Source organism: Symbiopectobacterium sp. RP (genome assembly GCF_050472005.1).
GTDB lineage: Bacteria > Pseudomonadota > Gammaproteobacteria > Enterobacterales > Enterobacteriaceae > Symbiopectobacterium.
In genome coordinates this window covers 1,075,951-1,131,178 of record NZ_JBGOGS010000001.1, presented here as the reverse complement: position 1 = coordinate 1,131,178, position 55,228 = coordinate 1,075,951, and the positions used below count along the sequence as shown (strand labels likewise).

The 55,228-nt window shown below is 50.0% G+C and carries 55 protein-coding genes, 1 tRNA gene and 21 pseudogenes (1 of these 77 cut by a window edge); 32 read left to right on the top strand and 45 right to left on the bottom strand.

Annotated features, from left to right (window positions below; all coding sequences use genetic code 11):
- Positions 1-251, top strand: a pseudogene (locus tag ACD630_RS07420) (IS256 family transposase) (its annotated part extends 571 nt beyond the left edge of the window); the annotation flags it as partial.
- A gap of 29 nt (positions 252-280) precedes the next feature.
- On the opposite strand, the pseudogene ACD630_RS07415 reads toward ACD630_RS07420, so the two are convergent.
- Positions 281-675, bottom strand: a pseudogene (locus tag ACD630_RS07415) (IS5 family transposase); the annotation flags it as partial.
- Between the two features lie 215 nt (positions 676-890).
- On the opposite strand from ACD630_RS07415, the gene speA reads away from it, so the two are divergent.
- A complete protein-coding gene (speA, locus tag ACD630_RS07410) occupies positions 891-2,867 on the top strand; it encodes a biosynthetic arginine decarboxylase (protein ID WP_430358626.1) in 1,977 nt (658 codons plus the stop codon).
- A 65-nt stretch (positions 2,868-2,932) separates the two neighbouring features.
- Here speA and ACD630_RS07405 read toward each other — a convergent pair whose 3' ends face one another.
- The 6 genes from ACD630_RS07405 to priC all read right to left on the bottom strand — a co-directional run bounded on the left by ACD630_RS07405 (position 2,933) and on the right by priC (position 5,958).
- The gene (locus ACD630_RS07405) at positions 2,933-3,178 is read right to left on the bottom strand and encodes a hypothetical protein (RefSeq protein ID WP_430358625.1); all 246 of its coding nucleotides are present in this window, start codon (positions 3,176-3,178) and stop codon (positions 2,933-2,935) included.
- 432 nt (positions 3,179-3,610) lie between these two features.
- A complete protein-coding gene (locus tag ACD630_RS07400) occupies positions 3,611-4,861 on the bottom strand; it encodes an IS256 family transposase (RefSeq protein ID WP_430358624.1) in 1,251 nt (416 codons plus the stop codon).
- 38 nt (positions 4,862-4,899) lie between these two features.
- Positions 4,900-5,040 (bottom strand): hypothetical protein, encoded by a 141-nt coding sequence (locus ACD630_RS07395; protein ID WP_430358623.1) that lies wholly within the window; start codon positions 5,038-5,040, stop codon positions 4,900-4,902.
- Positions 5,041-5,217: an IS630 transposase-related protein gene (locus ACD630_RS07390; protein WP_430358622.1), complete on the bottom strand. Its 177-nt coding sequence runs from the start codon at positions 5,215-5,217 to the stop codon at positions 5,041-5,043. It abuts the gene before it with no gap.
- A gap of 32 nt (positions 5,218-5,249) precedes the next feature.
- On the bottom strand, positions 5,250-5,396 hold the full coding sequence (gene rsmS / locus ACD630_RS07385) for a pleiotropic regulatory protein RsmS (protein ID WP_430358621.1): 147 nt from the start codon (positions 5,394-5,396) through the stop codon (positions 5,250-5,252).
- A 22-nt stretch (positions 5,397-5,418) separates the two neighbouring features.
- A complete protein-coding gene (priC, locus tag ACD630_RS07380) occupies positions 5,419-5,958 on the bottom strand; it encodes a primosomal replication protein PriC (RefSeq protein WP_430358620.1) in 540 nt (179 codons plus the stop codon).
- A 187-nt stretch (positions 5,959-6,145) separates the two neighbouring features.
- On the opposite strand from priC, the pseudogene ACD630_RS07375 reads away from it, so the two are divergent.
- Positions 6,146-6,277: pseudogene (locus tag ACD630_RS07375) on the top strand (transposase); the annotation flags it as partial.
- 75 nt (positions 6,278-6,352) lie between these two features.
- Here ACD630_RS07375 and ACD630_RS07370 read toward each other — a convergent pair.
- Positions 6,353-6,763 (bottom strand): annotated as a pseudogene (locus ACD630_RS07370) (transposase); the annotation flags it as partial.
- 125 nt (positions 6,764-6,888) lie between these two features.
- Here ACD630_RS07370 and ACD630_RS07365 point away from each other — a divergent pair.
- Complete coding sequence (locus ACD630_RS07365; RefSeq protein WP_430358619.1) at positions 6,889-7,356, top strand: IS630 transposase-related protein; 468 nt, start codon at positions 6,889-6,891, stop codon at positions 7,354-7,356.
- A pseudogene (locus tag ACD630_RS07360) lies at positions 7,251-7,766 on the top strand (IS630 family transposase); the annotation flags it as partial. The gene ACD630_RS07365 and the pseudogene ACD630_RS07360, both read left to right, overlap by 106 nt.
- Before the next feature lie 59 nt (positions 7,767-7,825).
- Here the strand turns inward: ACD630_RS07360 and ACD630_RS07355 are convergent.
- Positions 7,826-8,173, bottom strand: a pseudogene (locus ACD630_RS07355) (transposase); the annotation flags it as partial.
- 42 nt (positions 8,174-8,215) lie between these two features.
- Positions 8,216-8,815, bottom strand: a complete 600-nt coding sequence (locus ACD630_RS07350; RefSeq protein ID WP_430358618.1) for an IS630 transposase-related protein — start codon at positions 8,813-8,815, stop codon at positions 8,216-8,218.
- A 279-nt stretch (positions 8,816-9,094) separates the two neighbouring features.
- On the opposite strand from ACD630_RS07350, the gene ACD630_RS07345 reads away from it, so the two are divergent.
- The gene (locus ACD630_RS07345; RefSeq protein ID WP_430358617.1) at positions 9,095-9,325 is read left to right on the top strand and encodes a YdgH/BhsA/McbA-like domain containing protein; all 231 of its coding nucleotides are present in this window, start codon (positions 9,095-9,097) and stop codon (positions 9,323-9,325) included.
- Positions 9,326-9,357: 32 nt separating this feature from the next.
- Here ACD630_RS07345 and rlmB read toward each other — a convergent pair whose 3' ends face one another.
- The 4 genes from rlmB to ACD630_RS07325 all read right to left on the bottom strand — a co-directional run bounded on the left by rlmB (position 9,358) and on the right by ACD630_RS07325 (position 13,690).
- The gene (gene rlmB / locus ACD630_RS07340) at positions 9,358-10,092 is read right to left on the bottom strand and encodes a 23S rRNA (guanosine(2251)-2'-O)-methyltransferase RlmB (RefSeq protein WP_430358616.1); all 735 of its coding nucleotides are present in this window, start codon (positions 10,090-10,092) and stop codon (positions 9,358-9,360) included.
- A 61-nt stretch (positions 10,093-10,153) separates the two neighbouring features.
- Positions 10,154-12,613: a ribonuclease R gene (gene rnr, locus ACD630_RS07335; RefSeq protein WP_430358615.1), complete on the bottom strand. Its 2,460-nt coding sequence runs from the start codon at positions 12,611-12,613 to the stop codon at positions 10,154-10,156.
- A gap of 41 nt (positions 12,614-12,654) precedes the next feature.
- Positions 12,655-13,080: a nitric oxide-sensing transcriptional repressor NsrR gene (gene nsrR / locus ACD630_RS07330; protein WP_430358614.1), complete on the bottom strand. Its 426-nt coding sequence runs from the start codon at positions 13,078-13,080 to the stop codon at positions 12,655-12,657.
- A gap of 403 nt (positions 13,081-13,483) precedes the next feature.
- Positions 13,484-13,690, bottom strand: coding sequence for a hypothetical protein (locus ACD630_RS07325; protein ID WP_430358613.1), 207 nt, complete (start codon positions 13,688-13,690; stop codon positions 13,484-13,486).
- Between ACD630_RS07325 and ACD630_RS07320 the strand changes: the two are divergent.
- A pseudogene (locus ACD630_RS07320) lies at positions 13,602-14,012 on the top strand (chloride channel protein); the annotation flags it as partial. The gene ACD630_RS07325 and the pseudogene ACD630_RS07320 sit on opposite strands and share 89 nt — an antisense overlap.
- A 92-nt stretch (positions 14,013-14,104) precedes the next feature.
- Positions 14,105-14,452 carry an iron-sulfur cluster insertion protein ErpA gene (erpA, locus tag ACD630_RS07315; protein WP_430358612.1) on the top strand — a complete coding sequence of 116 codons (348 nt, stop codon included), beginning with the start codon at positions 14,105-14,107 and terminating at the stop codon, positions 14,450-14,452.
- A gap of 39 nt (positions 14,453-14,491) precedes the next feature.
- Here the strand turns inward: erpA and ACD630_RS07310 are convergent, their stop codons facing one another.
- Both ACD630_RS07310 and ACD630_RS07305 read right to left on the bottom strand, forming a co-directional pair.
- Entirely contained in the window at positions 14,492-14,698 is a 207-nt protein-coding gene (locus ACD630_RS07310) for a hypothetical protein (protein WP_430358611.1), read from the bottom strand.
- Between the two features lie 139 nt (positions 14,699-14,837).
- Positions 14,838-16,011 (bottom strand): annotated as a pseudogene (locus ACD630_RS07305) (transposase); the annotation flags it as partial.
- A 222-nt stretch (positions 16,012-16,233) separates the two neighbouring features.
- Between ACD630_RS07305 and ACD630_RS07300 the strand changes: the two are divergent.
- Positions 16,234-16,545, top strand: coding sequence for a class I SAM-dependent methyltransferase (locus ACD630_RS07300; RefSeq protein ID WP_430358610.1), 312 nt, complete (start codon positions 16,234-16,236; stop codon positions 16,543-16,545).
- An 83-nt stretch (positions 16,546-16,628) separates the two neighbouring features.
- Positions 16,629-16,880: a hypothetical protein gene (locus ACD630_RS07295; RefSeq protein WP_430358609.1), complete on the top strand. Its 252-nt coding sequence runs from the start codon at positions 16,629-16,631 to the stop codon at positions 16,878-16,880.
- A gap of 5 nt (positions 16,881-16,885) precedes the next feature.
- On the opposite strand, the gene ACD630_RS07290 is transcribed toward ACD630_RS07295, so the two are convergent.
- A complete protein-coding gene (locus ACD630_RS07290; RefSeq protein WP_430358608.1) occupies positions 16,886-18,127 on the bottom strand; it encodes a multifunctional CCA addition/repair protein in 1,242 nt (413 codons plus the stop codon).
- A gap of 334 nt (positions 18,128-18,461) precedes the next feature.
- On the opposite strand from ACD630_RS07290, the pseudogene ACD630_RS07285 reads away from it, so the two are divergent.
- The 3 genes and pseudogenes from ACD630_RS07285 to ACD630_RS07275 all read left to right on the top strand — a co-directional run.
- Positions 18,462-18,632 (top strand): annotated as a pseudogene (locus ACD630_RS07285) (recombinase family protein); the annotation flags it as partial.
- A gap of 37 nt (positions 18,633-18,669) precedes the next feature.
- The gene (locus ACD630_RS07280; RefSeq protein WP_430358607.1) at positions 18,670-19,035 is read left to right on the top strand and encodes an IS630 transposase-related protein; all 366 of its coding nucleotides are present in this window, start codon (positions 18,670-18,672) and stop codon (positions 19,033-19,035) included.
- Positions 18,959-19,273 (top strand): transposase, encoded by a 315-nt coding sequence (locus ACD630_RS07275; protein ID WP_430359943.1) that lies wholly within the window; start codon positions 18,959-18,961, stop codon positions 19,271-19,273. Before ACD630_RS07280 ends, ACD630_RS07275 begins: the two co-directional genes overlap by 77 nt.
- 44 nt (positions 19,274-19,317) lie before the next feature.
- On the opposite strand, the pseudogene ACD630_RS07270 reads toward ACD630_RS07275, so the two are convergent.
- Positions 19,318-20,270: pseudogene (locus ACD630_RS07270) on the bottom strand (IS5 family transposase).
- On the opposite strand from ACD630_RS07270, the gene ACD630_RS07265 reads away from it, so the two are divergent.
- Both ACD630_RS07265 and ACD630_RS07260 read left to right on the top strand, forming a co-directional pair.
- On the top strand, positions 20,262-21,416 hold the full coding sequence (locus ACD630_RS07265) for a transposase (RefSeq protein ID WP_430358606.1): 1,155 nt from the start codon (positions 20,262-20,264) through the stop codon (positions 21,414-21,416). The pseudogene ACD630_RS07270 and the gene ACD630_RS07265 overlap by 9 nt on opposite strands.
- Positions 21,347-21,577, top strand: coding sequence for a hypothetical protein (locus tag ACD630_RS07260; protein ID WP_430358605.1), 231 nt, complete (start codon positions 21,347-21,349; stop codon positions 21,575-21,577). Before ACD630_RS07265 ends, ACD630_RS07260 begins: the two co-directional genes overlap by 70 nt.
- A gap of 17 nt (positions 21,578-21,594) precedes the next feature.
- Here the strand turns inward: ACD630_RS07260 and ACD630_RS07255 are convergent.
- The 5 genes and pseudogenes from ACD630_RS07255 to dnaK form a co-directional block, all read right to left on the bottom strand.
- Positions 21,595-21,705 (bottom strand): annotated as a pseudogene (locus tag ACD630_RS07255) (IS630 family transposase); the annotation flags it as partial.
- Between the two features lie 167 nt (positions 21,706-21,872).
- Positions 21,873-22,805 (bottom strand): annotated as a pseudogene (locus ACD630_RS07250) (IS256 family transposase); the annotation flags it as partial.
- 103 nt (positions 22,806-22,908) lie between these two features.
- Positions 22,909-23,935 (bottom strand): annotated as a pseudogene (locus ACD630_RS07245) (IS481 family transposase).
- A 184-nt stretch (positions 23,936-24,119) separates the two neighbouring features.
- On the bottom strand, positions 24,120-25,253 hold the full coding sequence (gene dnaJ, locus ACD630_RS07240) for a molecular chaperone DnaJ (protein ID WP_430358604.1): 1,134 nt from the start codon (positions 25,251-25,253) through the stop codon (positions 24,120-24,122).
- Between the two features lie 108 nt (positions 25,254-25,361).
- Entirely contained in the window at positions 25,362-27,272 is a 1,911-nt protein-coding gene (gene dnaK / locus ACD630_RS07235; protein WP_430358603.1) for a molecular chaperone DnaK, read from the bottom strand.
- A gap of 524 nt (positions 27,273-27,796) precedes the next feature.
- Here dnaK and satP point away from each other — a divergent pair.
- From satP to ACD630_RS07220, 3 genes are all read left to right on the top strand, one after another.
- A complete protein-coding gene (satP, locus tag ACD630_RS07230; RefSeq protein WP_430358602.1) occupies positions 27,797-28,372 on the top strand; it encodes an acetate uptake transporter in 576 nt (191 codons plus the stop codon).
- Between the two features lie 343 nt (positions 28,373-28,715).
- Complete coding sequence (locus ACD630_RS07225) at positions 28,716-29,942, top strand: IS256 family transposase (RefSeq protein WP_430358601.1); 1,227 nt, start codon at positions 28,716-28,718, stop codon at positions 29,940-29,942.
- A gap of 40 nt (positions 29,943-29,982) precedes the next feature.
- A complete protein-coding gene (locus tag ACD630_RS07220; RefSeq protein ID WP_430358600.1) occupies positions 29,983-30,225 on the top strand; it encodes a transposase in 243 nt (80 codons plus the stop codon).
- A gap of 72 nt (positions 30,226-30,297) precedes the next feature.
- Here ACD630_RS07220 and ACD630_RS07215 read toward each other — a convergent pair.
- Positions 30,298-30,853: pseudogene (locus ACD630_RS07215) on the bottom strand (MFS transporter); the annotation flags it as partial.
- 126 nt (positions 30,854-30,979) lie between these two features.
- Between ACD630_RS07215 and ACD630_RS07210 the strand changes: the two are divergent.
- From ACD630_RS07210 to ACD630_RS07200, 3 genes are read left to right on the top strand one after another with little or no spacing between them, the layout of a single operon-like run.
- A complete protein-coding gene (locus ACD630_RS07210; RefSeq protein WP_430359942.1) occupies positions 30,980-31,255 on the top strand; it encodes an IS630 transposase-related protein in 276 nt (91 codons plus the stop codon).
- The gene (locus ACD630_RS07205; RefSeq protein WP_430358599.1) at positions 31,252-31,605 is read left to right on the top strand and encodes an IS630 family transposase; all 354 of its coding nucleotides are present in this window, start codon (positions 31,252-31,254) and stop codon (positions 31,603-31,605) included. The genes ACD630_RS07210 and ACD630_RS07205 overlap by 4 nt, the downstream gene beginning before the upstream one ends.
- Positions 31,602-31,754, top strand: a complete 153-nt coding sequence (locus tag ACD630_RS07200; RefSeq protein ID WP_430358598.1) for a transposase — start codon at positions 31,602-31,604, stop codon at positions 31,752-31,754. The genes ACD630_RS07205 and ACD630_RS07200 overlap by 4 nt, the downstream gene beginning before the upstream one ends.
- Before the next feature lie 20 nt (positions 31,755-31,774).
- Here the strand turns inward: ACD630_RS07200 and ACD630_RS07195 are convergent.
- The 5 genes and pseudogenes from ACD630_RS07195 to ACD630_RS07175 form a co-directional block, all read right to left on the bottom strand.
- A pseudogene (locus ACD630_RS07195) lies at positions 31,775-31,951 on the bottom strand (MFS transporter); the annotation flags it as partial.
- A gap of 145 nt (positions 31,952-32,096) precedes the next feature.
- Positions 32,097-32,285: a hypothetical protein gene (locus tag ACD630_RS07190; protein ID WP_430358597.1), complete on the bottom strand. Its 189-nt coding sequence runs from the start codon at positions 32,283-32,285 to the stop codon at positions 32,097-32,099.
- A 77-nt stretch (positions 32,286-32,362) separates the two neighbouring features.
- Positions 32,363-32,623, bottom strand: a complete 261-nt coding sequence (locus tag ACD630_RS07185) for a hypothetical protein (protein ID WP_430358596.1) — start codon at positions 32,621-32,623, stop codon at positions 32,363-32,365.
- Positions 32,624-32,761: 138 nt separating this feature from the next.
- Positions 32,762-32,935, bottom strand: a complete 174-nt coding sequence (locus ACD630_RS07180) for a hypothetical protein (protein ID WP_430358595.1) — start codon at positions 32,933-32,935, stop codon at positions 32,762-32,764.
- Complete coding sequence (locus ACD630_RS07175; RefSeq protein ID WP_430358594.1) at positions 32,922-33,464, bottom strand: hypothetical protein; 543 nt, start codon at positions 33,462-33,464, stop codon at positions 32,922-32,924. Before ACD630_RS07175 ends, ACD630_RS07180 begins: the two co-directional genes overlap by 14 nt.
- Between ACD630_RS07175 and ACD630_RS07170 the strand changes: the two genes are divergently transcribed.
- A complete protein-coding gene (locus ACD630_RS07170) occupies positions 33,456-33,647 on the top strand; it encodes a hypothetical protein (RefSeq protein WP_430358593.1) in 192 nt (63 codons plus the stop codon). The genes ACD630_RS07175 and ACD630_RS07170 overlap by 9 nt on opposite strands.
- 12 nt (positions 33,648-33,659) lie before the next feature.
- Entirely contained in the window at positions 33,660-34,454 is a 795-nt protein-coding gene (gene istB / locus ACD630_RS07165) for an IS21-like element helper ATPase IstB (RefSeq protein ID WP_430359941.1), read from the top strand.
- A 57-nt stretch (positions 34,455-34,511) separates the two neighbouring features.
- On the opposite strand, the pseudogene ACD630_RS07160 reads toward istB, so the two are convergent.
- A pseudogene (locus tag ACD630_RS07160) lies at positions 34,512-34,655 on the bottom strand (transcription elongation factor GreB); the annotation flags it as partial.
- 245 nt (positions 34,656-34,900) lie between these two features.
- Here ACD630_RS07160 and ompR point away from each other — a divergent pair.
- Together ompR and envZ are read left to right on the top strand one after the other, a co-directional pair.
- Positions 34,901-35,620 carry a two-component system response regulator OmpR gene (gene ompR, locus ACD630_RS07155; protein ID WP_430358592.1) on the top strand — a complete coding sequence of 240 codons (720 nt, stop codon included), beginning with the start codon at positions 34,901-34,903 and terminating at the stop codon, positions 35,618-35,620.
- Complete coding sequence (gene envZ, locus ACD630_RS07150; protein ID WP_430358591.1) at positions 35,617-36,990, top strand: two-component system sensor histidine kinase EnvZ; 1,374 nt, start codon at positions 35,617-35,619, stop codon at positions 36,988-36,990. Before ompR ends, envZ begins: the two co-directional genes overlap by 4 nt.
- Positions 36,991-37,045: 55 nt before the next feature.
- On the opposite strand, the gene pckA is transcribed toward envZ, so the two are convergent.
- The 3 genes and pseudogenes from pckA to ACD630_RS07135 all read right to left on the bottom strand — a co-directional run bounded on the left by pckA (position 37,046) and on the right by ACD630_RS07135 (position 40,156).
- On the bottom strand, positions 37,046-38,683 hold the full coding sequence (gene pckA, locus ACD630_RS07145; protein ID WP_430358590.1) for a phosphoenolpyruvate carboxykinase (ATP): 1,638 nt from the start codon (positions 38,681-38,683) through the stop codon (positions 37,046-37,048).
- Positions 38,684-38,898: 215 nt separating this feature from the next.
- Positions 38,899-39,771, bottom strand: a complete 873-nt coding sequence (gene hslO / locus ACD630_RS07140; protein ID WP_430358589.1) for an Hsp33 family molecular chaperone HslO — start codon at positions 39,769-39,771, stop codon at positions 38,899-38,901.
- A gap of 24 nt (positions 39,772-39,795) precedes the next feature.
- Positions 39,796-40,156 (bottom strand): annotated as a pseudogene (locus ACD630_RS07135) (S4 domain-containing protein).
- Positions 40,157-40,633: 477 nt separating this feature from the next.
- Between ACD630_RS07135 and ACD630_RS07130 the strand changes: the two are divergent.
- Positions 40,634-41,455 (top strand): IS630 family transposase, encoded by an 822-nt coding sequence (locus ACD630_RS07130; RefSeq protein ID WP_430358588.1) that lies wholly within the window; start codon positions 40,634-40,636, stop codon positions 41,453-41,455.
- Between the two features lie 23 nt (positions 41,456-41,478).
- Positions 41,479-41,658 (top strand): annotated as a pseudogene (locus ACD630_RS07125) (formate-dependent phosphoribosylglycinamide formyltransferase); the annotation flags it as partial.
- Positions 41,659-41,717: 59 nt separating this feature from the next.
- On the opposite strand, the gene ACD630_RS07120 reads toward ACD630_RS07125, so the two are convergent.
- The 5 genes and pseudogenes from ACD630_RS07120 to zwf all read right to left on the bottom strand — a co-directional run bounded on the left by ACD630_RS07120 (position 41,718) and on the right by zwf (position 44,890).
- Complete coding sequence (locus ACD630_RS07120; RefSeq protein WP_430358587.1) at positions 41,718-42,359, bottom strand: bifunctional 4-hydroxy-2-oxoglutarate aldolase/2-dehydro-3-deoxy-phosphogluconate aldolase; 642 nt, start codon at positions 42,357-42,359, stop codon at positions 41,718-41,720.
- A gap of 110 nt (positions 42,360-42,469) precedes the next feature.
- Positions 42,470-42,601 (bottom strand): hypothetical protein, encoded by a 132-nt coding sequence (locus ACD630_RS07115; RefSeq protein ID WP_430358586.1) that lies wholly within the window; start codon positions 42,599-42,601, stop codon positions 42,470-42,472.
- A gap of 35 nt (positions 42,602-42,636) precedes the next feature.
- A pseudogene (locus ACD630_RS07110) lies at positions 42,637-42,996 on the bottom strand (IS630 family transposase); the annotation flags it as partial.
- Positions 42,879-43,349: an IS630 transposase-related protein gene (locus ACD630_RS07105; protein WP_430358585.1), complete on the bottom strand. Its 471-nt coding sequence runs from the start codon at positions 43,347-43,349 to the stop codon at positions 42,879-42,881. The gene ACD630_RS07105 and the pseudogene ACD630_RS07110, both read right to left, overlap by 118 nt.
- A gap of 62 nt (positions 43,350-43,411) precedes the next feature.
- A complete protein-coding gene (zwf, locus tag ACD630_RS07100; RefSeq protein WP_430358584.1) occupies positions 43,412-44,890 on the bottom strand; it encodes a glucose-6-phosphate dehydrogenase in 1,479 nt (492 codons plus the stop codon).
- Between the two features lie 365 nt (positions 44,891-45,255).
- Between zwf and ACD630_RS07095 the strand changes: the two genes are divergently transcribed.
- Together ACD630_RS07095 and pyk are read left to right on the top strand one after the other, a co-directional pair.
- Entirely contained in the window at positions 45,256-46,134 is an 879-nt protein-coding gene (locus ACD630_RS07095) for a MurR/RpiR family transcriptional regulator (RefSeq protein WP_430358583.1), read from the top strand.
- 286 nt (positions 46,135-46,420) lie between these two features.
- Positions 46,421-47,863, top strand: coding sequence for a pyruvate kinase (gene pyk / locus ACD630_RS07090; RefSeq protein ID WP_430359940.1), 1,443 nt, complete (start codon positions 46,421-46,423; stop codon positions 47,861-47,863).
- Between the two features lie 184 nt (positions 47,864-48,047).
- Here the strand turns inward: pyk and ACD630_RS07085 are convergent, their stop codons facing one another.
- From ACD630_RS07085 to ACD630_RS07075, 3 genes are read right to left on the bottom strand one after another with little or no spacing between them, the layout of a single operon-like run.
- Positions 48,048-48,494, bottom strand: a complete 447-nt coding sequence (locus ACD630_RS07085; RefSeq protein ID WP_430358582.1) for a hypothetical protein — start codon at positions 48,492-48,494, stop codon at positions 48,048-48,050.
- A gap of 35 nt (positions 48,495-48,529) precedes the next feature.
- The gene (locus tag ACD630_RS07080) at positions 48,530-48,796 is read right to left on the bottom strand and encodes a transposase (RefSeq protein WP_430359939.1); all 267 of its coding nucleotides are present in this window, start codon (positions 48,794-48,796) and stop codon (positions 48,530-48,532) included.
- Positions 48,797-48,814: 18 nt separating this feature from the next.
- Positions 48,815-49,186, bottom strand: a complete 372-nt coding sequence (locus ACD630_RS07075) for an IS630 transposase-related protein (protein WP_430358581.1) — start codon at positions 49,184-49,186, stop codon at positions 48,815-48,817.
- Between the two features lie 259 nt (positions 49,187-49,445).
- On the opposite strand from ACD630_RS07075, the pseudogene ACD630_RS07070 reads away from it, so the two are divergent.
- A pseudogene (locus ACD630_RS07070) lies at positions 49,446-50,375 on the top strand (IS5 family transposase).
- Between the two features lie 599 nt (positions 50,376-50,974).
- On the opposite strand, the gene ACD630_RS07065 reads toward ACD630_RS07070, so the two are convergent.
- From ACD630_RS07065 to ACD630_RS07055, 3 genes and pseudogenes are all read right to left on the bottom strand, one after another.
- Positions 50,975-51,051 (bottom strand) — tRNA-Val (locus ACD630_RS07065).
- A gap of 190 nt (positions 51,052-51,241) precedes the next feature.
- Complete coding sequence (locus ACD630_RS07060; RefSeq protein WP_430358580.1) at positions 51,242-51,613, bottom strand: transposase; 372 nt, start codon at positions 51,611-51,613, stop codon at positions 51,242-51,244.
- A 224-nt stretch (positions 51,614-51,837) separates the two neighbouring features.
- Positions 51,838-52,401, bottom strand: a pseudogene (locus ACD630_RS07055) (transposase); the annotation flags it as partial.
- 11 nt (positions 52,402-52,412) lie between these two features.
- Between ACD630_RS07055 and ACD630_RS07050 the strand changes: the two are divergent.
- Both ACD630_RS07050 and ACD630_RS07045 read left to right on the top strand, forming a co-directional pair.
- Positions 52,413-52,910 carry a hypothetical protein gene (locus tag ACD630_RS07050; RefSeq protein WP_430358579.1) on the top strand — a complete coding sequence of 166 codons (498 nt, stop codon included), beginning with the start codon at positions 52,413-52,415 and terminating at the stop codon, positions 52,908-52,910.
- Between the two features lie 77 nt (positions 52,911-52,987).
- Complete coding sequence (locus ACD630_RS07045; protein WP_430358578.1) at positions 52,988-53,254, top strand: hypothetical protein; 267 nt, start codon at positions 52,988-52,990, stop codon at positions 53,252-53,254.
- A gap of 148 nt (positions 53,255-53,402) precedes the next feature.
- On the opposite strand, the gene ansP is transcribed toward ACD630_RS07045, so the two are convergent.
- Positions 53,403-54,869: an L-asparagine permease gene (gene ansP, locus ACD630_RS07040; RefSeq protein WP_430359938.1), complete on the bottom strand. Its 1,467-nt coding sequence runs from the start codon at positions 54,867-54,869 to the stop codon at positions 53,403-53,405.
- Positions 54,870-55,228 lie beyond the last annotated feature (359 nt).

Sequence of the window (55,228 nt, the reverse complement as noted above, 5' to 3'; positions counted from 1 at the left end):
AGCACTGGGCGTCAATAAGAACGACAAATCCGATTGAATCGGCTTTTGCGACTGTGAGGCTACGAAGCAGACACGCGAAGAACGGTGGTTCGAGAGAAACAACCCTGTCAATGGTATTTAAGCTGTTCCAGTCAGCTCAGAAAAGCTGGAACCGACTAAGAGGATTTGACCTGCTGACCCTGGTTGTAAGCAACGTCCAATTTAAGGATGAAGAACAGATTCACGAAGCATCAGAGCGGAACGTAGCCTGATCGCCATACACCAGATTTGCTAATAACTCTCGTGAGCGACCCAGGCTATTATCGTTGGTAATATCGAGATGTTTTTTTGAGCGCCAACCGCACATTTGAGCGCACGGATATTACTGCCATCCAGCGCAGTGGCTGACCAGTTAACAAGTCCATGAGCATCAAGAAATGAAAGTAACTTATTGAAAATAATGTTAATGATTCTAGACTTTGACCATCTATTGAAACGGTTATAAACGGTTTTCCATGGGCCGTAACGTTCAGGTAAATCACGCCATGGTGCGCCTGAACACAGTATCCAGAACATGCCGTTGAAGATTTTTCGATGTTCTGCCCACGGCCGGCCGGCCCACGGAGATGTCAAAACGGTTGGCAACAAGGGCTCAATGATTGCCCATGCTTCATCAGAAAGATCGTAGCGAGCCATAATCAAAAGTGTTGTAGAAACAGATGGATACTATAGCTCAAGCAATTAAGGGACACAGCCTAGCGTGTTTTACTGCACTAATAAAGGTCACATAACGGCGGCATACTGCATGCAGCCAGTTTTTTCACTGCTGTCGCCATCAACGTGGGTGGACGTGACACAGCGTTTTGGGACAGGTCGTAATGTGATGAGTGGAATGAATAAAGAGGTTCGTTATGTCTGACGATATGATTGAAAATGGCTCGTCAGCGACGGGTAAACGTGAATATTTGCGCTCTATGCAAGAGGTGGCCATGAATGACCGCAATGCCAGCGAGATGCTACGGACGTACAACATTGCCTGGTGGGGCAACAACTATTACGACGTGAACGAGTTGGGGCATATCAGCGTTTGCCCGGATCCAGACGTGCCGGAAGCCCGCGTTGATTTGGTGCGGCTGGTGAAAGAGATGCAGCAGGACAATCAGCGTTTGCCTGCGCTGTTCTGTTTTCCGCAAATCCTGCAACACCGTTTGCGTTCGATTAACGCCGCGTTTCGTCGTGCACGTGAGTCCTTTGGCTACGAAGGTGGCTATTTCCTGGTGTATCCCATCAAGGTTAACCAGCATCGGCGTGTGATTGAATCGCTGGTGAATTCAGGTGAACCGCTGGGACTGGAGGCAGGTTCAAAAGCTGAATTGATGGCAGTGTTGGGACACGCGGGTATGACGCGCACCGTGATCGTGTGTAACGGTTACAAGGATCGCGAATACATCCGTCTGGCACTGATCGGCGAGAAATTGGGACATAAGGTCTATCTGGTCATCGAGAAGATGTCCGAGATTAAACTGGTGCTGGAAGAGGCTGAGCAACTCAACGTGGTGCCGCGCCTCGGCGTGCGTGCGCGTCTGGCCTCTCAGGGCTCAGGCAAGTGGCAATCCAGCGGCGGTGAGAAGTCCAAATTTGGTCTGGCTGCGGTGCAGGTTCTGCAACTGGTCGAGATGCTGCGCGAAGCGGGGTGTTTGGACAGTCTGCAACTGTTGCACTTCCATCTCGGTTCTCAGTTGGCCAATATTCGTGATATCGCCACGGGCGTGCGCGAATCTGCACGTTTCTATGTGGAACTGCACAAGCTAGGCGTCAACATTCAGTGTTTCGACGTCGGCGGTGGGCTGGGCGTGGACTATGAGGGCACCCGTTCTCAATCCGACTGCTCGGTAAACTATGGCTTGAACGAATACGCCAATAACGTGATTTGGGGCATTGGCGATGCCTGTAATGAGCACAGTCTGCCGCACCCGATGGTGATCACTGAATCTGGGCGTGCGGTTACTGCACACCACACGGTACTGGTGTCCAATATCATTGGGGTGGAGCGTAATGAGTTTAGCGAGCCGACGCCGCCGGAAGAGGACGATCCTCGTGCGTTGGAAAGCCTGTGGTCAACCTGGCAGGAGATCAAAATGCCGGGAACGCGGCGTTCCTTGCGTGAATGGTTGCACGACAGCCAGATGGATTTGCATGATGTGCATACCCAATATACGCACGGGATGTTAAATCTGACGCAGCGTGCAAAAGCGGAGCAGCTCGATCTCAGCATCTGCCAGCAGATCCAGCAACAGCTTGATCCCAGCAACCGCGCACACCGTCCGATTATTGACGAATTGCAGGAGCGCATGGCGGATAAATTGTATGTGAATTTTTCGCTGTTCCAGTCGATGCCGGATGCGTGGGGGATCGATCAACTGTTCCCAGTGCTGCCGTTAGAAGGCCTGGACAAACTGCCTGAGCGCCGTGCTGTACTGCTGGATATTACCTGTGACTCGGACGGGACGATCGACCATTACATCGATGGTGACGGTATCGCGACCACCATGCCGATGCCACCGTATGATCCGGAAAATCCACCGCTGCTGGGCTTCTTTATGATTGGTGCCTATCAGGAAATCCTGGGCAACATGCATAATCTGTTTGGCGATACGGCGACCGTAGATGTTTACGTGTTCCAGGACGGCTCTATTGAACTGGAAGAGTCTGATGAAGGCAACACGGTGGCAGACATGCTGGAATACGTCCAGTTGGATCCCGAGGTACTGATGGCCCGTTTTCGCGATCAGGTGAAGGAGACCAACCTGCCTGCTGACATTCAGTCGCAGTTCCTGGATGAGTTCGAAAGTGGCCTGTATGGCTATACTTACCTGGAAGATGCCTAATATGAAGGCATAAAAAAGGAGGCCATGGCCTCCTTTTTTATGCCCGTTTACCACATCCAGCGCGCTTAAGGCGCGTTTTCGCTGCTTTCACCCAGTTTAATGATTTTTCGCTTAAACAGGATGCTGGCAATCAGTAGCAGAGAGTTCTTATCGTGTACGCCGTATTTGTTTAACAGCCTTGCTTTGCTGTTCAGTACTGACTTTTTATTATAGCCAAGCGACATTATTTTGATAACAATTAGCTGTATTTTTTGCCACATATCAGGGCATTGGCTGTAATCATTTTTAAGTCGGTTGACTATAATTCCCACCCGTTCTGCGATCACTTCCGGTAAATACCCCCTCGCTCCAGTACCGAAATACCGCATACTCGGATTTAGAGAGTTTAACCGGCTGAGCGGCAGCACTCTGATTAATTTCTTCTATATTCAATATGTTAGAGAAATGGCCGATTGGCGTTGATTTAGGAATAAGCACCGTTTTTTCGTCAATGCAAACGGGTTCATGGTTTGAATTATAGCCAAGCGACTTAATTTTGATTACACCATATGAACTGAGAACAAAATCTCTGTATAGCCAACCGACTTAAAAATGATTACAGCCAATGCCCTGATATGTGGCAAAAAATACAGCTAATTGTTATCAAAATAATGTCGCTTGGATATATCGCAACCACTCTCTCTTTTTTTGCTTTTTGCTTGTGCCCATTTATGCGAGTTATTAGCAAATCTGGTGTATGGCGATCAGGCTACGTTCCGCTCTGATGCTTCGTGAATCTGTTCTCCATCCTTAAATTGGACGTTGCTTACAACCAGGGTCAGCAGGTCAAATCCTCTTAGTCGGTTCCAGCTTTTCTGAGCTGACTGGAACAGCTTAAATACCATTGACAGGGTTGTTTCTCTCGAACCACCGTTCTTCGCGCGTCTGCTTCGTAGCCTCACAGTCGCAAAAGCCGATTCAATCGGATTTGTCGTTCTTATTGACGCCCAGTGCTCTGACGGGAAGTCGTAGAATGCCAGCAGTTCTTCTCGAGCTTTCTCCAGCTTCTTCATCGCTGCAGGATACTTCGCTGAAAACCTTGCCAACAAAACATCAAAGGCTTCATTAGCGGCATCGCGGCTCTCTGCCAGCCAAACCTCCCGCAGCTCAGCCTTAACTTTCGGTTGCATGGCTTTGGGGAGTGAAGCCAACACATTAGCGGTTTTGTGCACCCAACAGTGTTGGTGCTGCGTGTCCGGGAATATCTTTGCCATTGCATTCCAAAAACCAAGGGCACCGTCTCCCGTAGCCAGCTTGGGAGATACGGTTAGGTCACGTGCTCGCAGGCCATTAAGAAGTTCGACCCAGTTTGCTTCTAACTCTCGATAACCATCTTCGACCACAACCAGCTCCTTACGTCCATGCTCAGTGACGCCGATAATGACCAGCAGGCAAAGGCGATCATCTTGCCTGACATGGCTGTATATGCCATCGGCCCAGAAATAAACGTAGCGCGTATCGCTTAAATCACGCAGGCACCATTGCCTGTGCTCTTCAAGCCATTGTTGTTTCAGTCTGCTGATGGTACTGGCAGAGAGGCCATTCGCTTTTTCACCGAGAAGCGCCCTCAGGGCTTCGTGAAAATCACCGGTGGATATGCCTCGCAGGTACAGCCATGGTAGCAACTCTTCGACGCTTTTTGCACGTTTCAGATAAGGCGGCAACAACGCGCTGTTGAAGCATATTCCGTTGCCGCTGAGCTCCCTGACCTTAGGCACTTTAATTTCAACATCCCCAATACCCGTCTGTATGGTTCGCGGTGGCAAATAGCCGTTACGAACGACAGCATGACGCTCGTCGTCAAGGCGGCGTTCAGCATGTTGTTGCAGCATGGCTTCGAGCTCAACCTCAACGGCGGCAGCTATCAGCTGCCTGGCACCATTACGAATGAGTTCATGCAAGGGATCAGCGGCAATATCTGGTTCTGCGGAGACCTGTAGGGTAGACTTTTTCATGGGGTATCACCTCTCTGTTGTTGAAATCATCCACGAAATCAATCAGCAGGATACGCCACCCTCCCCGAAACCCCGTACACCAGAAATGAGCATAACTCAATGGCCTTCTGACAAACGCCAAAACGCTCTGCATGTTCTTTTTGGTAAGCATCTGGATATTGTTCAACATCTTTTATCAACTAGGATTTATCGATCTTTCGCTGAGGCGTGGTCGATGCTTTTGACGCTATTTGATTAATCCAACGTGATACAGAGGCAGGGCCAATCCGAAATTGCTTCGCTGTTTCTCGGATACTCAACCCTTCTTCTTCCCGTGTAGATATCACTTTACGTCTAAAATCAATTGAATAGCTCATTTAAATAATGCAATCAAAATTAAGTCGTTTAGCTATACCGCATCTGCCTTGGATTCGTAGTCACGTCGCACAATCTCTAACGCAGCCAGCACCACATCGGGCGTGATATCGCTCTCTTCCAGCAGCATAATCAGATCGACGGCCAGTTTGACCTCTGGCGGGGCATTTTCCAGCGACATGCGTTAGGTCCTTTGGTTGCGGTTACTGCCCTTGTTCACGCCTTTTCACCTGACGCTCTAAACGCGCCAGCGCCTGACGACACCGTGCTAACCGGCCTTCGAGCGCGGCTATCTCTCGTTGCAACTGTTGCTGCGCGTTCAACGTTGCCGCTCTGTCGAGTTGGCTTTCCCTGTCCTGAATCATCAAATTCAGGCGTCGTTCATAGTCCTGGTGCTCTGCCAGCTTTTGATACAAATCGCTGGCAATGGCGACTGGCGTCTTCTCCTCCTGACGGCGTAGCGCCTGTGTGGAGAGTTCTCGTTGTAGTGCGCCTATCTGCGCGACCAATTTTTCCGTCATGAACGCGACGCGTTCGGTACGGCTTTCTGCTACCAGATGGCGCAAGGACTGAAAATTTTGCTCAACTTCATTCAGATAATCGCACAAACGCGTGCCATGTGATTGAAACAGTTGGCGATCAAAACGGGAATAGGCCAACGGCCTGTCTGCCAGTGGAGCGGCCGCCTGAGCCAACAGGACAAGTTGATGTTCCAACGCCTGAAGAAAATGGTGGCGGTTCACGGATTGACCCACATAATGAAATGATAAAGCCAAGCTTGCACGGGATTGTCAGCAGGCACAAGCCTTTTGCGCGTAGGGAAGAAAGATGAGCGCATCTTAACTAACGTCAGGGAAGGGCGGGATGCTAGGCTGTGTCCCTTAATTGCTTGAACTATAGTATCCATCTGTTTCTACGACACTTTTGATTATGGCTCGCTACGATCTTTCTGATGAAGCATGGGCAATCATTGAGCCCTTGTTGCCAACCGTTTTGACATCTCCGCGGGCCGGCCGGCCGTGGGCAGAACATCGAAAAATCTTCAACGGCATGTTCTGGATATATAGCCAACCGACTTAAAAATGATTACAACAGATACCCTGATATGCGGCAAAAAAGCATAGCTGGCTGTTATCAAAATAATGTCGGTTGGCTATAAGTGTCACCGCGTTTGCTTATCCACAGCAGGCGAACTTTCCCTCCTGAACCCGTTTGTTTCGGTACAAGACCGACATAAGCAGCGAACTCTCGCCCTGATTTAAACGCGGATGCTTCTCCCATGGTGGCAACCGCCGCTGTAGCGATTAACGGTCCCACACCGGGAATTTCCATCAGCCGTTTACAGGTTTCATTCTGTCGCGCCACATTGTTAAGCTGTTTTTCAAGGCCATCTATCAGCATGTCCAGCTCACTCAGTCTGTTGTACAGGTCTTCCAGCACGGTGATGAGATACGGCGGCAGCTTCGTTTTCAGCCGCTCCAGTACAGCCGGTAGCTCCCTGTCCATCGCTGCCTGACCTTTATGGATGGTTTCACCAAACTCCAGTATAGCCAACCGACTTAAAAATGATTACAGCCAATGCCCTGATATGTGGAAAAAAACACAGCTAATGGTTATCAAAATAATGTCGCTTGGCTATAGCTAAACGACTTAATTTTGATCACATTATTTAAATGAGCTATTCAATTGATTTTAGACGTAAAGTGATATCTACACGGGAAGAAGAAGGGTTGAGTATCCGAGAAACAGCGAAGCAATTTCGGATTGGCCCTGCCTCTGTATCGCGTTGGATTAATCAAATAGCCTCAAAAGCATCGACCACGCGTCAGCGAAAGAGCGATAAATCCGAGTTGATAAAAGATGTTGAACCATATCCAGATGCTTACCAAAAAGAACGTGCAGAGCGTTTTGGCGTTTGTCAGAAGGCCATTTGGCAAGCTCTTAAAAAGCTGGGATTGACCTATAAAAAACTCTACGTCATCCGAAAGCCGACGAAAGCGCCCGGCAAGCATTTCAACAAAAAAAACAACAGTATGAAAAAGAAGGTAAGCCTATTGTTTTTATTGATGAAAGTGGTTTTCCACACGATACCCCACGGACTCACGGCTATTCCCCAAAAGGTCAACGGTGTTTTGGCCTGAAGAACGGGGGAGCCAAGGGAAGAACAAATGTTATCGGCGCTTTATTAGGCACAACGCTGTTTGCTATCGGATTATTTGATATCAATATTAACAGCGATGTTTTCTATTCCTGGGTCACACAAGTCCTTATCCCAGTACTCCCTAAAAACAGTGTAATCGTGATGGACAATGCAACTTTTCACAAAAAACATAATATTCAACAAGTCATCATCGATGCAGGGTATATGGTGGAGTATTTGCCTACATATTCGCCAGATCTTAACCCCATTGAGCATAAATGGGCACAAGCAAAAAGCAAAAAAAAGAGAGAGTGGTTGCGATACAGAGATTTTGTTCTCAGTCCATATGGTGTAATCAAAATTAAGTCGCTTGGCTATATAGCCAAGCGACATTATTTTGATAACCATTAGCTGTATTTTTTTTCCACATATCAGGGCATTGGCTGTAATCATTTTTAAGTCGGTTGGCTATACAGCCATGGTAGCAACTCTTCGACGCTTTTTGCACGTTTCAGATAAGGCGGCAACAACGCGCTGTTGAAGCATATTCCGTTGCCGCTGCGCTCCCTGACCTTAGGCACTTTAATTTCAACATCCCCAATACCCGTCTGTATGGTTCGCGGTGGCAAATAGCCGTTACGAACGACAGCATGACGCCCGTCGTCAAGGCAGCGTTCAGCATATTGTTGCAGCATGGCTTCGAGCTCAACCTCAACGGCGGCAGCTATCAGCTGCCTGGCACCATTACGAATGAGTTCATGCAAGGGATCAGCTGCAATATCTGGTTCTGCGGAGACCTGTAGGGTAGACTTTTTCATGGGGTATCATCTCTCTGTTGTTGAAATCATCCATGAAATCAATCAGTAGGATATGCCACCCTCCCCGAAACCCCGTACACCAGAAATGAGCATAACTCGTAATCCGATAGCAAACAGCGTTGTGCCTAATAAAGCGCCGATAACATTTGTTCTTCCCTTGGCTCCCCCGTTCTTCAGGCCAAAACACCGTTGACCTTTTGGGGAATAGCCATGAATCCGTGGGGTATCGTGTGGAAAACCACTTTCATCAATAAAAACAATAGGCTTACCTTCTTTTTCATACTGTTGTTTTTTTTGTTGAAATGCTTGCCGGGCGCTTTCGTCGGCTTTCGGATGACGTAGAGTTTTTTTATAGGTCAATCCCAGCTTTTTAAGAGCTTGCCAAATGGTCTTCTGACAAACGCCAAAACGCTCTGCACGTTCTTTTTGGTAAGCATCTGGATATGGTTCAACATCTTTTATCAACTCGGATTTATCGATCTTTCGCTGACGCGTGGTCGATGCTTTTGACGCTATTTGATTAATCCAACGCGATACAGAGGCAGGGCCAATCCGAAATTGCTTCGCTGTTTCTCGGATACTCAACCCTTCTTCTTCCCGTGTAGATATCACTTTACGTCTAAAATCAATTAAATAGCTCATTTAAATAATGTGATCAAAATTAAGTCGTTTAGCTATACGTATCGAAGGCGAAGTAGATAAAGACTGGAATAGCGTAGAGATCGACGTTAAATCAGTACATCTGGTGAAATAGCGCGTCACCACCGAGTGGCTTGACGCCCCTGTTGACTCAGGGCAAGCTGCGAAACACTCCCCGCCCTTTTTTACAGCTGCCAGGAACTTATGACTGCGCTTACACGGTTCATCACCTTTTCCCTCATGACGCTCCTGTGCGCCTGTAGTGCTTTTTAAAGTAAGCCAATGCCGCTGCTGCCGCCAACACAGCAGGCGCAGCTTATCGTCTATGCCCAAACCAGTGCCTTAGAGAAAATGGGATCGATATCGGTCAACGTGCGAGGCAGTAGCGACGACGCCGATCGTGCCATTCAACAAAAAGCTGACTCTTACGGCGCACGCTATTACACCATCACGTTGAAGCAAGAGCACGAATTGAGCAACATGTGGACATCACGCGCCGTGCTGTATCGCTAAGCAGACGCGTTGATGCACAAAACAGAGGATGGTTACGCCAGACGCTGTCTCACCGCTTCAAACAAACAAACACCGGTCGCAACCGAAACGTTAAGCGACGAAACGCTACCGGCCATTGGGATGCTGATCAACTCATCGCAGTGTTCACGCGTCAAACGACGCATCCCTTCTCCTTCCGCGCCCATAACCAGCGCCAGCGGTCCAGTCAGCTTGCTTTGATAGAGCGTGTGGTCTGCTTCACCCGTGGTCCCGACGATCCACAATTGATTTTCCTGCAACAAGCGCAGCGTGCGCGCCAGATTGGTCACGCGGATCAAAGGCACATTTTCCGCTGCCCCGCAGGCCACTTTTTTCGCGGTGGCATTGAGTTTCGCAGAACGATCACACGGCACAATGATCGCATGCACCCCGGCGGCATCCGCGTTACGCAAGCACGCACCGAGGTTGTGAGGATCGGTAACGCCATCCAGTACCAACAAAAACGGCTGTGCTACGCTTGCCAGCAGATCCGGCAGATCGTTTTCCTGATACTGACGCCCCTCTTTGACGCGCGCCACGATCCCCTGATGCACGGCCCCTTCAACCTTGCTATCCAACCATTGACGATTCGCTACCTGAATCACAATGCCATTAGCTTCCAAGGCCGCGATCACCGGTTGCAAGCGGCGATCTTCACGCCCTTTGAGGATGAAGACTTCCAGAAAACGCTGTGGATCGCGTTCTAACAGGGCGTTGACTGCGTGGATACCGTAAATAATTTCGCTCATTGATACTCTTCAAACGTGGTGTGTTAACGAACGGCGGAAGCTCCGCCGTTCGCTGCGGGCATTACTGTGCCGCGTTCTTTTTACTGGCGCGTTTCGCCTTGGCGGCGGCGATTTTACGCGTTTTTTCGGCGTTTTTCTGCGCCTTGTCGGTCTTTTTCTTCACCTTGGCCTTTGCTTTCACCTTATCGGGCGCAGCCTTTTTCCCTGCTCTATCGTCCTTGCGAAACGCACTGTCAGGCTCAAAATTAGCCGGTTTCTTACCACCGCGCCGTGCTGGCCGCGCCTCACGGCGCTCCGGTTTTTTCGCCTTGTCGCGTGCAGTCTTGCCTTCACCGCGCACTTTGCGTTTGCTGGAGAGCAGAGAGAAATCGATATTGCGTTCGTCCATATTGAGGGCTTCCACGCGAATTTCGACCTCATCACCCAGACGATAGACCTGCCCGCTCGATTCACCGATCAAGCGTTGGCCCACATTGTCATAACGGTAGTAGTCGTTATCCAGCGTCGAGACATGCACTAGGCCATCGATAAACAGATCGTTGAGACGCACAAAGAAGCCAAAGCCGGTTACGCTGGAAATAATCCCGGTAAAAGATTCACCGACGTGATCCTGCATAAAGTCACATTTCAACCAGTCGGCGACATCGCGCGTGGCTTCATCCGCCCGCCGCTCAGTCAGCGAACAATGCATGCCCAGTTGCAGCATCTCATTAAGATCGCTGTGCCAACCGCCAGTCTGCGTCGAACGTTCACGACGATCGCTCAGCAAATACTTGATGCCACGGTGCAGTGACAGATCGGGATAGCGGCGAATCGGCGACGTGAAGTGACCGTATGATGTCAGCGCCAGACCAAAGTGACCGCGATTTTCCGGATCGTAAATTGCCTGTTTCATGGAGCGCAGCATCATGGTTTGCAGCATTTCATGGTCAGGGCGATCCGCCACCAGCGTCATCAGTTCTGCATAATCTTTGGGTTCCGGCTTCATACCGCCTTTCAGCGTCAAACCAAGCTCACCCAGCACGCTGCGCAGTGCCAGCACATGGTCTTCACTCGGGCGATCGTGCACCCGGAACAGTGCAGGCTCCTGATTTTTCTCAACGAATCTGGCCGCCGAGATATTGGCCAGAATCATGCACTCTTCAATCAGTTTGTGCGCATCGTTACGCACCATCGATTCCACGCGTTCGATACGGCGTTCCGCGTTGAAGATAAACTTCGCTTCTTCGGTTTCAAAGGCGATGCCGCCGCGCTCTTCACGCGCTTTTTCCAACACCTGATACATCTTGTGCAGCTCTTCAAATCCGCCTACCAGCGGCTGGTAATGCGCACACAGTTTCGCATCGCCCTGCAACATATGCCACACCTTGGTGTAGGTCAGGCGCGCATGGGAACGCATCACTGCTTCGTAGAATTTGTATGTCGTCAGCTTGCCGGTCGCAGAAATGGTCATCTCGCACACCATACACAGCCGATCCACGTCCGGGTTCAACGAACACAGGCCGTTCGACAGCACTTCCGGCAGCATCGGCACCACTTGCGAAGGGAAATAGACCGAGGTACCACGCGCCCGTGCTTCATGATCCAACGGCGTATTGGGACGCACGTAATAGCTGACATCAGCAATGGCAACCCACAGACGCCAGCCGCCACCGCGTTTTTTCTCGCAGTAGACCGCATCGTCAAAATCGCGCGCGTCTTCACCGTCAATCGTCACCAGCGGCAGCGAACGCAGATCGACGCGCCCTTTTTTCGCACTTTCCGGCACCTGTTCGTTGAAATCTTTGATCTGTTCTTCGACCTGCTTCGACCAAGTGTGCGGGATATCGTGGGTGCGCAGTGCGATATCCACCGCCATGCCGGTACCCATTTTATCGCCCAGGATCTCAACAATCTTCCCAATGGCTTTGGTACGGCGCGTGGGACGTTGCGTTAACTCAACCACAACCATGTAGCCCATACGGGCACCGTTGATGTTCTCTTGCGGGATAAGAATATCGAAGCTCAGGCGGCTGTCATCCGGCACCACAAACCCCATACCGGCATCGAGGAAGTAGCGACCGACAATCTGCCCGGTACGCGGTTCCAGAACTCGCACGATACGCCCCTCACGCCGCCCTTTGCGATCGGCACCCAGCGGTTGCGCCAGCACTACATCGCCATGCATAGTGCGTTTCATCTCTTCAGCCGACAGGTACAAGTCGTCCTTGCGCCCTTCTACACGCAGGAAACCAAAACCATCGCGGTGGCCGATCACCGTGCCACGCAGCAAATCCAGTTTTTCCGGCAACGCATAGCATTGGCGGCGGGTAAACACCAGTTGACCGTCACGCTCCATCGCGCGCAAACGACGGCGCAGCGCTTCTTGCCGCTTTTCCGTAGTGAGTTCCAAATTGGCAGCCAGTTCATCGCGGCTAATGGGTGTATTGAGTTTTTCGATGTGAGCCAGAATGTATTCGCGGCTGGGGATGGGTGATTCGTATTTTTCTGCTTCTCGTTCTAGGAATGGATCTTGGGACATTGCGGTTCCTCCGTTGTCTTCAGCAGAAGGCTGAACGGACTTCATTCAACCAACAATAATTTATAAAGCGGTGGGTTCTCTTTCACCATATCGGCCAACATATGTTGGTCCAGTTCGGAGAGAAAGCGCTGAACGCCCTCTTGCAGCACCCATTTTAAGCGGCATGCCGGCGTGATGTGGCAAAAATCATGGTTGCAGTTGACCAGAGACAGCGGTTCCAGCGCGCGTACCACATCGCCAATGCGAATGGTTTGCGCTGACTTGCCCAAACGGATGCCGCCATTTTTACCGCGCACTGCCATCACAAAGCCAGCCCGACTAAGTTGATTGATAATTTTGACCATATGATTACGAGAGACGCCATACACTTGCGTCACTTCAGTAATGTTCGTCATCTTCCCTTCAGGCAGTGATGCCATGTAGATCAGCGCGCGTAATCCGTAATCCGTAAAACTGGTTAACTGCACAGAAACCTCGGATACCCTCGGGTATCGGTAGGAACGTTGTATCGATGTTCATCGCAACAATGCTCATCACAACAGCGTTCGTCAAATCATCAAAGCTCATGCCAACAGCCCACTACTGCGTTTCTACAGCCTGAACCGCAACGCCGCAGAAAGAAAATACGCCACTAACATGAACGGAAAATAACATAAGAGCCAGATTTACTAGCAATAATAAACCAGTCGCAAATGATCCAGCGAATTATTTAGCATATTCCCTGGATTTGAACGTCGGTTCTGCCTTTTCCCCTGCTAAAAGACATCCCCCCATTTTTGTGCAATGCACACCACCCTGCACAAAGACGGGGCGGATAAACAGTGAAAAACGTCTATAAGTGTGCACCATGCACTGATAACGTTATTCTGTTTATCCATCTTTTTCTGCTGTAAAACGGGCACGGATATTGCTGTATAGCCAAGCGACATTATTTTGATAACAATTAGCTGTATTTTTTTGCCACATATCAGGGCATTGGCTGTAATCATTTTTAAGTCGGTTGGCTATATTGACGCTGTTGTGTTTTGGTTCTGGCGCACCCTGCGGGATCTTTGCACCGATGCTGGCGTTGGGCACCGTGCTAGGCGGTGCTTACGGGTTGATATTGCACGGCGTATTTCCTGACTATGCATTAGGTGCTGGCACCTTTGCCATTGCAGGAATGGGCACGTTGTTTGCGGCTTCAGTACGCGCCCCATTGACCGGAATTGTGCTGGTGCTGGAAATGACGGATAACTATCAGCTGATTCTGCCCATGATCATCACCTGCCTAGGGGCGACGTTAATGGCGCAGTTTCTAGGCGGACAACCGCTATACTCTGCTATTTTGGCCCGAACGCTGCAACGGCAGAATGCGTTAGAGCAGCGTGCGGAAAATGAACGCAAGGCCAAACCTTGAACCTTGTTTCCCGCTGTTGGATAATGAGCGTGTGATTGGGATAAGGCAAACGGCGTGCGCCGCCCAATAAAAGACAAGCTGGGAGTACGACAATGAGCGATGAAGTAATGGCTGTGCCGCTGCAATTCACTGATGCGGCGGCAAAAAAGGTGAAAGTCCTGATTGCTGATGAAGAGAACCCGGAGCTGAAGCTTCGCGTTTACATCACCGGCGGCGGCTGTAGCGGCTTCCAATACGGTTTCACTTTCGATGATAAAATTAACGACGGTGACATGACCATTGAGAAACAGGGCGTGGCGCTGGTGGTAGACCCGATGAGTCTGCAATATCTGGTCGGTGGTTCGGTGGATTACACGGAAGGTCTGGAAGGTTCGCGCTTCGTGGTCACTAACCCGAATGCGAAAAGCGCCTGTGGCTGCGGCTCTTCTTTCAGTATCTGATTATCCTACCGCTGATATCGAAAAAACCAACCTACGCCATCACCACTCAATCGTGATCAGCCGCTGTTCCTGATGGGTTACCGTGCGAGCTCCTGCGCTTAGCGAGGTTTGCGTAATCTTTGACATCAGCGCTTTTGCGTTCGGGCATTCCACGCGGGCGGTGGCTGCGTTTTCCTTGACCTCACAGACAGCAACCACGTTTAGCCCTACATTATAGCCAACCGACTTAAAAATGATTACAGCCAATGCCCTGATATGTGGCAAAAAATATAGCTAATTGTTATCAAAATAATGTCGCTTGGCTATAATTTGCCCGCTGGTGCTTGCCGCATACGCCGTATTGCAGGCCAGCATGAGTTATTAGCAAATCTGGTGTATGGCGATAGGCTACGTTCCGCTCTGATGCTTCGTGAATCTGTTCTCCATCCTTAAATTGGACGTTGCTTACAACCAGGGTCAGCAGGTCAAATCCTCTTAGTCGGTTCCAGCTTTTCTGAGCAGACTGGAGCAGCTTAAATACCATTGACAGGGTTGTTTCTCTCGAACCACCGTTCTTCGCGCCTCTGCTTCGTAGCCTCACAGTCGCAAAAGCCGATTCAATCGGATTTGTCGTTCTTATTGACGCCCAGTGCTCTGACGGGAAGTCGTAGAATGCCAGCGGTTCTTCTCGAGCTTTCTCCAGCTTCTTCATCGCTGCAGGATACTTCGCTGAAAACCTTGCCAACAAAACATCAAAGGCTTCATTAGCGGCATCGCGGCTCTCTGCTAGCCAAACCTCCCGCAGCTCAGCCTTAACTTTAACTTTCGGTTGCATGGCTTTGGGGTGTGAAGCCAACACATTAGCGGTTTTGTGCACCCAACAGCGTTGGTGCTGCGTGTCCGGGAATATCTTTGCCATTGCATTCCAAAAACCAAGGGCACCGTCTCCCGTAGCCATCTTCGACCGCAACCAGCTCATTACGTCCATGCTCAGTGACGCCGATAATGACCAGCAGGCAAAGGCGATCATCTTGCCTGACATGGCTGTATATACCATCGGCCCAGAAATAAACGTAGCGCGTATCGCTTAAATCACGCAGGCACCATTGCCTGTGCTCTTCAAGCCACTGCTGTTTCAGTCTGCTGATGATACTGGCAGAGAGGCCATTCGCTTTTTCACCGAGAAGCGCCCTCAGGGCTTCGTGAAAATCACCGGTGGATATGCCTCGCAGGTACAGCCATGGTAGCAACTCTTCGACGCTTTTTGCACGTTTCAGATAAGGCGGCAACAACGCGCTGTTGAAGCATATTCCGTTGCCGCTGCACTCCCTGACCTTAGGCACTTTAATTTCAACATCCCCAATACCCGTCTGTATGGTTCGCTGTGGCAAATAGCCGTTACGAACGACAGCATGACGCCCGTCGTCAAGGCGGCGTTCAGCATGTTGTTGCAGCATGGCTTCGAGCTCAACCTCAACGGCGGCAGCTATCAGTTGCCTGGCAGCATTACGAATGAGTTCATGCAAGGGATCACCGGCAATATCTGGTTCTGCGGAGAGCTGTAGGGTAGACTTTTTCATGGGGTATAGCCAAGCGACATTATTTTGATAACAATTAGCTGTATTTTTTTGCCACATATCAGGGCATTGGCTGTAATCATTTTTAAGTCGGTTGGCTATATCATCTCTCTGTTGTTGAAATCATCCACGAAATCAATCAGCAGGATACGCCACCCTCCCCGAAACCCCGTACACCAGAAATGAGCATAACTCAGTTATGGGTGCGCTATCGTCGGGGTGAATATGGACAAGGCGGCATTACAGCAAGCACGGCACAACATTCTGGCTGGTGGCGTCGAAGGGCCTGTGACGGTGATGGAAGCGAATGCCTTGGCATTACCGTTCCCTGATAACCACTTTGACGTGGTGATTAGCGAAGCGATGCTCACCATGTACGCCGACAAAGCCAAGCGCCCGCTGATTCAGGAATATTTACGCGTGCTAAAACCCGGAGGGCGGTTGCTGACCCATGACATCATGCTGCTGCCGCAGGCCTCGGGTGATGTCACGGCGCAGATGCGCGCGGCAATCAATGTCAACATCCAGCCGTTATAGCCAACCGACTTAAAAATGATTACAGCCAATGCCCTGATATGCGGCAAAAAAAGCATAGCTGGCTGTTATCAAAATAATGTCGGTTGGCTATAACGCTGGTGGGGTGGCGCAACCTGTTTCTTGAAAGTGGTTTCAGCCAGGTGGAGAACGCTCAGGGCGCGATGAGGTTGATGACGCCGTCTGGCATGATTTACGATGAAGGTTGGGGCGGCGCGGCAAAGATTGTGCGCAACGCGTTGAAGGCGGAAAACCGCGCAACCTTCCTTCGGCTGTTTCACACCTTCCGCCGCTACCGGCACCTGCTTAACTATATTGCGGTCTGTAGCACGAAATAAGCCACTTACGGGGTCGAAGCGGGAATTTTCTGCGCTTTCCACGCGGTAAGCGCAGCAATACGTCGCCGGTGCAGCTCATCGCGCACGCCGATACCCTGAAAACCGTCGGCCACGACTGCGCCACTGGTGACGGCGCAGGCAACGGTGAAGGCCTCGCGCAGGTAGTCGCCTTGCGGATAGGGGGATTCTTCAAAACCGGTGCGGCCACGGGCATCCGCTTCACTGGTGAGCACCAACTTCTCCAGCCGTTCCGGCTTGCGCCACACGTCCAGCGCATCAAACAGCTTCATCAGCGTTTTGGGCTGCAATACCGTTACGGTATGCGCTAGGTCATGATATTCCGCTACCAGCTTAGCTAGGTCGCGCAGCGCATTAGGTACACGTAAGCGCTGGCACAGTTGCTCCACCAGTTTCACCCCCGCCGGGCCGTGTCTGTGGTGACGTGGCCAGAGCGCGGGCGGCGTCAGCGCTTTTCCCACATCGTGGCAGAGCGTGGCAAAGCGTACATCGATCTCGGGGGTGAGGTGAGCGGCAATCATCAGGGTCATCAGGGTATGAACGCCGCTGTCGATTTCCTGGTGCCATTGTGCCGGGGCCGGTACGCCATACAGATTGTCGATTTCGGGAAACAATACCGCCAGCGCACCGCAGTCTCGCAGCACCTGAAAATAGACGTGAGGCGAGCGGGTTGCCAGCGCCTTTTCCGTCTCTTTCCACACCCGTTCGGGCGTAAGAAAAGCCAACTCGCCCTCGCGCGTCATAAATTGCATCAGCGCCAGCGTTTCCTGCGCGATGTGAAAACCGAGATGGGCAAAACGCGCGGCAAAGCGCGCCACGCGCAGTACGCGTAGCGGATCTTCCTGAAAAGCCGGAGAGACATGGCGCAGCAGACGCTGTTGCAGATCGTAACGGCCGTGATAGGGATCAACCAACTCACCCTCTGCGGTTTGGGCGATGGCGTTGATGGTCAGATCGCGCCGCAGCAGATCCGCTTCCAGCGTAACATCGGGTGCGGCATGGCAAATAAAGCCGGTATAGCCGTTACCCGATTTGCGTTCAGTACGCGCCAGCGCATACTCTTCTTTGCTTTCCGGGTGCAAAAAGACGGGAAAATCCTGCCCGACCTGCTGGTAGCCAAGCGCCAACATCTGTCCCGGTGTGGCACCCACCACCACCCAGTCACGTTCTGACACTGGGAGATCGAGTAAGGCGTCCCGCACTGCGCCGCCAACCAGATAACTCTTCAATACAAACTCCTGGCTTTACTCATCCGATCATTCCCGTGTAAGCGGGAATCTCTTACAGGCCAAACGCATGCCTTCTGCAAGAGGTTCCCGGTCTGCGCCGAGGATGATGGGAGCACTACGTTAACATAAGGTTAATAGTTACATACCCATCGGCCTGCCGCAATCTATGCCGCAAGCCAATGTGATTTGTGCTGTGGCTTACGCCTTATAGCCAAACGACTTAAAAATGATTACAGCCAATGCCCTGATATGTGGCAAAAAAATACAGATAATTGTTATCAAAATAATGTCGCTTGGCTATAAAAGGCTCATAGAGAGTGAAAAAAGGTCAGGAATGGCAAAAATAGGCTATATGAGGGTGTCAAAAAATGACCAAGACACCGATTTACAGCGAAAATCGCTCGTTTGTGCAAATTGCGAGCAGATTTTTGAGGATAAAATCAGTGGAAAAACAGACCAGAGACTTGGGTTAAAACGTGCATTAAAATGCCTGAAATCGGGCGATATAGCTAGGCGACTTAATTTTGATTACAAGGTGTGTTATGAGTTATACAATTAATTTTCGACGTAAAGTAATATCTGTAAGGAAAGCCGAAGGTTTAACAATTCGAGAAACTGCGAAACAATTCCGTATTGGAAAAGCGTCTTTAGTACGTTGGCTTAAACGACCAGAGCCAAAAAATTCAACGCCACGTAAGAGGAAGATCGATAAAAATGCTTTAGCAAAAGATGTGGAACAGTATCCAGATGCTTACCAAAAGGAACGGGCAGAGCGATTCGGTGTTTGTAAGAAGACTATTTTGCAATCCCTTAAAAAGCTGGGATTAACCTATAAAAAAAACTCTATTCCATCCAAAAACCAACGAAAGCGACAGGCTGGTACATCAGCAAAAAAGACAACAGTATGAAAAAAAAGATAAATCTGTTGTTTTTATTGATGAAAGTGGTTTTTCACATGACACTCCACAAACTCACGGCTATTCCCCAAAAGGTCACCGTTGTTTTGGCCTGAAAAACTGGGGTGCTAAGGGAAGAACAAATGTTATTGGCGCTTTATTGGAAACAACCCTTTTTGCTATAGGGTTATTTGATTGCAATATTAACCGTGATGTTTTTTATGTTTGGATCGGCTTGGGGCTTTGTTGAATAAATCAGAACTTGTAACGACTGCGCCCCATACGGGTCGATTGTTACGTGATGCGAATACTGTTCGGCATTCCTAATAGCGTGATCAGGTTAAGCGCTTTGACCATGGCCATGGCTTCACCCACCTGACCATCGTAGTCTCTCAGACTTAGATGACCACCCAGAAGCCTTTTGAACCGGAACATGGCCGTTTCAGCCACTGAGCGCCGGTGATAGCCCACTTTCTTTTTCCAGATATCGTTACTACTGCTAATGCGCTGATTTGCAACAGCGTGGTTACGCTCGTGGTAGCGATCTTGCCAATATTGCGCCCCCTTCGTGGCGGGATAAGCGGCCTTATTTTCTTTCTCAGCAGAGCATCATAGCAGTAAACTGTATCCTAAGCGCCGTCAGCCGATGCCTCTCTGATTTTCCGGTGGGTCTGGTTTATCAGCGCCGGTAGAGCTTGGGCATCAGTCGTACCACTGAGCGACAAATCCACACAGATAATCTCATGTGTCACACTGTCTACTGCCAGGTGCAGCTTACGCCATACCCTGCGTCTGTCGGCACCATGCTGCCGGACTTTCCATTCGCCTTCGCCAAAGACCTTCAGGCCGGTTCCATCAATGACCAGATGTGAGATTTCACCACGGGTTGGCGTTTTTATGATGATGTTCACTGTCTTTGCTCGCTTGCTGAGCAGCGAATAGTCTGGACAATGCAGCGACAATTTAATCAGTTTAAAAATCGAGTCACCAAAGCCCTGTAAAGCCCTCAATGAAAGGCCAAACACGCGTTTCATCATCAGGACTGTGGTGATGGTCATATCTGAGTAGTGGAGCGGTCGTCCACGCCGTTCAGTAGTGTTTTTTTCCGTCCATGCAGCAATGGCTGATTCATCTAGCCATACGGTTAGAGAACCGCGCTGCTTGAGGGCCTTGTTATAAGAGGGCCAGCCTTCGGAGGCATAGGTATCTACACATCTTTTGCAATATCTGCTATTACGTTGCTGCATGATCTCAACTTATCCATCGGCGGGATTGATGCCCGCCTTAACCGGCGTTATCAGCGTCTGGTTAAGCAACACATGACTCCCGCAGCACCATTGGCGTCAGCCGTTAAAGACCTTGCCTGCGCGCAGAAAACCACATTCGCCACTACTCAGGCCGGTTGGCGTTTTTTTAATAATGAACGTATTAGCTTCAGTCAGCTCAATGAACCGATTATTTCGCTGGCTCTCCGGCAGGTTGCACTTAGCCCGCATCCATACGCTCCCGTCGTTCACGACTGGTCTCATTTACAGTTTCGTACCCACAATGGGAAAGAAGAACGTTTGAAAATGACGCATGGTGGCGACGTCGGTTATGAACTACAAACCAGCCTACTGCTTGATGCTGCAAATGGTTTACCAATAGCGCCCCTGTCTCAAACTCTAACCGATAGGGCGGGTTGTCGTTCAACGCTAACCGAGGGCTTGTCTGAGAGTCTGAATCATATGGATGCTTTGACGGCTGATATCGCCCGCGTTGAGTCTCTTGATACCGGGAAGAAGTTAGTTCATCTCATTGACCGTGAAGGTGACTCTATCGGGCATATGCGCACATTAAGCTCCCAGGGAATATGTTGGCTTATCCGGGGAAAGGAAGGGCATCGGGCCGAGTGGGGCGGTGACACCCGTAAAATTGGTGAAATTGCAGACGATCTGCCATTTATCGCAAACGGACAGGTTGGCTGGAAAGGGCAAAAAGCCAATATGGAGATCGGGGAAACATCCGTGATCATAACGCGAACAGCAAAAGCGAAACGGAAAGACAAGAACACCGGACGGCGAGTGAAAGTTCAGCCAGGCGTAGCTCTGACACTCAGATTAGTTGTGGTTCGCCTTACCGATACTCACGGTAAATTTATCGGACGCTGGACGCTGCTCACAAACGTTAGCAACGAGATCACCAGCGCGGAAGTCGCTCGCTGGTATTACTGGCGCTGGGGTATTGAATCCTTTTTTAAGCTGCTGAAAGGTGCCGGTCATGATGTAGAAAAATGGCTTCAGTGCAGTGCTGGTGCCCTGCTACGCAGGTTATTGATGCTAGCATGGCATGTGTGCTGGTATGGCGGCTGCAACGCGCTGAAGGAGACGACAATGCGGCAGCCCGTCAGTTAATTTGCCGATTATCCGGACGAAAACAAAAAAGAGGGCGTAAAGAAAGCGCCCCAGCGCTGCTTGCCGGACTATCCATCCTGCTAAATACCTTGACGTTATTAGCAGACTATACCCCGGAGGAACTTGCCCACTTCGCTATGGTGGTTTTTAACCCTTTATGATGTGTAGATACCTATGCTTCGGAGGCCAGCAGGACGGCTTTGATGCGATCACAAACACGCTTATCACGACTGGTGTCATGAAGGTGTTCGAGTTCGGCTTTTTGCTTGTCGGTAATAAATATCTTCATAGTGGGTGAGCATGATCTTCTTACCGCGTAAAATCAAGCATCTTCAATGATCACGGGTATAGAACATAAATGGTCTCAAGCTAAACGTAAAAAGATGGAAACAGGATGCACTATCGATGACCTGTTTTTAATACATATGCTGTAATCAAAATTAAGTCGCCTAGCTATACCTTGCGAAGTTCCTGCGGGTACGAGAAAAATGTCGATAGGTTGGCCCAGTTTGACTGCCAGCTCCGGCTTATCTGCGGATAGCGGTGATCCCATGTCCCACCGAACGTCTCCAGCGCCTGAAGCGCGGCCTCTTCGGTTGGAGCCTGATACACTGCTTTGAGGTCGCGTCTTACCGCCTTATAGTCCTTCCAGGCAACGAAGCGCAGGCTGTTGCGCACCATGTGCACGATGCACAACTGGATGCGGGCTTCCGGGTAGACCGTGTTGATGGTATCCGGGAACCCTTTCAGGCCGTCCACACAGGCAATGAGGATGTCGGTCAGGCCACGGTTTTTCAGTTCTGTCAGCACGTTCAGCCAGAACTTTGCACCTTCATTTTCGGCCAGCCACATCCCCAGTAGCTCTTTCTGGCCTTCGATATTGATACCCAGCGCCAGGAACACAGACTTATTGATAACGCGGCTGTCCTGCCGGACTTTCAGAACGATACAGTCAAGGTAAACAATGGGATAAACCGCATCCAGGGGGCGATTTTGCCATTCAACAACCTGCTCCATAAACGCAGCGGCAATTTCGCGGGTGGTCATCCCTTTGGCATACAACGATAAAATCTGGTTATCCATCCCGGAGATCCGGGTCTTGTTCTTCTTCACCAGTTGCGGTTCAAAGGAACCATCACGATCACGTGGTGTACGCAGTTCCAGCGGACCATCGCCGGTGGTAACAGTCTTTGTGGAGTAGCCATTGCGCGTGTTAGTTCCAGATTTGGACTGGTGCTTCTCATGCCCGAGGTGATGGGTCATTTCAGCATTAAGGGCAGCTTCAACGCTGATCTTTTTCAGCATGCGATCAAACGGGTTGAGAGCGTCAGGGGTTTTGAGATTTTTGGCCAGCTCGTTAGCCAGAGCCTGTAACTGTTTTTCGTCCATAAAGTAACCTGCTTTTGATGTTGGATTGAACATATCAAAATCAGGTGTACTAGCTCAGACCTGATCTGACAGTTACCGATTATTTATACAGGTGTCTGTCAGATTACATCTGGTTCAGATTCTTTTCTGCCCAGATCCGTTTTCCATCGAGTAAAGTGGCCATCGGAGTACGCCCGCAGCACATTTTTCCCTGATGAGTTCGCTCATTATTGTAATGCCACAACCAGTTGTCCAGATCTACCTGCAGGCTTTCCAAGTCTCCATATAACTTCTTGCGGAACGTAACCTGATAAAAATCCTGCAAAATGGTTTTATGGAAGCGCTCGCAGATGCTGTTCGTCTGCGGAGACATCGCCTTCGTTATCGTTGATAGCCAGATAAAGCTGATAATCATGCTGCTCCACTTTACCACAGTACTCCGTACCCCTGTCGGTCAGTATTCTCAGCACCGGCAGTCCCTGAGCCTCGTAGAACGGGAGTACGCTATCATTGAGCAGGTCGGCGGCGGTGAGTGGTGTTTTATTCGTATACAGCTTGCAGTGTGCCACTTTCGAGTACGTATCCACGAACGTCTGCTGGTAGATACGGCCCACCCCCTTCAGATTGCCCACGTAGAAGGTGTCCTGCGAGCCCAGATACCCGGGATGTGCCGTCTCGATTTCACCGCAGGCCTCATCATCGTGCGCCTTCTTCTCCAGGGCTGCGATTTGAGCGTCGGTAAGGACAATGCCTTCTCTGGCGACCTTTTCCTCAAGCGCCTTCAGGCGTTTACGGAAGTTCTCCAGGTCGTGTCGTTGCCAGATGGAGCGCACGCCGCTGCCGGAGATAAATACGCCTTTTTTACGCAGCTCATTACTGGTCCGGTGCTGCCCATGGGGCGGGAACTCAATAGCATAATCAACAACCGCGCGTTCAGTGGCTTCGTCGGCGCGGTTCTTCAGGTTCGGAACCCGGCGGTTCTGGTTAACCAACGCATCAATGCCGCCTTCAGCAGCCAGTTCCTGATAACGGTAAAATGTATCGCGTGACACGCCCATGCTCTTGCAGGCTTTTGATACGTTACCGAGTTCTTCGGCGAGATTGAGCAGGCCGGCTTTGTGTTTGATAATGGGATTGTTAGTATGAAGCATGAGAGTTACCTCGCGTTTTGTTTAAGGATTAGACACCCATATCAAAACCGGTGACTCTCAACCTTTCAAAGTCCAGTGTCAGATCTAGTCGCGACTAATACAAATTAGGCAATTACACAATCTCGTGTACAGGCTCAAAAAAACCGGTGATACATCACCGGTTTTTTTGTCTGAACCAGCAACGTTAGCGGGTCAGGTCATCGAAAAACTTCTTCACACCATCAAAGAAGCTTTTAGAGCGAGGGCTATTTCTCTCTCCCGAAGGCCCACCGAAACTCTCTTCCAGCTCCTTCAGCAGCTGCTTCTGGCGCTCATTAAGATTAACCGGCGTTTCAACCACCACGCGGCACAGCAGATCTCCCTGTGCACCGCCGCGTACCGATTTCACACCTTTGCCGCGCATGCGGAACAATTTTCCGGTTTGCGTTTCCGCAGGCACCTTCAATTTCACGCGGCCATCTAACGTCGGCACTTCAATCTCACCGCCCATGGCAGCCATCGCAAAGTTGATGGGAACTTCGCAATAGAGATTGTTCTCTTCGCGCTGGAAGATAGGATGCGGTTTTACCTGCACCTGAACGTACAGCTCGCCCGCAGGTGCACCGTGCTCCCCGGCCTCACCTTCACCGGACAAGCGAATACGATCGCCCGTATCCACGCCCGCAGGGATTTTCACCAACAGGGTTTTGCTGGTTTCAACGCGGCCATGACCATGACACTTGTTGCAAGGATCTTTAATGATCTTGCCACGTCCATGACAGTGCGGACAGGTTTGCTGAACGGTAAAGAACCCTTGACGCATCTGCACCTGCCCATTGCCATGACAGGTTGGGCAGGTTACCGGCGAGCTGCCCGGTTTTGCACCGCTGCCATGACAGGAGTCGCACTCTTCAAGCGTCGGAATGCGGATCTCTTTGGCGACACCACGAACCGCTTCTTCCAGCGTCAACTCCATGTTATAGCGTAAATCGGCACCGCGGCTGGCACGTTGACGACGTCCACCGCCGAAAATATCGCCGAATACGTCGCCAAAGATATCGCCAAAATCTGCGCCGCCGAAACCGCCAGCCCCACCTCCGCCCATACCGCCTTGCTCAAACGCCGCGTGGCCGTATTGATCGTAAGCCGCCCGTTTCTGCGCATCCGTCAGAATTTCATAAGCTTCTTTGATCTCTTTGAATTTTGCTTCAGCGTCTTTATCACCGGGGCTGCGGTCCGGGTGAAACTTCATCGCTAGGCGCTTGTAGGCCTTTTTGATCTCCCGCTCATCGGCGTCTTTGGCAACGCCTAGCGCTTCGTAATAATCTTGCTTCGCCATGTTTTTTCCTGCCCTCAACATGCGTGCACGGGCGCAGAGTTTCCTCGACGCCCGTGCCTAGTTTGCCAGCAACGGCTTATCACCGTTGTTGCGCCCGCCTAAGGGCGATTATTTTTTGTCTTTCACTTCTTCAAATTCAGCGTCCACAACGTCGTCTTCTTTACGCGCTGCATCATCTGCATTGCTGCCTGCACCCGCTTGTGCCTGCTGTTGCGATGCTTCCAGCAGTTTGGCAGACGCTTCGATCAACGTTTGGATCTTCGCTTCGATCTCCGCTTTATCTTCGCCTTTCAATACGCCTTCCAGCGCTTTCAGGGCATTTTCAATCGCGGTTTTATCGTTAGCTGCCAGCTTGTCGCCAGACTCTTCCAGCTGTTTACGGGTGCTGTGCAGCAGGTGATCGCCCTGATTACGCGCCTGTACCAGCTCTTCAAACTTACGGTCAGCTTCCGCATTCGATTCTGCATCGCGCACCATCTTCTGGATTTCATCTTCATTCAAGCCAGAAGATGCTTTGATGGTGATGTTCTGCTCGCGGCCGCTGTTTTTGTCTTTGGCAGAAACGTGCAGGATACCGTCAGCGTCGATGTCAAAAGTCACTTCAATCTGCGGCATACCGCGCGGTGCGTTCTGAATACCGTCTAGGTTAAACTGACCCAACGATTTGTTGTCGTGTGCACGTTTACGTTCACCCTGCAACACATGGATGGTTACTGCGGACTGGTTATCTTCCGCCGTAGAGAACACCTGGCTGTGTTTGGTCGGTATGGTAGTGTTCTTGGTAATCAGCGGCGTCATTACGCCACCCATGGTTTCGATACCCAGTGACAGCGGGGTAACGTCCAGCAGCAGCACGTCTTTAACGTCACCGGCTAACACGCCGCCCTGCACCGCAGCACCGATCGCCACTGCTTCATCCGGGTTAACGTCTTTGCGCGGTTCTTTGCCAAAGAAGTCAGCCACTTTCTTCTGTACCAGCGGCATACGGGTTTGACCACCCACCAGAATCACGTCCTGCACGTCAGAAACGGACAGCCCGGCATCCTGCAATGCGACTTTTAGCGGCTCCAGTGAACGGGTCACCAGCTCTTCTACCAGCGACTCCAACTTGGCGCGAGTCACTTTGATGTTCAGGTGTTTCGGACCGGTAGCATCCGCCGTGATGTACGGCAGGTTAACGTCGGTCTGTTGCGCAGAGGAAAGTTCAATTTTCGCTTTTTCTGCTGCTTCTTTCAGGCGCTGCATCGCCAACGGATCGTTGCGCAGGTCGAAGCCTTGCTCTTTCTTAAACTCGTCAACCAGATAGTTGATCATACGGCTGTCGAAGTCTTCACCACCCAGGTGGGTATCACCATTGGTTGCCAGTACTTCAAAAGTTTTTTCGCCGTCAACTTCATCGATTTCGATGATGGAAATATCAAACGTACCGCCGCCCAAGTCGTAAACCGCAATGGTGCGGTTACCCACTTCTTTGTCAAGACCGTACGCCAGCGCAGCCGCTGTCGGTTCATTGATGATACGTTTTACTTCCAGACCCGCGATGCGGCCTGCATCTTTGGTTGCCTGACGTTGCGCATCGTTAAAATACGCCGGAACGGTGATAACCGCTTCAGTGATAGTTTCACCGAGGTAGTCTTCTGCCGTTTTCTTCATTTTTTTCAGCACTTCAGCAGAGATCTGCGGCGGTGCCATTTTCTGGTCTTTCACTTCCAACCAAGCGTCACCATTATCTGCTGCAACGATGTTGTACGGCATGATGTTGGTATCACGCTGCACTTCTTCATCTTTGAAGCGACGACCAATCAGACGCTTGATAGCAAACAGGGTGTTTTTCGGGTTAGTCACAGCCTGACGTTTAGCGGGCTGGCCAACCAGAATTTCACCATCTTGCGTATAAGCAATAATAGAAGGCGTGGTGCGATCGCCCTCGCTGTTTTCCAGTACTTTAACCTGCGTACCCTCCATAATCGCTACACAAGAGTTGGTTGTACCCAGGTCGATACCAATAATCTTACCCATCTAAACATCTCCACTAAAAAGTCGTATTCGGTGTGGCCGTTCAACCTACTATGCGGGCGAAAAGGGGATTTTCAACTCAACAAGGTGCAATTATTCAATGTTTGCCCTCACGAGGTCTCCTCATCCACACGGTGTTCTTTGATGTTCCAGGCAAACTCATGCTTCCCAGCACATCCCGTTACAAGATGTCAAACCGTTTCGGTTGGAAATAAGATGGGGACAACAATTTACTCCTCAAGGGGGGAGCGAAAAAAAAAATGCAGGCGATCCCCTTTATGATTAAACTATTCCTCTTGCGCCTTGTTGTATCCGCGCAATCGTCTCGCTATTATGCCGCGCCGCAATTAAAATTTTTTTAGAAAATTTTACCGTTGCGTTGTTTTTACGGTTACAGCGCTTTCACAGTTAAATAGCAAGGGTCTATCGGGACGACGAGCAAGGACAGCTCGCCAGAGATCAGGAAACACCGACAGAACGCGGCATCGAGCAAGCTACACAACTCCACTATTGTATTCTGAGGATTTATGCAAACGAACTCGCTGGCGAATCCCGGTCCGTTAGGACTGATGGGCTTCGGGATGACTACCATTCTTCTTAACCTGCATAACGCAGGCTTTTTCCCACTTTCTTCTATTATTCTCAGCATGGGGATTTTCTACGGCGGCATCGCCCAGATCATCGCAGGGCTGTTGGAATACAAGAAAGGCAACACCTTTGGCGTGACCGCATTCACCTCTTACGGCACATTCTGGCTGACGCTGGTCGGCATTCTGATGCTGCCGAAAATGGGCCTGGCAGAAGCCAGTGACGCACAGTTCCTCGGAGTATTTCTTGGACTGTGGGGCGTTTTCACCCTGTTTATGTTCTTCGGCACGCTGTTCGTCAACCGTGCGCTGCAGTTTGTATTTGCCAGCCTGACGCTGCTGTTTGCCCTGTTGGCTATCGGTAACTTCACCGGTAACCACGGCCTGCTGACCATTGCGGGCTATGAAGGCATTATTTGTGGCGCCAGCGCCATTTATTTGGCAATGGCAGAAATGCTGAACGCGCAGTTTGGCCGTAAGGTACTGCCGATTGGTGCACGCGGCACGGCACACTAATCGCCTCGCGTTACCCGCAATAAAAAGCCCGGCGCATGCGCCGGGCTTTTTGTTTTCTTGCGACAGAGCATGCACGGAACACTACAGGTTCTGCGCCGACTCAGTAAGCGCCACGCGGCGGCGCGACTGTGTCTGATAAAGATAAAGCCCCAGCAGCAAGCCAAGCCCAGACAGTGCCAGCACATAAACGGCTGGTGCGATAGGCGTTATAGCCAACCGACTTAAAAATGATTACACCATATGGACTGGAGTTATGCTCATTTCTGGTGTACGGGGTTTCGGGGAGGGTGGCGTATCCTGCTGATTGATTTCGTGGATGATTTCAACAACAGAGAGATACCCCATGAAAAAGTCTACCCTACAGGTCTCCGCAGAACCAGATATTGCAGCTGATCCCTTGCATGAACTCATTCGTAATGGTGCCAGGCAGCTGATAGCTGCCGCCGTTGAGGTTGAGCTCGAAGCCATGCTGCAACAATATGCTGAACGCTGCCTTGACGACGGGCGTCATGCTGTCGTTCGTAACGGCTATTTGCCACCGCGAACCATACAGACGGGTATTGGGGATGTTGAAATTAAAGTGCCTAAGGTCAGGGAGCGCAGCGGCAACGGAATATGCTTCAACAGCGCGTTGTTGCCGCCTTATCTGAAACGTGCAAAAAGCGTCGAAGAGTTGCTACCATGGCTGTACCTGCGAGGCATATCCACCGGTGATTTTCACGAAGCCCTGAGGGCGCTTCTCGGTGAAAAAGCGAATGGCCTCTCTGCCAGTATCATCAGCAGACTGAAACAGCAGTGGCTTGAAGAGCACAGGCAATGGTGCCTGCGTGATTTAAGCGATACGCGCTACGTTTATTTCTGGGCCGATGGCATATACAGCCATGTCAGGCAAGATGATCGCCTTTGCCTGCTGGTCATTATCGGCGTCACTGAGCATGGACGTAAGGAGCTGGTTGCGGTCGAAGATGGTTATCGAGAGTCAGAAGCAAACTGGGCCGAACTTCTTAATGGCCTGCGAGCACGTGGCCTAACCGTATCTCCCAAGCTGTCTACGGGAGACGGTGCCCTTGGTTTTTGGAATGCAATGGCAAAGATATTCCCGGACACGCAGCACCAACGCTGTTGGGTGCACAAAACCGCTAATGTGTTGGCTTCACACCCCAAAGCCATGCAACCGAAAGTTAAGGCTGAGCTGCGGGAGGTTTGGCTGGCAGAGAGCCGCGATGCCGCTAATGAAGCCTTTGATGTTTTGTTGGCAAGGTTTTCAGCGAAGTATCCTGCAGCGATGAAGAAGCTGGAGAAAGCTCAAGAAGAACTGCTGGCATTCTACGACTTCCCGTCAGAGCACTGGGCGTCAATAAGAACGACAAATCCGATTGAATCGGCTTTTGCGACTGTGAGGCTACGAAGCAGAGGCGCGAAGAACGATGGTTCGAGAGAAACAACCCTGTCAATGGTATTTAAGCTGCTCCAGTCAGCTCAGAAAAGCTGGAACCGACTAAGAGGATTTGACCTGCTGACCCTGGTTGTAAGCAACGTCCAATTTAAGGATGGAGAACAGATTCACTAAGCATCAGAGCGGAATGTAGCCTGATCGCCATAAACCAGATTTGCTAATAATTCTGTTTGCTATCGGATTATTTGATATCAATATTAACAGCGATGTTTTCTATTCCTGGGTCACACAAGTCCTTATCCCAGTACTCCCTAAAAACAGTGTAATCGTGATGGACAATGCAACTTTTCACAAAAAACATAATATTCAACAAGTCATCATCGATGCAGGGTATATGGTGGAGTATTTGCCAGATCTTAACCCAATTGCGCATAAATGGGCACAAGCAAAAAATTAGAGAGAGAGTGGTTGCGATACAGAGATTTTGTTCTCAGTCCATATGGTGTAATCAAAATTAAGTCGCTTTTCTATAAGGCACAGCACCGACTACGCCAACGCATAATCCCGCAACCGCATACCCTAAGAACAGCAACGAAGGATCGCGCGCTACCACCAGATAGAAGAAAGCGCAGCCCGCTGCTGCCGAAAATAAACGTCTTACCGGCTCCGATGCGATCGACGATCATCCCGACGGTCACACAGCCCATCATCAGGGTGATAGTTGCCAGACAGTTGGCCTGCAACGCCATCGAAGCGGGGATGCCATGCGCTTTTTGCAAATAGGTCGGAGCCATCAGGATCACCACCACGATGCAGGCTGAGAGCAGCCAGGTCAGCAGCATCGACACCACAACTGCCGTTTTATGTTTCATCACCACCGCTTTAAGCGGCAATTCCTCCGCCAGACGTTTGTGCGCCTGCATCTCCATAAATACCGGTGTCTCTTGCAAGCAGCGACGCAAATACATGGCAAAGAAACCAAAGATACCGCCGAGGAAGAACGGAATACGCCAGCCGCCGCCGACAATCTGCTGCGGCGTTAATGTGCTATTGAGTAGTGTCGCAATCGCAGAACCAAGCAGAATATAGCTAAACGACTTAATTTTGATTACATTATTTAAATGAGCTATTCAATTGATTTTAGACGTAAAGTGATATCTACACGGGAAGAAGAAGGGTTGAGTATCCGAGAAACAGCGAAGTAATTTCGGATTGGCCCTGCCTCTGTATTGCGTTGGATTAATCAAATAGCGTCAAAAGCATCGACCACGCGTCAGCGAAAGAGCGATAAATCCGAGTTGATAAAAGATGTTGAACCATATCCAGATGCTTACCAAAAAGAACGTGCAGAGCGTTTTGGCGTTTGTCAGAAGGCCATTTGGCAAGCTCTTAAAAAGCTGGGATTGACCTATAAAAAAAACTCTATGTCATCCGAAAGCCGACGAAAGCGCCCGGCAAGCATTTCAACAAAAAATACAACAGTATGAAAAAAGGAAAACCTATTGTTTTTATTGATGAAAGTGGTTTTCCACACGATACCCCACGGACTCACGGCTATTCCCCAAAAGGTCAACGGTGTTTTGGCCTGAAGAACGGGGGAGCCAAGGGAAGAACAAATGTTATCGGCGCGTTATTAGGCACAACGCTGTTTGCTATCGGATTATTTGATATCAATATTAACAGCGATGTTTTCTATTCCTGGGTCACACAAGTCCTTATCCCAGTACTCCCTAAAAACAGGGTAATCGTGATGGACAATGCAACTTTTCACAAAAAACATAATATTCAACAAGTCATCATCGATGCAGGGTATATGGTGGAGTATTTGCCTACATGATGCAGGGTATTTGCCTACATGATGCAGGGTATTTGCCTACATATTCGCCAGATCTTAACCCCATTGAGCATAAATGGGCACAAGCAAAAAGCAAAAAAAGAGAGAGTGGTTGCGATACAGAGATTTTGTTCTCAGTCCATATGGTGTAATCAAAATTAAGTCGCTTGGCTATACCGAGCGGCAGCCCCGCCGTCAGAATGCCACACGCCAGCCTAATGCGAGAACGTGGCACATGCTCAGAGACAAACACCTAGGCTCACGGCACTTCACCACCAATCGCAGCACCTTGTAAAATACGCACCAACAGCAGCAATACTGGCGCAGCAATCCCCATACTTTCATAGGTATAGCCAAGCGACATTATTTTGATAACAGCCAGCTATGCTTTTTTGCCGCATATCAGGGTATCTGTTGTAATCATTTTTAAGTCGGTTGGCTATATCTACACATCATAAAGGGTTAAAAACCACCATAGCGAAGTGGACAAGTTCTTACGGGGTATAGTCTGCTAATAACGTCAAGGTATTTAGCAGGATGGATAGTCCGGCAAGCAGCGCTGGGGCGCTTTCTTTACGCCCTCGTTTTTGTTGTCGTCCGGATAATCGGCAAATTAACTGACGGGCTGCCGCATTGTCGTCTCCTTCAGCGCGTTGCAGCCGCCATACCAGCACACATGCCATGCTAGCTATCAATAACCTGCGTAGCAGGGCACCAGCACTGCGCTGAAGCCATTTTTCTACATCATGACCGGCACCTTTCAGTAGCTTAAAAAAGGATTCAATACCCCAGCGCCAGTAATACCAGCGAGCGACTTCCGCGCTGGTGATCTCGTTGCTAACGTTTGTGAGCAGCGTCCAGTGTCCGATAAATTTACCGTGATATCGGTAAGGCGAACCACAACTAATCTGAGTGTCAGAGCTACGCCTGGCTGAACTTTTACTCGCCGTCCTGTGCTCTTGTCTTTCCGCTTCGGTTTTGCTATTCGCGTTATGATCACGGATGTTTCCCCGATCTCCATATTGGCTTTTTTCCCTTTCCAGCCAACCTGTCCGTTTGCGATAAATGGCAGATCGTCTGCAATTTCACCAATTTTACGGGTGTCACCGCCCCACTCGGCCCGATGCCCTTCCTTTCCCCGGATAAGCCAACATATTCCCTAGGAGCTTAATGTGCGCATATGCCCGATAGAGTCACCTTCACGGTCAATGAGATGAACTAACTTCTTCCCGGTATCAAGAGACTCAACGCGGGCGATATAGCCAAACGACTTAAAAATAATTACAGCAAATACCCTGATATGTGGCAAAAAAATACAGCTAATTGTTATCAAAATAATGTCGCTTGGCTATATCAGCCGTCAAAGCATCCATATGAGTCAGAGTCTCAGACAAGCCCTCGGTTAGCATTGAACGACAACCCGCCCTATCGGTTAGAGTTTGAGACAGGGGCTCTATTGGTAAACCATTTGCAGCATCAAGCAGTAGGCTGGTTTGTAGTTCATAACCGACGTCGCCACCATGCGTCATTTTCAAACGTTCTTCTTTCCCATTGTGGGTACGAAACTGTAAATGAGACCAGTCGTGAACAACGGGAGCGTATGGATGCGGGCTAAGTGCAACCTGCCGGAGAGCCAGCGAAATAATCGGTTCATTGAGCTGACTGAAGCTAATACGTTCATTATTAAAAAAACGCCAAACGGCCTGAGTAGTGGCGAATGTTGTTTTCTGCGCGTAGGCAAGGTCTTTAACGGCTGACGCCAATGGTGCTGCGGGAGTCATGTGTTGCTTAACCAGACGCTGATAACGCCGGTTAAGGCGGGCATCAATCCCGCCGATGGATAAGTTGAGATCATGCAGCAACGTAATAGCAGATATTGCAAAAGATGTGTAGATATAGCCAACCGACTTAAAAATGATTACAGCCAATGCCCTGATATGTGGCAAAAAATACAGCTAATTGTTATCAAAATAATGTCGCTTGGCTATACCTATGCTCTGGCAGCAGGTCAGTCAGGTGGAACATCGGCCGCTGAGTGCGTATGAGGAGCTGTTGTGATGCATGAACTGAAGATACTGCTGGGTCATCTGAAAATGGAACATCTGGGCTACCACGTCGAAAGCCTGCTGGAGCAGGCGGCCAAAAAAGAGCTGAACTACCGCGAGTTCCTGTGCATGGCGCTGCAACAGGAATGGAACGGGAGACATCAGCGCGGTATGGAGTCCCGACTGAAACAAGCCCGCTTCCCGTGGGTCAAAATGCTGAAGCAGTTCGACTTCGGCTTCCAGCCAGGTATCGATCGTAAGGTCGTCCGGGAACTGGCCGGGCTGGCGTTCGTGGGGCGCAGCGAAAACGTGATCCTGCTGGGGCCGCCAGGTGTGGGCAAAACGCACCAGGCAGTAACACTGGGGGTCAAAGCTGCTGATGCCGGTCACCGGGTGCTGTTCATGCCACTGGATAAGCTGATCGCCACACTTATGAAGGCAAAGCAGGAAAACCGGCTGGAGAAACAGCTACAGCAGCTTGGTTACACCCGGGTACTGATACTGGATGAGATAGGCTATCTGCCGATGAGCCGTGAGGAAGCCAGTCTGTTCTTCCAGTTGCTGAACCGTCGGTATGAAAAAGCGAGCATCGTGCTGACGTCAAATAAAGGGTTCGCCGACTGGGGAGAGATGTTCGGCGATAACGTGCTGGCAACAGCAATCCTGGATCGGCTGCTACACCACTCAACCACACTGAACATCAAAGGAGAAAGCTACCGGTTAAAGGAAAAATGCAAAGCCGGAGTGCTGGCAAAAAACGCCACGCCAGTCAGTGATGATGAAATGGCGGAAAGCGGGCAACATTAATGAGCAATAGCGGACATTAAAAATGGCGAAAAACGGCCAATAATCTTGGCGTTGACAGTAGTCGGCATTTTCACTGCGATCGCCTAAACTTGCCGCCCAAGCCACTTTTTCTGTAATTTCTGGACGACGTTCTTTCCAAAGATAGTTAAGCTCTTTGTAGAGCATGTCGTAACCTTCACGGGTGATAAGATCGGTTTTCATCGTTTGCTTTCATCATCGGTTATTACGAGTACGCATAGCGCGGCGTTGATACACTGTCAGCAGTATAGGCGTTGCTACATCCTAAGGCGATTGCGCTTGTAAAATGAAGGAAATGATTGATTAATCCCTATTTTATTATGCTTTGTAACAATTTTGCCTGCAATATATACCAGAAACGACTGTCAGTAATTCATGGTTTTTGAACAATACGGCATTGGCAGCGATTACGCTTTTGGAGAATGAAAATGCAAGAGAACTATAAAATTCTGCTAGTAGATGATGATATGCGCCTGCGCGCACTGCTGGAGCGTTACCTGACGAAGCAAGGTTTTCAAGTACGTAGCGTAGCCAATGCTGAACAGATGGATCGTTTACTGACGCGTGAGTCTTTTCACCTGATGGTGCTGGACCTGATGTTACCGGGTGAAGATGGGCTCTCTATTTGCCGTCGCCTGCGCAGCCAAAGCAATCCGATGCCCATCATTATGGTGACGGCGAAAGGGGAAGAAGTTGACCGTATCGTTGGCCTGGAAATTGGCGCTGATGACTACATTCCTAAACCGTTTAACCCGCGCGAGCTGTTGGCGCGCATCCGTGCCGTGTTGCGCCGTCAGGCGAACGAACTGCCGGGGGCGCCGTCACAGGAAGAGGCGGTGATCGCCTTTGGCAAGTTCAAGCTTAACCTTGGCACGCGCGAAATGTTTCGCGATGATGAGCCGATGCCGTTGACCAGTGGAGAATTTGCGGTGTTGAAAGCGTTGGTCAGCCACCCGCGTGAGCCGTTATCTCGCGATAAACTGATGAACCTGGCGCGTGGTCGTGAATACAGCGCCATGGAGCGCTCCATCGACGTGCAGATCTCGCGGTTGCGCCGTATGCTGGAGGAAGATCCGGCGCATCCGCGCTATATCCAAACCGTCTGGGGCCTGGGATACGTCTTTGTGCCGGACGGCAGTAAAGCATGAGACGATGGCGCTTTTTTCCGCACAGTTCGTTTGCCCGGACGCTGTTGCTGATTGTTACTCTGTTGTTTGTCAGTCTGGTCACCACCTATCTGGTGGTGCTCAATTTTGCCATTTTGCCAAGTTTGCAGCAATTCAACAAAGTTTTGGCCTACGAAGTGCGCATGCTGATGACCGACAGGCTGCAACTGGAGGATGGCTCTTCGCTGGAAGTGCCACCGGCGTTCCGGCGTGAAATCTATCGCGAGCTGGGGATTTCCCTGCATACCAACGCCGCGGCGGAGGAGAGCGGCCTACGTTGGGCGCAGCACTACAAGTTTTTGAGCCAGCAAATGGCCCAGCAGCTTGGCGGCCCGACGGATGTACGCGTTGAAGTCAGCAAGAACACCCCCGTGGTGTGGTTGAAAACCTGGCTTTCACCCGATATCTGGGTGAGGTTGCCCCTGACGGAAATCCATCAAGGCGACTTTTCTCCGCTATTCCGATACACGCTGGCGATTATGCTACTGGTCATCGGCGGGGCGTGGCTGTTTATTCGTTTGCAGAACCGGCCGCTGGTGGAGCTGGAGTATGCGGCGCTGCAAGTGGGGAAAGGCATTATTCCACCCGCTTTGCGTGAGTATGGTGCCTCCGAGGTTCGTTCGGTAACGCGCGCTTTCAACCAGATGGCGTCAGGGGTCAAACTGCTGGCTGACGATCGTACGCTCTTGATGGCGGGCGTTAGCCACGATTTACGCACGCCGTTAACACGTATCCGGTTGGCAACCGAGATGATGAGCAAGGATGATGACTATCTGGCTGAGTCCATCAACAAGGATATTGAAGAGTGTAATGCCATTATTGAACAGTTTATCGACTATCTGCGTACGGGCCAGGAGATGCAGATGGAAGCGGCGGATCTGAACAGTATTCTGGGCGAGGTCGTGGCGGCTGAGAGCGGCTACGAGCGCCAGATTGACAGCGATTTCTTCGACGGTGAACTGATGGTGCGTATCAGTCCGCTATCCATCAAACGTGCGGCGCTGAATCTGGTAGTCAATGCGACGCGCTATGGTAACGGCTGGATCAAGGTCAGCAGCGGACGAGAACTGCAACGCGTCTGGTTCCAGGTGGAGGATGATGGTCCGGGTATCGATCCTGCGCAACTGGCACATCTGTTCCAACCGTTTGTGCGCGGCGACAGCGCGCGTACTTCCAGCGGTACGGGATTAGGGCTGGCAATCGTGCAGCGTATCATTGATGCGCATGACGGTGCGCTAGACGTGGGCACCAGCGAACGCGGTGGGCTGTGCGTGCGTGCTTATCTGCCCTTACCCTATGATCGGACCAAAGAAGGGTCGTCAGCTGTTGAAAAAGAGGCGTCAGAAGGGTGAAACATGGCGGTTTACGCAGAAGAAAAAAGCGCGGGCAAGCCCGCGCTTTTGCGTTTTATGGTGCGATTTCCGCCCCAATTTCTGGTCCGGCGCTCACCAGCGCCTGACCGGCAGGGGTGTCGGTATACTTGTCGAAGTTGGTGCAAAAACGCTGTGCCAAATCTTCGGCTTTCTCTTGCCACTTCGCCCGACTGACATAGGTGTTGCGCGGATCCAAAATCTGAACATCGACGCCGGGCAGTGAGCGCGGAATAGCCAGATTGAAGATTGGCAACGTATGCATTTCAGCATCATCAATGCTGCCATTGAGAATGGCATCAATGATGGCACGGGTATCTTTAATCGAGATGCGTTTCCCCGAACCGTTCCAGCCGGTGTTCACCAGATAGGCTTGTGCCCCTGCGGCTTTCATGCGTTTGACCAGAACTTCTGCATAACGTGTGGGATGGAGCGACAGGAACGCCGCACCAAAACAGGCGGAAAACGTCGGCGTAGGCTCGGTGATCCCGCGCTCTGTGCCAGCCAGTTTGGTGGTGAAGCCGGATAGGAAATGGTACTGCGTCTGGTCGGGCGTCAGGCGCGATACCGGCGGCAGAACGCCGAAAGCATCGGCCGTGAGGAAAATCACCTTACGAGCGTGTCCCGCTTTGGAAACCGGTTTGACGATGTTGTGAATATGGTAAATGGGATAGGAGACGCGGGTGTTCTCTGTTTTGCTGCCATCGTTAAAATCCACGCTGCCATCTTCCCGTACCGTGACATTCTCCAGCAGCGCATCGCGTTTGATGGCACCGTAAATATCCGGTTCCGCTTCTTTCGACAGTTTGATGGTTTTGGCGTAGCAGCCGCCTTCAAAGTTGAACACGCCGTCATCATCCCAGCCGTGCTCATCGTCGCCAATCAACTGGCGCTTCGGATCGGTGGACAGCGTGGTTTTTCCGGTGCCGGACAGACCGAAGAAAATGGCCACATCCCCTTTTTCTCCGACGTTGGCTGAACAGTGCATGGAAGCGATGCCCTTGAGCGGCAGCAGATAGTTCATGATCGAGAACATCCCTTTCTTCATTTCGCCGCCGTACCAGGTACCGCCGATCAGTTGGATCCGCTCCGTCAGGTTGAAGGCGACAAAATTCTCTGAGTTCAGCCCCTGCTCCTGCCATTGTGGATTGGTACATTTCGCCCCGTTCATCACGATGAAATCGGGCTCAAACTGCGTGAGCTCATCCTCTTGCGGGCGAATAAACATGTTTTTGACGAAGTGGGCCTGCCAGGCAACCTCGGTGATAAAACGCACTTTCAGACGGGTATCGGGGTTGGCTCCGCAGAAGGCATCGATGACAAACAGACGTTTGCCGGACAGTTGCTCGATTACCAGTTGTTTCAGGTGGCTCCAGACTTCTTGCGTCATGGGGTGGTTATCGTTCTTGCCTTTGCCTTGATCCGACCACCACACGTGTTCACGCGAGGTGTCATCACGAACGATATATTTATCTTTGGGCGAACGACCGGTAAAAACCCCGGTGTTGACGGCGATAGCGCCCAGCTTGGTTTCTCTGCCGCGTTCATATCCCTCCAAGTCGGGAGCGACCTCTTCCTGGAAAAGTACTTCATAACTCGGATTGTAGACAATCTCGCTGACATCGCGGATTCCATAAGCGGCGAGGGCTTGTGGTACAATACCTTTGATCTGCATATCGCTACTCCTCAATAGTTATAGTCATACTGATAATTATTGTACGGAGTAAGCCTATTTTAGCTGGGATAACAATCATAAAATTAAATAATTTAAGACATAGTTTTGTTTAATTTTCGTTAAGTAAAACGATTCTCCTCCTGTGGGAGCGAAAAATGAAAACGGGCACCGAAGTGCCCGCTTAGTCAGTAGCTTGGTATTAATGATCTCTATGATCAATGCCTTGTAGCGTCTGCGTTAGCGTGACGAATGTCACTGATCTCACTGGCACTGAAGGAGTAGTGAGTACCACAGTAATCGCAATACATATCGATTTCTTGTTCTTGCTCCAACATCTCATGCAGATCGGCATCCGACAGCGTCATTAATGCATCTGCGCAACGTTCACGCGAACAGTGACAGTGAAACGATACGGCCTGCGGCTCGTAGAGCGTCACCGATTCCTTATGGTAAAGGCGATACAACACCTCGTTCGCAGGCAGGGTAAACAGCTCTTCGTTTTTGATGGTTGTTGTCAATTGCACCAGATGATCAAAATCGTCGTGGCCGACGTGCTGGGCGGGCAGCACTTGCAGCAGCATGCCTGCGGCAACCGGGCGGCCTTCATGCTCCCCGCTGCGAATAAACAACCGGGTAGGCAACTGTTCGGATTGCAGGAAATAGTTTTCAAGACAGCTGGCAACCGAATCGCCCTCCAGACCCACCACGCCTTGATAGCGCTCACCTTCCTCGGGCGTAATGGTGATCACCAGATAGCCATTACCTACCATGTCACGCAGCGTCGCGTTAGGCGTAATCTCGCCTTGCAAGCGGGCAACGCCGCGCATTTGCTGCTGATTATTGCCGTTGATGACGGCGAGTTTCAGCGGGCCGTCGCCTTGAAGCTGTACAGTGATATCGCCATTGAGCTTCAACGTTGCCGTCAACAGGCTGGTGGCGGCAAGCATATCACCCAGAATCAGTCGCACCGGTGTCGGGTAGTCGTGGTTTTCCAGAATCTGTTGGTAGGTATTACTGACCGTCACCAACTTGCCGCGAACGGCATGATTTTCAAACAGATAACGGTGTAGTTGGTCATGGTTGGACATGGTTTCTCTCTTAATGGTCAGGAACTACTCTGAATCACTTTGTTTAAATTTTATCAGATCGCGCCGTTCTTTTTTATCGGGACGACGATCCGGGTGCGGCATCGTCATGGCGTTCATCTTGCGAGCCAAGGCGACCTTTTCGCGTTTTTCGACGCTTTGCTTGGTCTCTCGATATAGCCAACCGACTTAAAAATGATTACAGCCAATGCCCTGATATGTGGCAAAAAAATACAGCTAATTGTTATCAAAATAATGTCGCTTGGCTATAATGCACCTTGCCGCCGTCGATGGCTTCGCGCGCGACAGCCCGGGTTTTGTAAAATCGAGCAGCCCAGAGCCATTTGTCTAGGCGAATACTGTCATTTGACTCGGTCTTCTCTTTCATATCAACCTCTTGCTCATATACCTCTGGAGCATAAAACACGTTATCCGGACGCGCGTTGCGCCATGCGTAAAGCGGCATAGGTATCTACACATCATAAAGGGTTAAAAACCACCATAGCGAAGTGGGCAAGTTCTTCCGGGGTATAGTCTGCTAATAACGTCAAGGTATTTAGCAGGATGGATAGTCCGGCAAGCAGCGCTGGGGCGCTTTCTTTACGCCCTCGTTTTTATTGTCGTCCGGATAATCGGCAAATTAACTGACGGGCTGCCGCATTGTCGTCTCCTTCAACGCGTTGCAGCCGCCATACCAGCACACATGCCATGCTAGCTATCAATAACCTGCGTAGCAGGGCACCAGCACTGCGCTGAAGCCATTTTTCTACATCATGACCGGCACCTTTCAGCAGCTTAAAAAAGGATTCAATACCCCAGCGCCAGTAATATAGATAAACGACTTAATTTTGATTACATTATTTAAATGAGCTATTCAATTGATTTTAGACGTAAAGTGATATCTACACGGGAAGAAGAAGGGTTGAGTATCCGAGAAACAGCGAAGCAATTTCGGATTGGCCCTGCCTCTGTATCGCGTTGGATTAATCAAATAGCGTCAAAAGCATTGACCACGCGTCAGCGAAAGAGCGATAAATCCGAGTTGATAAAAGATGTTGAACCATATCCAGATGCTTACCAAAAAGAACGTGCAGAGCGTTTTGGCGTTTGTCAGAAGGCCATTTGGCAAGCTCTTAAAAAGCTGGGATTGACCTATAAAAAAACTCTACGTCATCCGAAAGCCGACGAAAGCGCCCGGCAAGCATTTCAACAAAAAATACAACAGTATGAAAAAGAAGGTAAGCCTATTGTTTTTATTGATGAAAGTGGTTTTCCACACGATACCCCACGGACTCACGGCTATTCCCCAAAAGGTCAACGGTGTTTTGGCCTGAAGAACCGGGAAGCCAAGGGAAGAACAAATGTTATCGGCGCGTTATTAGGCACAACGCTGTTTGCTATCGGATTATTTGATATCAATATTAACAGCGATGTTTTCTATTCCTGGGTCACACAAGTCCTTATCCCAGTACTCCCTAAAAACAGGGTAATCGTGATGGACAATGCAACTTTTCACAAAAAACATAATATTCAACAAGTCATCATCGATGCAGGGTATATGGTGGAGTATTTGCCTACATATTCGCCAGATCTTAACCCCATTGAGCATAAATGGGCACAAGCAAAAAGCAAAAAAAGAGAGAGTGGTTGCGATACAGAGATTTTGTTCTCAGTCCATATGGTGTAATCAAAATTAAGTCGCTTGGCTATAACGTCAGCTACAGTGGATTAGAACATGCTCTGCGCCCCGGTACGCAAATTCGCCTGTTCGCCAAACCGAATATCGAAGGTAAGCGCCGAATGGGTGTGGGGCTGGCCGTGGCTGATAATATCGATGATGCAGTGGGGTTGGCAGTCTCAGTCGCCAGTGCAGTAAAAGTGAGCGGATAACCACCGCCTCCCCTCAAAAAAAGCCACGCAATGCGTGGCTTTTTTGTAGTAACCGCGTTTTAGGCTGTAGCGCCTGCAACCGCTTCGCGTGCCAGTTCGGTAATGCGTGAGTAGTCGCCGCTTTCCAGCGTATCGTTTGGCACCAGCCAGGAGCCGCCCACGCACAGCACGCTTTTCAGTGCCAGATAGTCGCGGTAGTTTTTCAGTGAGATACCACCAGTCGGGCAGAAGCGGATTTGGGAGAACGGACCTGCAATCGCTTGCAGCGCTTTTACGCCGCCGTTCGCTTCCGCCGGGAAGAATTTGAACTCACGCAAACCGTAGTCCATACCCAGCATCAGTTCAGAAACGGTGCTGATACCCGGAATCAACGCAATCGGACCTTCCACGGCAGCTTTCAGCAACGGCTCTGTCAAGCCGGGGCTGATAGCGAACTGTGCGCCAGCAGCAATCACATCCGCCAACTGCTGCGGATTGGTTACTGTGCCAGCACCGACAATCGCGTCAGGTACTTCTTTGGCAATGGCACGGATCGCGTCTACTGCGCAGTCGGTACGCAACGTCACTTCCAGAACGCGAACGCCACCCGCTACCAGGGCTTTCACCATCGGTACTGCGTGCTCCAGTTTGTTCACTACGATTACTGGAACCACAGGACCCGTGGTCAAAATTTGCTCTGCGCTCGTTTTCCAGTTTTTCATTCGTCATCATCTCCTGTCATGCCCGGAGGCATCATTAGTCATATAGCGCGCCCCTGCCACAGGGATCTGCCAAAAGCAGACGTCCGACCGCACCGAGTTTTAGCAAAACATTACAAACAAAAATCCCATCGATTACCGGTCACTGCCTCTGTATAGCCAAGCAACTTAATTTTGATTACACCATATGGACTGAGAACAAAATCTCTGTATCGCAACCACTCTCTTTTTTTGCTTGTGCCCATTTATGCTCAATGGGGTTAAGATCTGGCGAATATGTAGGCAAATACTCCACCATATACCCTGCATCGATGATGACTTGTTGAATATTATGTTTTTTGTGAAAAGTTGCATTGTCCATCACGATTACCCTGTTTTTAGGGAGTACTGGGATAAGGACTTGTGTGACCCAGGAATAGAAAACATCGCTGTTAATATTGATATCAAATAATCCGATAGCAAACAGCGTTGTGCCTAATAACGCGCCGATAACATTTGTTCTTCCCTTGGCTTCCCGGTTCTTCAGGCCAAAACACCGTTGACCTTTTGGGGAATAGCCGTGAGTCCGTGGGGTATCGTGTGGAAAACCACTTTCATCAATAAAAACAATAGGCTTACCTTCTTTTTCATACTGTTGTATTTTTTGTTGAAATGCTTGCCGGGCGCTTTCGTCGGCTTTCGGATGACGTAGAGTTTTTTTTTATAGGCCAATCCCAGCTTTTTAAGAGCTTGCCAAATGGCCTTCTGACAAACGCCAAAACGCTCTGCACGTTCTTTTTGGTAAGCATCTGGATATGGTTCAACATCTTTCATCAACTCGGATTTATCGATCTTTCGCTGACGCGTGGTCGATGCTTTTGAGGCTATTTGATTAATCCAACGCGATACAGAGGCAGGGCCAATCCGAAATTGCTTCGCTGTTTCTCGGATACTCAACCCTTCTTCTTCCCGTGTAGATATCACTTTACGTCTAAAATCAATTGAATAGCTCATTTAAATAATGTAATCAAAATTAAGTCGTTTAGCTATAACTCCGCACGGCAGCAGCCAATCGCTTATTCCACTTCATTATTCCAGAAACGGCCATCTCGGGTGATCATGGCGACAGAGGCCACCGGCCCCCAGGTGCCTGCCTGATACGGTTTCGGCGCATCGTTGTCCATCGCCCAAGTTTCCATGATGGAGTCCACCCATTTCCAAGCTTCTTCTGTCTCATCACGACGCACGAACAGGGCCTGAATGCCACGCATGGTTTCCAGCAACAGACGTTCGTAGGCATCGGCCAAATGCTGCTGATTAAAGGTTTCAGAGAAGCTCAAGTCTAGCTTCACGGTTTGCAGACGGTGTTTATGTTCCAACCCGGGAATTTTGTTCAAAATTTGAATTTCAACGCCTTCATCGGGCTGCAAGCGGATGATCAATTTATTCTGCGGCAGTTGCTGGTAAGAATCGTGGAACAGGTTCAACGCCGGATTTTTGAAATAAACCACCACTTCCGAACACTTGGTTGGCAAACGCTTGCCGGTGCGCAGATAGAACGGCACACCCGCCCAACGCCAGTCATCAATATCCACGCGGATCGCAACGAACGTCTCGGTGTTGCTGCTTTTGTTGGCCCCCTCTTCTTCCAGATAGCCTGGCACTTTATGGCCCTGAACAAAGCCGCCGGTATACTGGCCGCGCACCGTGGTTTCATGCACGTTGGAACGATCGATGCGGCGCAGTGAACGCAACACTTTCACTTTTTCGTCACGAATCCGGTCGGTGCTCAGATCCGACGGCGGGGACATGGCGATCATGGTCAAGATCTGCAACAGATGGTTCTGGATCATGTCGCGCATCTGCCCAGCATGCTCGAAATAGCCCCAACGCCCCTCAATGCCTACCTCCTCCGCTACGGTGATCTGCACGTGGTCAATGGTGCGGTGATCCCAGTTGGCAGAGAACAGCGAGTTGGCAAAACGCAGCGCCAGTAGGTTGAGTACCGTCTCTTTACCCAGATAATGGTCGATGCGGTACACCTGACACTCGTCGAAATATTCGGCTACCTGATTGTTGATCTCGCGAGAAGAAGCCAGATCGGAGCCCAGCGGTTTTTCCATCACCACGCGCGACGGCGACTTGTTAAGCCCCGCTTCACCTAACCCGCGACAAATTGCGCCGAAAGTGCTGGGCGGCATGGCGAAATAGTTGATGGTGGTACGGTTCTTTTGATCGAGCATTTTGCTCAGACGTTTGAAACCGGCAGTATCCTGTACATCGAGATTGCAAAAATCCAGCCGACCGCTCAGCGTTTGCCACAGTCCGTCATCGATAGGCTCCTTCATGAAGGTGTCTAATGCTTCGCGGACTACGCTGACATATTTTTCCTTATCCCACTCTGCTCGTCCCACGCCGATGACGCGCGTGTCCGGGTGAATGTGACCGGCTTTTTCCAATTGATACAGAGACGGCAGCAATTTTCGGCGCGCCAAATCGCCTTTCGCACCGAAAATAACCAGATCACACGCCTGGGCTGTTGAAGTTACCGCCATGTTCATCTCCTCGTTGCAGGATGTTGTAATTTTATTACAGCAATAATGTACTCTTTTTGACTAGGACCCGTAAACCCGTCAATAAACATCATTAAGTTTCATAATGTGCATCACGTAATGATGAAAAAATCCACTGTATGAATAACTGAAACGGTTTAGGCGTTCCTCCAAAAGAGAAATTTTCTGTCTTTTCTGACAGTCGGTTACTTTTTTGAAAGTTAGACACACGTCATGTTCTCAGAAAAAAATGCGCAGCCTTACGCAGTTTTCCCTGCCAACCCGACATAGGGCGTAGTATATTCCCATGAATTCTGCATCGGTTTCCCTCTGGTTGAAATCGATAAAATCGCACATGGTCTCATTATATGAACATGCTGGACAAAATTCTGAGCCACCTTGAGCTCCTCAGCAAATCAGAACGAAAAGTGGCAGAGGTTATTTTGGCTGCACCACATACCGCCATCCACTCCAGTATTGCCACACTGGCTGGTATGGCGGAGGTCAGTGAGCCCACCGTCAACCGCTTCTGCCGCCGTTTGGAAACCAAAGGTTTTCCCGATTTCAAACTTCATTTGGCGCAAAGCATTGCCAATGGCACGCCGTATGTTAACCGTAACGTCGATGAAGATGACAGCGTCGATTCCTATACCAGCAAAATTTTTGAATCTACCATGGCAGGGCTGGAGCACGCCAAATCGAATCTGGATATCACCGCGCTCAATCGTGCCGTCGATCTGCTGACACAGGCCAAGAAAATCTCGTTTTTCGGCTTTGGTGCATCTGCCGCCGTGGCGCACGATGCGATGAATAAATTCTTCCGCTTTAATATTCCTGTCGTTTACTTTGATGACATTGTCATGCAGCGCATGAGTTGCATGAGCTCCTGCGATGGGGACGTTGTGGTGTTGATCTCCCATACCGGCAGGACCAAAAGTCTGGTTGAACTGGCTCAGTTAGCACGGGAAAACGATGCAACGGTTATCGCCATCACGTCAGACGCCAGTCCCCTTGCCCACGAGGCGTCTTTGACGCTGCGCGTCGATGTGCCGGAGGACACGGATGTTTATATGCCCATGGTGTCCCGTATCGCGCAGTTAACGCTGATTGACGTATTGGCAACCGGCTTTACGCTGCGTCGCGGTGCCAAATTCAGGGATAACCTTAAACGCGTCAAGGAAGCCTTACGGGAGTCGCGCTTTGACAAAAGCGATCGTTTTGGGGGTTCCTACGGTAACGAGCACTAAGCACTTGTTTTACAATTTTGTGTTTATATAAACAGGTGTTTTTATTAAAATATTATTTTTGTTAGCACAATGCGTTTGTATTTAACGAGTTACCCGACACGATAACCATAACAAGGGGAAGGGTTGGCTATCCTTAAGGAATAATGGCTGCTATACATGACCATTGCCCGGTACAGCCACCCGAAATTAACCACGGATGCGGGCCGTGTTTGCATTTTATCTGATGCGAGAGCGCGGTTCGGCACTACTCACTTCACTATTGCTTCACAAGTCAACGGAGTTATACATGTCCAGACGGCTCAGAAGAACCAAAATCGTCACTACGCTGGGGCCAGCTACCGACCGCGACAATAATCTGGAAAAGGTCATTGCCGCAGGCGCTAACGTAGTCCGCCTGAATTTTTCGCACGGTACGCCTGAAGATCACCAGCTGCGTGCGGACAAAGTGCGTGAAATCGCAGCAAAATTGGGCCGCCATGTGGCAATTCTGGGCGACCTCCAGGGGCCAAAAATTCGCGTTTCAACCTTCAAGGAAGGCAAAGTCTTCCTGAACGTTGGCGACAAATTCCTGCTGGACGCCAACCTGGGCAAAGGTGAAGGCGATAAAGAAAAAGTGGGCATCGACTACAAAGGCTTGCCAGCCGATGTGGTGCCAGGTGACATCTTGTTGCTTGACGATGGTCGCGTACAGTTGAAAGTATTGCGTGTAGACGGCATGAAGGTGTTTACCGAAGTGACCGTTGGCGGCCCTCTGTCCAATAATAAAGGGATTAACAAGCTCGGTGGCGGTCTGTCTGCCGAAGCCTTAACCGAGAAAGATAAAGCCGATATCATTACAGCGGCCAAAATTGGCGTCGATTATCTGGCAGTATCTTTCCCTCGCTGCGGCGAAGACCTCAATTACGCACGCCGACTGGCACGCGATGCCGGCAGTCAAGCAAAGATCGTTTCCAAGGTAGAACGTGCGGAAGCCGTCGCGACAGACGAAGCCATGGATGACATCATTCTGGCCTCCGATGTGGTAATGGTGGCACGTGGCGATCTGGGGGTTGAAATTGGTGACCCGGAACTGGTCGGTATTCAGAAGAAACTGATCCGTCGTGCACGTCAGGTGAACCGTGCAGTGATCACCGCGACCCAGATGATGGAGTCTATGATCACCAACCCAATGCCGACCCGTGCTGAAGTCATGGATGTCGCCAACGCCGTGTTGGATGGCACCGATGCCGTAATGCTGTCAGCAGAAACCGCTGCCGGCCAGTACCCGGCAGAGACCGTCGCAGCGATGGCCAGCGTGTGTCTCGGCGCGGAAAAAATTCCGAGCATCAATGTCTCCAAACACCGTCTGGATGTGCAATTCGATAACATCGAAGAATCGATTGCCATGTCCACGATGTATGCTGCGAATCACCTGAAAGGCATTACCGCCATTATTGCCATGACCGAGTCTGGCCGCACCGCGCTGATGATGTCTCGTATCAGTTCCGGTTTGCCCATTTTCGCCATGTCTCGCCATGAGCATACCTTGAATCTCACGGCGCTTTACCGTGGTGTTACACCGGTACATTTTGACAGTTACACCGACGGTGTTGCCGCAGCTAACGATGCGGTTATTCGTTTGCGTGACAAAGGCTTCTTGGTGTCTGGGGATCTGGTTATCGTCACTCAAGGCGACGTCATGAGTACGGTAGGCACCACCAACACCTGCCGCATCCTGCGCGTCGAATAATCTTTTTCTACGCAAATAATAAAAGCCCCTGATTCAGGGGCTTTTATTTTAGTGACAAGCCTATCTAAAACAGCTGTTCCCGCCGACGCCCAGTCATTCCCGCGAAGGCAGGAATCTCGCACAAGGGAAACGCGTTCTTTCTGACAGAAATCCCCCGGCTTTCACCATAGATATCTACACATCATCAAGGGTTAAAAACCACCATAGCGAAGTGGGCAAGTTCTTCCGGGGTATAGTCTGCTAATAACGTCAAGGTATTTAGCAGGATGGATAGTCCGGCAAGCAGCGCTGGGGCGCTTTCTTTACGCCCTCGTTTTTGTTGTCGTCCGGATAATCGGCAAATTAACTGACGGGCTGCCGCATTGTCGTCTCCTTCAGCGCGTTGCAGCCGCCATACCAGCACACATGCCATGCTAGCTATCAATAACCTGCGTAGCAGGGCACCAGCACTGCGCTGAAGCCATTTTTCTACATCATGACCGGCACCTTTCAGCAGCTTAAAAAAGGATTCAATACCCCAGCGCCAGTAATACCAGCGAGCGACTTCCGCGCTGGTGATCTCGTTGCTAACGTTTGTGAGCAGCGTCCAGCGTCCGATAAATTTACCGTGAGTATCGGTAAGGCGAACCACAACTAATCTGTACTAGCTCAGACCTGATCTGACAGTTACCGATTATTTATACAGGTGTCCATCACGATTACACTGTTTTTAGGGAGTACTGGGATAAGGACTTGTGTGACCCAGGAATAGAAAACAGCGTTGTTAATATTGATATCAAATAATCCGATAGCAAACAGCGTTGTGCCTAATAAAGCGCCGATAACATTTGTTCTTCCCTTGGCTCCCCAGTTCTTCAGGCCAAAACACCGTTGACCTTTTGGGGAATAGCCGTGAGTCCGTGGGGTATCGTGTGGAAAACCACTTTCATCAATAAAAACAATAGGCTTACCTTATTTTTCATACTGTTGTTTTTTTTGTTGAAATGCTTGCCGGGCGCTTTCGTCGGCTTTCGGATGACGTAGAGTTTTTTTATAGGTCAATCCCAGCTTTTTAAGAGCTTGCCAAATGGCCTTCTGACAAACGCCAAAACGCTCTGCACGTTCTTTTTGGTAAGCATCTGGATATGGTTCAACATCTTTTATCAACTCGGATTTATCGCTCTTTCGCTGACGCGTGGTCGATGCTTTTGACGCTATTTGATTAATCCAACGCGATACAGAGGCAGGGCCAATCCGAAATTGCTTCGCTGTTTCTCGGATACTCAACCCTTCTTCTTCCCGTGTAGATATCACTTTACGTCTAAAATCAATTGAATAGCTCATTTAAATAATGTAATCAAAATTAAGTCGTTTTGCTATAATAATGCTCCTCCGTCAATGAATCGCGGTCCTTTTAATCAATGGAAAAAATCATACTGGAAAACAAGGTCGCTTGATTTTTGAGGAGAAATCGATGATTGATGAATTGTTTCTAAGAATTGAAAAAATAATGGCTGATAGTGAGGAGGGCTTTGTTGAATAAATAGAACTTTTGGGTAATCATCGGAGCAGATCAACACAGTTGTTTCAAAATCAGGTCTCCATGGCAAAACAAAATTTTAAAATCACCAGCTGGCCCTCTTATAACAAGGCCCTCAAGCAGCGCGCTTCTCTAACCGTATGGCTAGATGAATCAGCCATTGCTGCATGGACGGAAAAAAACACTACTGAACGGCGTGGACGACCGCTCCACTACTCAGATATGGCCATCACCACAGTCCTGATGATGAAACGCGTGTTTGGCCTTTCATTGAGGGCTTTACAGGGCTTTGTTGACTCGATTTTTAAACTGATTAAATTGTCGCTCCATTGTCCAGACTATTCACTGCTCAGCAAGCGAGCAAAGACAGTGAACATCAGCATAAAAACGCCAACCCGTGGTGAAATCTCACATCTGGTCATTGATGGAACCGGCCTGAAGGTCTTTGGCGAAGGCGAATGGAAAGTCCGGCAGCATGGTGCCGACAGACGCAGGGTATGGCGTAAGCTGCACCTGGCAGTAGACAGTGTGACGCATGAGATTATCTGTGCGGATTTGTCGCTCAGTGGTATGACTGATGCCCAAGCTCTACCGGCGCTGATAAACCAGAGCCACCGGAAAATCAGAGAGGCATCGGCTGACGGCGCTTAGGATACAGTTTACTGTTACTGCTATGATGCTCTGCTGAGGAAGAAAATAAGGCCGCTTATCCCGCCACGAAGGGGGGCGCAATATTGGCAAGATCACTACCACGAGCGTAACCACGCTGTTGAAAATCAGCGCATTAGCGGTAGTAACGCTATCTGGAAAAAGAAAGTGGGCTATCACCGGCGCTCAGTGGCTGAAACGGCCATGTTCCGGTTCAAAAGGCTTCTGGGTGGTCATCTAAGTCTGAGAGACTACGATGGTCAGGTGGGTGAAGCCATGGCCATGGTCAAAGCGCTTAACCTGATCACGCTATTAGGAATGCCGAACAGTATTCGCATCACATAACAATCGACCCGTATGGTGCGCAGTCGTTACAAGTTCTGATTTATTCAACAAAGCCCTGTTGGTGTTGTTGTAGTCCCTCCGGTTTTTAGTACCACAGCAAAGGTCTCTTTAGGGGTGAAATGATCTCTTCCCAATATCGGTGCCAGAATAAAGGGAAGAGATCAAGCGGAAGTGCCAAGACTTCCCACCGTTTGGCGAGCTGGAAAGGGAAAGGTCATGATCATTTGGGATTGCATAGGCTTTGCCAATTGCTTTTGCATGGTGAACAGTTATAGCCAACCGACTTAAAAATGATTACAGCCAATGCCCTGATATGTGGCAAAAAATACAGCTAATTGTTATCAAAATAATGTCGCTTGGCTATATAGTGGAGAGTACCATGAGCGTCGTTCCTGATTAGGACCAGAGCCGGATTTTGGTTCTCGGTAATAATGTTGTTTAACAGTAACAATCTGGAAGTGAAGTCACTCGTATTCAAATGGACTTAAAGCCATCAGAATTGAGCAGATTTCAATAGATTTTACTGGAACAAGAGAAGAGTGGATCTTTCTTCTTTTCAAGATGCTATAGACATTAGTATACGTCTATAAAATATGAATTGGTACGACCAAGTGGACTCGAACCACCGACCCCCACCATGTCAAGGTGGTGCTCTAACCAACTGAGCTATGGTCGTACTGTATGTAGTATCAATCAATTAGTTGATTAGATACATTTTTTGACACTCCTGCTGGAGGAGTGGGCGCTATTATGGCGTTGTCCTCCCATGATGGCAAGTGCTTTATTACCGCTTTTTTACTGAGTGCTGAATGTTTGTGCTGCGCGCTTCCCCGTAGGTCATTTATAGCCAAGCGACTTAATTTTGATTACACCATATGAACTGAGAACAAAATCTCTGTATCGCAACCACTCTCTCTTTTTTTGCTTTTTGCTTGTGCCCATTTATGCTCAATTGGGTTAAGATCTGGCGAATATGTAGGCAAATACTCCAGCATATACCCTGCATCGATGATGACTTGTTGAATATTATGTTTTTTGTGAAAAGTTGCATTGTCCATCACGATTACACTGTTTTTAGGGAGTACTGGGATAAGGACTTGTGTGACCCAAGAATAGAAAACATCGCTGTTAATATTGATATCAAATAATCCGATAGTAAACAGCGTTGTGCCGGCTTTGTTGAATAATAGTGAGTCATGCTGTTTTGCCAGCCAGTTTTGGTAGAAAATGCTTGTCACCTCAGGTTTACAGTTTTCTTATGAGGCCTAACTGCATGATTTTGCTTTGCGAGGATCTGTCGTTTCACCGGGGGGGTAGCATAAAATATGTTTATTCAACAAAGCCCGTTGTGCCTAATAAAGCGCCGATAACATTTGTTCTTCCCTGGCTCCCCAGTTCTTCAGGCCAAAACACCGTTGACCTTTTGAGGAATAGAGTTATTAGCAAATCTGGTGTATGGCGATCAGGCTACGTTCCGCTCTGATGCTTCGTGAATCTGTTCTCCATCCTTAAATTGGACGTTGCTTACAACCAGGGTCAGCAGGTCAAATCCTCTTAGTCGGTTCCAGCTTTTCTGAGCTGACTGGAGCAACTTAAATACCATTGACAGGGTTGTTTCTCTCGAACCACCGTTCTTCGCGCCTCTGCTTCGTAGCCTCACAGTCGCAAAAGCCGATTCAATCGGATTTGTCGTTCTTATTGACGCCCAGTGCTCTGACGGGAAGTCGTAGAATGCCAGCAGTTCTTCTCGAGCTTTCTCCAGCTTCTTCATCGCTGCAGGATACTTCGCTGAAAACCTTGCCAACAAACATCAAAGGCTTCATTAGCGGCATCGCGGCTCTCTGCTAGCCAAACCTCCCGCAGCTCAGCCTTAACTTTCGGTTGCATGGCTTTGGGGAGTGAAGCCAACACATTAGCGGTTTTGTGCACCCAACAGCGTTGGTGCTGCGTGTCCGGGAATATCTTTGCCATTATTCCAAAAACCAAGGGCACCGTCTCCCGTAGCCAGCTTGGGAGATATAGCCAACCGACTTAAAAATGATTACAGCCAATGCCCTGATATGTGGCAAAAAAATACAGCTAATTGTTATCAAAATAATGTCGCTTGGCTATATCGGGCATATGCGCACATTAAGCTCCCAGGGAATATGTTGGCTTATCCGGGGAAAGGAAGGGCATCGGGCCGAGTGGGGCAGTGACACCCGTAAAATTGGTGAAATTGCAGACGATCTGCCATTTATCGCAAACGGACAGGTTGGCTGGAAAGGGAAAAAAGCCAATATGGAGATCGGGGAAACATCCGTGATCATAACGCGAACAGTAAAACCGAAGCGGAAAGACAAGAACACCGGAGGGCGAGTGAAAGTTCAGCCAGGTGTAGCTCTGACACTCAGATTAGTTGTGGTTTGCCTTACCGATACTCACGGTAAATTTATCGGACGCTGCTCACAAACGTTAGCAACAAGATCACCAGCGCGGAAGTCGCTCGCTGGTATTACTGGCGCTGGGGTATTGAATCCTTTTTTAAGCTGCTGAAAGGTGCCGGTCATGATGTAGAAAAATGGCTTCAGCGCAGTGCTGGTGCCCTGCTACGCAGGTTATTGATAGCTAGCATGGCATGTGTGCTGGTATGGCGGCTGCAACGCGCTGAAGGAGACGACAATGCGGCAGCCCGTCAGTTAATTTGCCGATTATCAGGACGACAACAAAAACGAGGGCGTAAAGAAAGCGCCCCAGCACTGCTTGCCGGACTATCCATCCTGCTAAATACCTTGACGTTATTAGCAGACTATACCCCGGAAGAACTTGCCCACTTAGCTATGGTGGTTTTTAACCCTTTATTATGTGTAGATACCTATGGCGTTAGAGGAAGGCATTAACCGTATGCCGGGCTTCTCACCGGAGTTGCAAGGCGTTTATAGCGTTGAGCAGGACGATGGCAGCAAGCGCCTGTGCTCGCATGTGATTCAGGAATAATCGCTATTAACGGTATTAGTGGCGCGAGGCGTAAACCCTCGCGCCGTTTTTTTATTCGGTGACAGAGGCAGGGGTTGCCACGATTTCGCCATTAGCCGCAGCGCGACGCTTTTTCAGGCCATACCAGCCCACAATCAGCAGGATAGCCAGCACCGGCGTGGAGGCAATGGTCCAGGTGCCGTTCGGGTAGTCAAACGCCATCAGCACCATCACGCCCAGCAAGAACAGCAGTGTCAGCCAAGAGGTAAACGGTGCACCGGGCATCTTGAATGAAACGGGTTCCGCTCTAGCCTGTTTGATGGCTTGGCGCAGCTTCATCTGGCACAAAATAATGAATGTCCAGGAACAGATGATGCCGATAGAGGCCATGTTCAGCACAATCTCAAACACCTGTGACGGCACAATATAGTTAAGGAATACCCCAACGATATGGATCGCCACCGTTACCATGATGCCGGTATAGGGAACAGACTGCGCACTCATTTTCGACAAGAAGTGCGGCGCTGAGCCACCCTGAGACAGAGAGCGCAGAATGCGTCCGGTCGAATAGAGGCCGGAGTTCAGGCTGGATAGGGCTGCCGTAAGCACTACCACGTTCATCACATCGCCCATGTAGGGCACGCCCAGCTTGCTAAAGAAGGTGACAAATGGGCTTTGCCCGGCCTGATAGGTGTTCCACGGCAGCAGACACACCAGCAGCACGATAGAGCCGACGTAAAACAAGGCGATACGCCAGATAACGCTGTTGACGGCTTTGGGCAGAATGTGCCGGGCGTCTTTGGCTTCACCAGCGGCAGTGCCGATGATCTCGATGCCGGCGAAGGCAAAGATCACGCCCTGAACCAACACCAATGCGGGCAATAATCCGTGGGGGAACAGGCCACCGTTATCACTGATGAGATGAAAACCGGTCGGGTTGCCCGTAACAGGGTGACCGCTTGCCAGAAACACCGTACCGACAATCAGGAACAGCGAAATGGCGGCGACCTTGATCAAGGCAAACCAGAACTCCATCTCCGCGAACCATTTCACGCCAATCAGGTTCATGGTGGTAACGATGGATAGTGCGCCTAAAGCTAACACCCACTGCGGCACATCGGCAAAGGTTCCCCAGTAGTGCATATAGAGCGCAACCGCAGTGATATCCACAATGCCGGTCATCGCCCAGTTAAGGAAATACATCCAGCCTGCAAGGTACGAGCCTTTTTCGCCGAGGAATTCTCGTGCATAAGAGACAAAACTGCCGCTGGAAGGGCGATGAACAATCAACTCACCGAGTGCACGCAAGATAAAGAAAGAGAAAATACCGCAGGTCAAATACACCAGAGCCAGTGAAGGGCCTGCCAATTGCAGGCGTGCTCCTGCACCTAAAAACAGTCCGGTACCGATAGAGCCGCCAATGGCGATCATTTGCACGTGGCGTTTGCTAATGCTTTTTTGATAACCCTTTTCGTGGGAGTCGAGCCAGTTTTTTTTGCTGGTCTGATGCGTCACATCTGTTGTGTTGTTGTGTGTCATGCTCTGTTTGTGTTCCTGCTGGTCTTTCATGCCTGATGGCGTTTGGTTTGACGTTGCGGTCATGCAGGTGCGCGGTTCGCGTCTCCTCGCTCCGCAGTCATAACCCTTTATTATGTTTGTTTCGGGCAGCGATGCTACCCTTTCTCGTCTGTGCTGGCAAAAAAAAGTGTTGGGATTGTGTGCAATGGTATGGAGTGCAATGACATTGTGCTGTGCGCGAAGTGATGCGCCGCTGCCCAAGCATCGAAATTAACAGCACATTGGAGGCGTTCACTTTCTTATTTCGGCTTTTTGCTAGATTACGTGAGAGGACTTGTTGTGAAGCAGGATGAACCAGAGACAGACCGAATGTACTGATT

What these genes read in the sequence shown, in the direction of transcription:
- speA (WP_430358626.1), top strand. Translation starts at nt 891, where the DNA reads ATGTCTGACGATATGATTGAAAATGGCTCGTCAGCGACGGGTAAACGT.
- ACD630_RS07400 (WP_430358624.1), bottom strand. Translation starts at nt 4,861, where the DNA reads ATGAAAAAGTCTACCCTACAGGTCTCCGCAGAACCAGATATTGCCGCT.
- ACD630_RS07390 (WP_430358622.1), bottom strand. Translation starts at nt 5,217, where the DNA reads ATGAGCTATTCAATTGATTTTAGACGTAAAGTGATATCTACACGGGAA.
- rsmS (WP_430358621.1), bottom strand. Translation starts at nt 5,396, where the DNA reads ATGTCGCTGGAAAATGCCCCGCCAGAGGTCAAACTGGCCGTCGATCTG.
- ACD630_RS07365 (WP_430358619.1), top strand. Translation starts at nt 6,889, where the DNA reads ATGAGCTATTCAATTGATTTTAGACGTAAAGTGATATCTACACGGGAA.
- ACD630_RS07350 (WP_430358618.1), bottom strand. Translation starts at nt 8,815, where the DNA reads ATGAGCTATTTAATTGATTTTAGACGTAAAGTGATATCTACACGGGAA.
- ACD630_RS07345 (WP_430358617.1), top strand. Translation starts at nt 9,095, where the DNA reads ATGCCGCTGCTGCCGCCAACACAGCAGGCGCAGCTTATCGTCTATGCC.
- rlmB (WP_430358616.1), bottom strand. Translation starts at nt 10,092, where the DNA reads ATGAGCGAAATTATTTACGGTATCCACGCAGTCAACGCCCTGTTAGAA.
- rnr (WP_430358615.1), bottom strand. Translation starts at nt 12,613, where the DNA reads ATGTCCCAAGATCCATTCCTAGAACGAGAAGCAGAAAAATACGAATCA.
- erpA (WP_430358612.1), top strand. Translation starts at nt 14,105, where the DNA reads ATGAGCGATGAAGTAATGGCTGTGCCGCTGCAATTCACTGATGCGGCG.
- ACD630_RS07300 (WP_430358610.1), top strand. Translation starts at nt 16,234, where the DNA reads ATGGACAAGGCGGCATTACAGCAAGCACGGCACAACATTCTGGCTGGT.
- ACD630_RS07280 (WP_430358607.1), top strand. Translation starts at nt 18,670, where the DNA reads ATGAGTTATACAATTAATTTTCGACGTAAAGTAATATCTGTAAGGAAA.
- ACD630_RS07260 (WP_430358605.1), top strand. Translation starts at nt 21,347, where the DNA reads ATGGCATGTGTGCTGGTATGGCGGCTGCAACGCGCTGAAGGAGACGAC.
- dnaJ (WP_430358604.1), bottom strand. Translation starts at nt 25,253, where the DNA reads ATGGCGAAGCAAGATTATTACGAAGCGCTAGGCGTTGCCAAAGACGCC.
- dnaK (WP_430358603.1), bottom strand. Translation starts at nt 27,272, where the DNA reads ATGGGTAAGATTATTGGTATCGACCTGGGTACAACCAACTCTTGTGTA.
- satP (WP_430358602.1), top strand. Translation starts at nt 27,797, where the DNA reads ATGCAAACGAACTCGCTGGCGAATCCCGGTCCGTTAGGACTGATGGGC.
- ACD630_RS07225 (WP_430358601.1), top strand. Translation starts at nt 28,716, where the DNA reads ATGAAAAAGTCTACCCTACAGGTCTCCGCAGAACCAGATATTGCAGCT.
- ACD630_RS07205 (WP_430358599.1), top strand. Translation starts at nt 31,252, where the DNA reads ATGAAAAAAGGAAAACCTATTGTTTTTATTGATGAAAGTGGTTTTCCA.
- ACD630_RS07200 (WP_430358598.1), top strand. Translation starts at nt 31,602, where the DNA reads ATGATGCAGGGTATTTGCCTACATGATGCAGGGTATTTGCCTACATAT.
- ACD630_RS07190 (WP_430358597.1), bottom strand. Translation starts at nt 32,285, where the DNA reads ATGGCATGTGTGCTGGTATGGCGGCTGCAACGCGCTGAAGGAGACGAC.
- ACD630_RS07185 (WP_430358596.1), bottom strand. Translation starts at nt 32,623, where the DNA reads ATGGAGATCGGGGAAACATCCGTGATCATAACGCGAATAGCAAAACCG.
- ACD630_RS07170 (WP_430358593.1), top strand. Translation starts at nt 33,456, where the DNA reads ATGCAGCAACGTAATAGCAGATATTGCAAAAGATGTGTAGATATAGCC.
- istB (WP_430359941.1), top strand. Translation starts at nt 33,660, where the DNA reads ATGCATGAACTGAAGATACTGCTGGGTCATCTGAAAATGGAACATCTG.
- ompR (WP_430358592.1), top strand. Translation starts at nt 34,901, where the DNA reads ATGCAAGAGAACTATAAAATTCTGCTAGTAGATGATGATATGCGCCTG.
- envZ (WP_430358591.1), top strand. Translation starts at nt 35,617, where the DNA reads ATGAGACGATGGCGCTTTTTTCCGCACAGTTCGTTTGCCCGGACGCTG.
- pckA (WP_430358590.1), bottom strand. Translation starts at nt 38,683, where the DNA reads ATGCAGATCAAAGGTATTGTACCACAAGCCCTCGCCGCTTATGGAATC.
- hslO (WP_430358589.1), bottom strand. Translation starts at nt 39,771, where the DNA reads ATGTCCAACCATGACCAACTACACCGTTATCTGTTTGAAAATCATGCC.
- ACD630_RS07130 (WP_430358588.1), top strand. Translation starts at nt 40,634, where the DNA reads ATGAGCTATTCAATTGATTTTAGACGTAAAGTGATATCTACACGGGAA.
- ACD630_RS07120 (WP_430358587.1), bottom strand. Translation starts at nt 42,359, where the DNA reads ATGAAAAACTGGAAAACGAGCGCAGAGCAAATTTTGACCACGGGTCCT.
- ACD630_RS07115 (WP_430358586.1), bottom strand. Translation starts at nt 42,601, where the DNA reads ATGGGCACAAGCAAAAAAAGAGAGTGGTTGCGATACAGAGATTTTGTT.
- ACD630_RS07105 (WP_430358585.1), bottom strand. Translation starts at nt 43,349, where the DNA reads ATGAGCTATTCAATTGATTTTAGACGTAAAGTGATATCTACACGGGAA.
- zwf (WP_430358584.1), bottom strand. Translation starts at nt 44,890, where the DNA reads ATGGCGGTAACTTCAACAGCCCAGGCGTGTGATCTGGTTATTTTCGGT.
- ACD630_RS07095 (WP_430358583.1), top strand. Translation starts at nt 45,256, where the DNA reads ATGAACATGCTGGACAAAATTCTGAGCCACCTTGAGCTCCTCAGCAAA.
- pyk (WP_430359940.1), top strand. Translation starts at nt 46,421, where the DNA reads ATGTCCAGACGGCTCAGAAGAACCAAAATCGTCACTACGCTGGGGCCA.
- ACD630_RS07075 (WP_430358581.1), bottom strand. Translation starts at nt 49,186, where the DNA reads ATGAGCTATTCAATTGATTTTAGACGTAAAGTGATATCTACACGGGAA.
- ACD630_RS07050 (WP_430358579.1), top strand. Translation starts at nt 52,413, where the DNA reads ATGATTACAGCCAATGCCCTGATATGTGGCAAAAAAATACAGCTAATT.
- ACD630_RS07045 (WP_430358578.1), top strand. Translation starts at nt 52,988, where the DNA reads ATGGCATGTGTGCTGGTATGGCGGCTGCAACGCGCTGAAGGAGACGAC.
- ansP (WP_430359938.1), bottom strand. Translation starts at nt 54,869, where the DNA reads ATGACACACAACAACACAACAGATGTGACGCATCAGACCAGCAAAAAA.